The organism is Streptomyces sp. NPDC025651 (assembly GCF_055558735.1).
Genome location: NZ_JBVHLZ010000005.1, coordinates 112,630 through 170,300, shown reverse-complemented (window position 1 = coordinate 170,300; position 57,671 = coordinate 112,630). Strand labels below are relative to the sequence as shown.

Below are 57,671 nucleotides of genomic sequence, written 5' to 3'. Positions count from 1 at the left end.
GCGGGGCATGCCCTCGCCTTTCTGGACGGGGTGGCCTCGCCCAGCGCGGGGGCTCGTTGGGAGGCGTCCGTCCCGGGATTCGACTGGCACGCACGCCCGGTTTGGCCGCATCCCTCGTGCCCATGCGGTGCAGGTGCGCCCGTTAAGGGGGATCAGGCCACCACCGCCGCGGAGCCACACGCAACAATGGCCGGGTAACCGCCTGACAAGGCGTGGCTGTCTGGGACTTGGAGGGGCGCATGTCTGATCTTCCCCGGAAGGCGGTCACCCGTACCGCCAAACTTGCCGCGCTGCCGCTCGGCTTCGCGGGGCGCGCGACTTGGGGACTCGGCAAGCGGATTGGGGGCAAGTCGGCGGAGATCGTCGGACGTGAGCTGCAGCAGCGCACGGCGGAGCAACTGTTCAAGGTCCTCGGTGAACTGAAGGGCGGCGCCATGAAGTTCGGGCAGGCGCTGTCCGTCTTCGAGTCGGCGCTGCCGGAGGAGGTCGCGGGGCCCTATCGCGCGGCGCTGACGAAGCTGCAGGAAGCGGCGCCGCCGATGCCGACCAAGACCGTGCACTCGGTGCTCGAGGAGCGCCTCGGCGAGGACTGGCGCGATCATTTCCTGGAGTTCGAGGACAAGCCCGCGGCCGCCGCGTCGATCGGCCAGGTGCACCGGGCCGTCTGGGCGGACGGCCGCGAGGTCGCGGTCAAGGTCCAGTACCCCGGAGCGGGCGAGGCGCTGCTGTCCGACCTGAACCAACTCAGCCGTTTTGCCCGCCTCCTTGGGCCGCTGATTCCGGGGATGGACATCAAGCCGCTGATAGCGGAACTGCGCGACCGCGTCTCGGAAGAGCTCGACTACGCCCTGGAGGCACAGGCCCAGCAGGCACATGCCGAGGAGTTCACGGACGACCCGGACGTGGTGGTGCCCGAGGTGGTGCACCAGAGCGAGCAGGTCCTGGTCACCGAGTGGATCGAGGGAACGCCCCTGTCGGAAGTGATCGCGGACGGCACGCAGGAGCAGCGCGACCGGGCGGGCCAGCTCCTGGCCCGCTTCCTCTTCTCGGGCCCGACGCGCACCGGACTGCTGCACGCCGACCCGCACCCCGGCAACTTCCGTCTGCTGCCCGACGAGAAGGACGGCTACCGCCTCGGTGTCCTCGACTTCGGCACGGTGGACCGGCTGCCCGGCGGGCTGCCCCCGACCATCGGGACGGCCCTGCGCATGACGCTGGACGGCGAGGCCGACGCGGTCTACGACATGCTCTGCGAGGAGGGCTTCGTCAAGGAGTCCGTCGATCTCGAACCGGACGCGGTGCTCGACTATCTGCTGCCGATCATCGAGCCGATGCTGGTGGACGAGTTCACGTTCACGCGCGGCTGGATGCGCAGCCAGGCGGCCCGGGTGGCCGACCCCCGCTCTCCCGCCTACCAGTTGGGCAAGCGACTGAACCTGCCCCCGTCGTATCTGCTGATACACCGTGTGACGCTGAGCACGATCGGGGTGCTGTGCCAGATGGGCGCGACGGTGCGGATGCGGGACGAGCTGGAGGCGTGGCTGCCCGGCTTCGTCGAGGAGCCCGAGGTGGAGGAGACCGAGGAGGACGCGGCGGCGGAGGCCTGAGAGGGAAGACCCGGCAGACGGGAGGCCTGGGCCGCGGAGGGGTTCGCCCTCGGGCTCGGCTCACCACCAGGAGGAGTCGAGTCGCCCTTCGATGGCCCTGAGGTTCTCCCGCGCACAGGCCTCGCAGAAGTAGTGGCGGGTGCCGTTCTCCACGGAGCAGGTCCAGGTCGGTGGCGCGCCTTCGGCGACCGTGCCGCAGCGGGAGCACACGAGATTCTCTGGCTCCGCGGGCCGGGAATTGTGCTGGTCCACCCGGCGACCATATCGCCGTGCCGGGAGGATCGGTGGGCACAACGCACCGCGGGGGCCGGTCCGTTCGGACCAACCCCCGCGAGGATCAATGGCACTTGGCCATGTGTCCTTTACTGCATGACGGCCATTACTGCATGACGGCCATGGCGAGCGCGCGCCGGGCACGCAGCGAGGCGCGCTCCGCGCGACGCTGCATACGGCGGGCCGCCATCAGCCGCAGGGCCGGGCGCTGAGCCTCGGCCTCCAGCATTCGTTCGTGCATATGCGCACGAGCCATGGCTTCTGGGATGAGTTGCATCTCACGGGTCCTGTTCTGGCGCGAGACGTGCGCGCCGGTGGTGGTGAAGTCTGGGGTCGCGGAGCCTGCGGTGGGCTCGCTGGTGGCTGCCTTCATCGGGGCCTGCTTCTGGGGGTCGTGCGTCAGGGGACGGTCGATGGTGCCGGCGGTGCTCATGCGACGACCGGGTTCTTGCGCGGGCGACCACGCGGCCGCTTGCGGGCAACGACGACACCCTGGACGAACAGCTCGCCGCCCCAGACGCCCCACGGCTCACGCCGCTCCTTGGCGCCGGCGAGGCAGGCCTCCATGAGGGGGCAGGTCCGGCAGAGGGACTTGGCGTACTCGACGTCGGCCGGGGACTCCGCGAAGAAGACCTCCGGGTCGTAGGCACGGCAGGGAACGGGTACGCCGAGGTTCTCGATGGCGTCGTCGAGCGCGGTGAGCGCGGTGAGGGGAGTCAAGGTCGGGTCCTCCGTGGGTGCGGGCGGGGGGAGCGTCTGTGAAGGCGGTACGGACGGGGCGTGCGCTTCGAGTTGCACGGTGGTGTTTTCCTCGTCTGGTCGTGCCGGCCGGGGTCGGCCGGTTGGCGGCTGGTACCGGGTCTTGCTGTCGGCCCCTTCGCTCTGTTCTCCCTGTTCTGGGGAAAACAGAAGGGCCGCGGATCCCGGGTGGGGTTCCGCGGCCCTGAAGGCGCCGGTCTGATCGAGATCAGACTGGATCACTCCAGGGTTCGAGCCCACGGAAGGCCCACATCGTGTGGTGCTGCGTCGTCTGCTTCCGGAATCCGGCACCGGCCGCCGCAAAGGCATAGGCCTGGGCCTGCGCCTCCGCTACTGCTGCCTCCGGTGCCTTGGTCGGTCGCTCATTGCCCCCATTGGCCTCGCGGACGGGAAGACCGGCGAGAGGCAGGGAGGCGGACATCGGACGGCCGGCAGGAATGCCGCCGGACAGACCGGTGCCCTGGTTCGAGAAGCCGAGCAGGCAGGAAGCGACGACCGAGCGATCGGTCATTTTGGCGGTGCTGATGAAGCTCTCGTTGATGCTGATCACTGGAATTCGCCTCCTCTCGGCGTCTAGGGGATCGACCGGAACCGATCCTGCGGACTGTCAAGTACAGCACGGGACCAGGGCTTCTGAGAAGCCGCCGTTCCCGTGCTTAAGAACCTATGGGTCTTCCTTGCGCATGCGCAAACTATTTTTTCGACGAGTTTGAATCATTCTTCCTCGGCGCCCCTTACAGGCTCCTGACCTGCACAAATAGCGAGGACGTCGGCGCCGAAGCGATGAAACTTACGGACGCCGACCCCGGGGATCCGCGCCAGCTCGCCCTCGTCGTCGGGCACGGCCTCCGCGATGGCGATCAAGGTTTTGTCCGTGAATACGCAGTACGCGGGCTGTCCCAGCTGCCTCGCCTGGCCGGATCGCCACTCCCGCAACCGCTCGTAGAGTCCTTCGTCCATGTCGGACGGGCAGTCCTCGCACCGCATGAGCTTCATCTCGCCCGCGTCGGTCAGAGTGCGGCCGCAGACCCGGCAGCGGGCCGGGGTGCGGTTCTTCCGCTGGCGGCGGCCTGCCGCGCTCCCCGCGCCCTCGCCACCGCCACCGCTGCCGCTGCCGCGCTCGACGCCGCCGGGGCCACCACCCGCGGCGCGCGCCGCCGAGCCCGCTCCTGAGCCCGGACGCAGGCCGTCCAGGAAGCGGGTGGGCCGACGGCCCGGACGCCCTCCCGGCGAGCGCGAGAGGGCCCAGGAGAGGGAGAGGTGGGCGCGGGCTCGGGTCACGCCCACGTAGAGGAGACGGCGCTCCTCCTCGATCTGCTCGTCCGTCTTGGCGTAGGTGATCGGCATCATGCCCTCGGCGAGGCCGACGACGAACACGGCGTCCCACTCCAGGCCCTTGGCCGCGTGCAGTGAGGCCAGCGTGACGCCTTCCACGGTGGGGGCGTGCTGGGCGTTCGCCCGCTCGTCCAGCTCGGCCACGAGGTCGGCCAGGGTCGCCTCCGGTTTGGCACGCGCGAAGTCCTCGGCGAGCCGCACCAGGGCGGCCAGGGACTCCCAGCGGTCGCGGACGGCGCCGGAGCCCGCGGGGGGCTCGGTCGTCCAGCCCTTGGTGGAGAGGACGGCCCGGACCTGGGAGGGCAGGTCGACCACGTCGTCCAGCAGGGAGTCGTTGCCCCCGAAGCGCGCCGCGCCGCGCAGGGCAGCGCCCGCCTCCCGCACCTCGGTGCGCTCGAAGAACCGCTCGGCACCGCGGAGCTGGTAGGGCACGCCCGCGTCGGCGAGGGCCTGTTCGTAGATCTCGGACTGGGAGTTCGTGCGGAAGAGGACCGCGATCTCGCTGGCGGGGATCCCGTCGGCAAGGAGGGCGCGGATGCGGCGGGCGGCGCCTTCCGCCTCGGCCGGCTCGTCCGCGTACTCGGTGTAGACCGGCTCGGCTCCGGGCTCGCGCTGGGAGATCAGCTCGAGGCGGTGATCGGCGGCGCGTCCGCGGGCCTGGGAGAGCAGGCCGTTGGCGAGGTGGACGACCTGGGGGGTGGAGCGGTAGTCACGGACGAGCTTGACGACCGTCGCCCCCGGGTGGCGGGTGCGGAAGTTCAGCAGGTGATCGGGGGTCGCGCCGGTGAAGGAGTAGATCGTCTGGCTGGCGTCGCCGACGACGCAGAGGCTGTCGCGGTCGCCGAGCCACAGCTCCAGGAGGCGCTGCTGGAGGGGGCTCACGTCCTGGTACTCGTCCACCACGAAGTGCTGGTACTGGGCGCGGACCTGCTCGGCGATGTCGTGCCGGTCCTGGAGGATGCCGACGGCGAGCAGCAGGACGTCCTCGAAGTCGATGACGGCGCGGTCGCGCTTGAGGTCCTCGTACGCGGCGTAGAGCTGGGCGATCTCGGCGGGGTCGCGCGGGACGTCGCGGCCGGACTTGGCCGCGGCCGCCGCATAGTCCGCGGGGACGGTCTGGGTGACCTTGGACCACTCGATCTCGCTGGTCAGGTCCCGCAGCTCATTGCGGTCGAGGCGGATGCGGCAGGCGGCGGCCGCGTCCGCGACGAGCTTGATCTTGCGGTCGACGATGCGGGGCAGGGGCCCGCCGACCGCCTTCGGCCAGAAGAACTGGAGCTGGCGCAGGGCCGCGGAGTGGAAGGTGCGGGCCTGGACGCCGGAGGCGCCGAGCTGGCGCAGCCGGCCGCGCATCTCGCCCGCGGCGCGGTTGGTGAATGTGACGGCCAGGACGCTGGCGGGCTGGAGGATCCCGGCGCGCACCCCATAGGCGATCCGGTGCGTGATCGCGCGGGTCTTGCCCGTGCCAGCGCCCGCCAGGACGCACACCGGCCCGTGCAGGGCGGTGGCCACCTCGCGCTGCTCCGGGTCGAGCCCGGCGAGCACCGCGTCGGCAGAGTCCGGGACCTGCGGGAAGAGGGTGGAGTGCGTTGCTGATGTCACCCCGCCATGCTGCCAGGTCGCCAGGGGCGGATGAGCCGGTTGTCCACAGGGAGGCGAAGCCGGTCGTACTCATGCGGGAATGGTGGCCGGGTCGCGTACGTTCGATTCATTGCGATGACGCACCCCGAGCAACGAAGGAGCACAGAGGACATGCCGGGCACTGTGACGATGTACAGCACCACGTGGTGCGGCTACTGCCGCCGCCTCAAGGGCCAGATGGACCGCGAGGGCATCGCGTACACCGAGATCAACATCGAGCAGGACCCGGACTCGGCGGCCTTCGTCGAGAAGGCGAACGGCGGAAACCAGACGGTCCCCACCGTTCTCTTCCCGGACGGTTCCACGCTCACGAATCCCTCGCTGGCGCAGGTCAAGCAGAAGCTGGCCGCCTGAGCGACCAGCCTGCGCGCGAGCGCGGGGCTCAGCCCACGGACCCCGGCTTCGGCAGGGGCTTTCCGTACCAGAGCTCGATCAGCCGGGCCGCAATCGAGATTCCGTAGGGAGGCAGGACCTCTCCGGACTCGAATGCGGCCCGCAGGTCTTCCCGGGAGAACCAGCGGGCCTCCTCGATCTCCTCGCCGTCGACGTTGATCTCCGAAGAGGTGGCGTCGGCCATGAAGCCCAGCATGAGGCTGGAGGGGAACGGCCAGGGCTGGCTCGCGACGTACTCGACCTCGCCGACCGTGACGCCCGCCTCCTCGAAGACCTCGCGCCGCACCGACTGCTCGATGGACTCCCCCGGCTCGACGAAACCCGCGAGGGTGGAGAAGCGGCCCTCGGGCCAGTGCACCTGGCGGCCCAGGAGGAGGCGGTCCTCGCTGTCCCTGACCGCCATGATCACGGCCGGGTCGGTGCGCGGGTAGTGCTCGGCGCCGCACGCCTGGCAGCGGCGGATGTGGCCCGCCGCCGCGATGACGGTGCGCTCTCCGCAGCGCGAGCAGAAGCGGTGCAGGCGCTGCCAGTTCTCCAGGGCGACGGCGTGCACCATCAGGCCCGCGTCGCGCGGGGAGAGCAGGAGTCCGGCCTCGCGCAGTCCCGCGGGGCGCGCCGACTGGTCCATGCGGCCCGGCAGCGTGTCCTTCTGGAGCGCGAAGTAGCTGACGCCGTCGTCGTCCCTGCCGAGGAAGTAGCGGTGCTCCTCGGTGAGCGGTGCTTCGAAGGAGGGCGTCATCACCAGTTCGGTGCGGCCCTCGGGCGTCTCGTCGATGAGCACCTGGCCGCCGGAGACCACGAAGACCCGGGTGCTCGGGTGGCTCCAGGCGGCGGCGAGCCACGCCTCGTCCATGCGGTGGTGGGCCGCTCGGTCGATGCCGCTCGGCGCGGTCAGCGAGACGGGACGGTCTGCGGTGCGGTCGGTCCAGGTGGTCACAGGTGCTTCCAACTCCCCCGATGGAATGGGTGGTTCAGCAGGGCGTGCGGCAGGACGTGCCCGGCGGCCGGGCGGCTCTCAGTGGGCATCGCGCCAGTTCTCCGCGAGATCGCCCCACAGGTAGGCGGTCGTCTCGACGCCCTTGAGCAGCAGATCGATCTCGACCTTCTCGTTCGGCGCGTGCCAGCCGTCGGACGGGACGGAGATGCCCAGGAAGAGCACGGGCGCCTCGAGGACGTCCTGGAGGTCGGCTGCGGGACCCGAGCCGCCCTCGCGCGTGAAGCGGATCTTCTGCTCGAAGGCACGGCCCATGGCGCGCGCGACGGACTGCAGCGCCGGGTGGTCCAGCGGCGTCAGGCACGGGCGCGTGGCGGCGCTGAAGGTGACCGTGTGGCGGATCCCGGCCGGGACGCGGTCGGCGGCCCAGGCACGCACGACCTTCTCGATGTGGTCGGGGTCCTGGCCCGCGACGAGCCGGAAGGACAGTTTCACCATGGCGGACGACGGGATGATCGTCTTGCTGCCCGCTCCCTGGTAGCCGCCGCCGATGCCGTTGACCTCGGCGGTGGGGCGGGCCCAGATGCGCTCCAGGGTGGTGTGCCCCGCCTCGCCGTGGGTGCCGTGCGACTTCGCCGTACGCAGCCAGCGCTCCTCGTCGAAGGGCAGCTCGGCGAAGAGTTCGCGCTCGCGGTCGGTGAGTTCCGTGATGCCTTCGTAGAAGCCGGGGATCGCCACGCGTGCGTGCTCGTCGTGGAGCCCTGCGACGAGGCGGGCGACCTCGGTGGCGGGATTCGGCACGGCGCCGCCGAAGGAGCCGGAGTGGATGTCCTGGTCGGGGCCGTGCAGTTCGATCTCGCACTCGGCGAGGCCGCGCATGCCCGTGCAGACGGTCGGGGTGTCCTCCGACCACATGCCGGTGTCCGAGACGATCACCGCGTCGGCGGCGATGCGGTCCCTGTGTGCCTCGATGAGCGCGCGGAAGTGCGGGGAGCCTGACTCCTCCTCGCCCTCGACGAGCAGCTTCAGGTTCACCGCGGGAGCGGTGCGCCCCGTGGCGGCGAGGTGGGCGCGGACGCCGAGGGTGTGGAAGAAGACCTGGCCCTTGTCGTCGGCCGCCCCGCGCGCGTGGAGGCGGTTTCCCTGGACGACGGGCTCGAAGGGCTCGGTGTGCCAGCCGTCCTCGCGGGCGGCGGGCTGGACGTCGTGGTGGCCGTAGACGAGGACCGTGGGGGCCTGCGGGTCGTCGGAGGGCCACTCGGCGAAGACGGCGGGCGCCCCGGGCGTCTCCCAGACCTCGGTGGTCGGGAAGCCGGTCTCCTTGAGGGCGGCGGCGAGCCAGTCCGCGCTGCGGCGCACGTCCCCGGCGTGGTCGGGCTGGGCCGACACGGACGGGATGCGCAGCCACTCGGCGAGGTCGTCGAGGAAGGCGGCGCGGTGGTTGTCGATGTACGTGCGGACGGCGCTGTCCGGTGTCTCGCTCATGGTCACGAGCCTATCCGCCATCCGGGGTCGGCTCGTCCCGCGGTTCGGTGCCCGGCGCACCTGCCGGATCCTCGCGCAGGAGCCGTTCGAGCTCGGCGCGGCCGGGGAGGTTCCTGGGGCGGGCGGTCTCCCCGCTGCGCACGTAGAGGAAGGCGGCCTTCACCGACTCCGGAGGGACGCCCTGCTGCTCGGCCCAGGCGAGGCGGTAGACGGCGAGCTGCAGGGGGTCCGCGGTGCGGGTGCGGCTGGTCTTCCAGTCGACGATCTCGTACGTCGCGTCGGCGCCGTCGCCTTCCTTGTAGACGGCGTCGATGCGTCCCCTGATGACGCGGCCCGCGAGGACGAACTGGAAGGGGACCTCCACGCGGTAGGGCGAGCGGCGGGCGTACTCGGTGCGTTCGAAGGCCTCCTTGAGGGCTTCCAGGTCGCGCTCGTCGGCGATCTCGGCCTCGTCCGGGCCGCCGCCCGGCAGGTCCTCCGGGGCGAGCATCGGCAGCGGGAGTTCCTCGAAGCGGGACTCGATCCAGGCGTGGAAGCGGGTGCCGCGGCGCGCGGCGGGCTGCGGCGGGCGCGGCATGGGCCGGGCAAGGTCCTGCGCGAAGCCGTCGGGGTCGGCGGCCAGGCGCATCAGCTCGGACGCGGTGAGCGACGGCGGCACGGGGACGTCCCTGACGGTCTCACGGGCGCGCAGGAGCTCTCCGGTGAGGGCGTCCAGGTCGCGGTCCCAGGAGGCCAGGGTGCGGGCCTCCTCCGGGGTGAGGCGGGCGGGCCGCTCCGGTGGGCGGGGGTCCGGGGTGCGGTCGGCGGGGTGCGGGCGGGCGTCGGGGGCGGGCGCGGGCACCGGCACGCGCGCGTGGGCGCCCTCGCCGGTGGAGCCGGGGTGCGTGGATTCGGCTCCCGGGGCGTCCGCGGGGTGCGGGACCGTCGGGCGCTCCGTCGCCAGGGAGTCCCAGTCGGCCGGGTCGTTCTCGGGGAAGTCGGCGTCTTCGTAGAGGGCGTCTTCGTAGAGGCCGTCCTCGTACGCACCGTCTCCGTAGAGCCCCTCCTCGTCGTCCGGCGGGGGCGGCCACTCCGGGTCGTCGGCCGGGGGCACGTCGTCGTATGCCGAGGGGTGGGTCTCCTCGTGAGAGCGGGCGGGCTCCGGTGCGCTCTCGCCGGTCAGGCGGTCCAGGTGGGCGAGGACCGTCTGCGCGGCGGCGCGACGGCGGGCCAGGGAGGCGTCGTCCAGCGGGAGCGGCCACGCCTGGTCGGCGGTCGCCTCGTGCAGCGCGGGGTTCTCCTCGTCCTCCGCCGGCTCGTCCGCCCATGCCTCGATCTCGCCGTGGCCCGCGACGCAGTGGTCGTACAGGGCCTGGAGGAAGTCCGAGGGGCCGCGCGGCTTCTTCTGCGAGGGGCCCCACCAGTGGCCCGACCCCAGGAGCAGGGAGCGGGGGCGGGTGAACGTGACGTACCCGAGGCGGAGTTCCTCGGTGCGCTGGTGGTCCTTCATGGCCTCGTGGAAGGCCTTCATGCCCTTGGCGTCCCACGCCTCGACGTCGGGCAGCGTGGCCGCGTCACCGCGCAGCTCGTGCGGGACGACCTTGGCCTGGGCCGTCCACTTCTCGCGGCCCTGCGCGCTCGGGAAGGTGCCGTTGACCAGGCCCGGCACGGCGACGACGTCCCACTCCAGGCCCTTGGACCTGTGGGCGGTGAGCACCTTGACGGTGTTCTCGCCGCCCGGCAGGGCGTTGTCGAGGCCCTTCTCGTACTGGGCGGCGGTGCGCAGGAATCCGAGGAAGGCCAGCAGCGTCGCGCCGTTGTCGTTCGCGGCGAAGGAGGCGGCGACGTCCAGGAAGTTGGACAGGGTCTCGCGGCGGCGGGCCGCGAGGGCGCCCGGGGACGCGGAGAGCTCGACCTCCAGGCCGGTCACGGCGAGCACGCGGTGCAGCACGTCCATCAGCGGGTCGGACAGCGAGCGGCGCAGTTCACGCAGTTCGGTGGCGAGCCGGGCGAAGCGGACCCTGGCCTCCGCGGAGAAGGGCAGCCCGTCGTCCGCTCCGGAGACGTCGTCCGGGTCGAGCGGTGACTCCAGGAAGGTGTCCAGGGCGTCCGCGAGCGATATCACCTCGGCCGGGTCGACCCCCTCGACGGCCTCGGCGAGGCGCCGGTCCGGGTCGTCGGGCGCGGTGTGCCCGGGACGTACGAGAAGGCGGGCGCGGCGGCCCAGGAGGGCGAGGTCGCGGGCGCCGATGCGCCAGCGCGGGCCGGTCAGCAGCCGCACCAGGGAGGCGTTCGCGCCCGGGTCCTGGAGGACCTCGCAGACGGCGACGAGGTCGGCGACCTCCGGCAGGTGGAGGAGTCCGGAGAGGCCGACGACCTCCACGGGGATGTCGCGGGCGACGAGCGCGGCCTGGATCTCGGCGAAGTCCGTGGCCGTGCGGCACAGGACGGCGATCTCGCCGGGTGCCTTGCCGGTGCGGACGAGGTGGGCGATGGAGTCGCCGAGCCAGTCGATCTCCTCGGCGTGCGTGCGCAGCAGGGCGCAGCGCACCACGCCGTCGCGCTCGGCGCCGGGGGCGGCCCGCAGGGCCTCCACGCCCGCGTGCATGGCGCGCAGGGGCTCCGCCAGGCCGTTGGCGAGGTCCAGGAGGCGGCCGCCGCTGCGGCGGTTCTCGCTGAGCGCGTGGCGGGTGGCGGGGCGGCCGTCGGCGTACGCGAAGTGCTCGGGGAAGTCGTCGAGGTTGGCCACCGAGGCGCCGCGCCAGCCGTAGATGGCCTGGCAGGGGTCGCCGACCGCGGTCACCGGGTGACCGGTGCCGCCGCCGAACAGGCCGGACAGGAGGATGCGCTGGGCCACCGAGGTGTCCTGGTACTCGTCCAGGAGCACGACGCGGAATTCCTCGCGCAGGATCTCGCCGACCTCGGCGCGGGTGCGGGCGAGCGTGGCGGACAGGGCGATCTGGTCGCCGAAGTCGAGGAGGTCGCGGGAGCGCTTGGCCGCGCGGTAGTGCCCCACGAGATCGGCCAGTTCGAGACGGGCCGCGGCCGTCTCGGGGACCTTGCGCAGGTCGGCGTTGCCGAGCTTCGCGCCGTCCAGGGCGCGCAGCAGCTCGGTGTCGTACGCGCGGAGCCGCTCGGGCCGCACCAGGTGCTCGGCGAGCTCGCTGTCGAGGGCGAGGAGGTCGCTGACGAGGTCGGGGAAGGACCGGGTCAGCGCGGGATAGGGGCCCGGCGCCTCGCGCAGCACGCGCGCGGCGAGCTGGAAGCGGGTGGCGTCGGCGAGGAGGCGGGAGGTCGGCTCCAGGCCGATGCGCAGGCCGTGGTCGGTCAGGAGGCGGCCCGCGAAGGCGTGGTACGTGGAGATGACCGGTTCGCCCGGAGGGTTGTCGGGGTCGACCGCCTCGGGGTCGGTGACGCCCGCCTTGATGAGCGCCTGGCGCACGCGCTCGGCGAGTTCGCCCGCCGCCTTGTTCGTGAACGTCAGGCCGAGGACCTGCTCGGGGGCGACCTGGCCGGTGCCGACGAGCCACACCACGCGGGCCGCCATCACCGTCGTCTTGCCCGACCCCGCTCCGGCCACGATCACCTGCGGCGCGGGCGGCGCGGTGATGCAGGCCGTCTGCTCCGGGGTGAACGGGATACCGAGGAGCTCCTTGAGCTGCTCGGGATCGGTGAGGCGAGGTGACACGTGAGAGAGGCTAGCGGTGGCCACTGACAACCGGGGCGGACCCGGACGCCGGCGGCCACCGCCGCTTCGTGGAGCGCCCGGGGTCAGTTACCGGCGGCGATCTTCTTCGGGTCGATGACCTCGCCGGCCGGCGGCGCCTTCACGTCGACGGGCTTGCCGTAGTCGCTGAAGGTCACCGAACCCGGCTCGTCGCTGCTCTTGTTCTCGACCTTCAGGAAGTAGGGCTTGCCCTCCATCGCGACGTAGAAGGTGGTGGTCTCCTTGCCCTTCTTCTGGGTCAGGACCGCTGCCTTCTTGCCGTCGACCTCGGCGTCGTCCCCACGCTTCAGGTTCTTGAGCTTGTCGGACTTGAACATGTCGTCGCGGTTGCAGACGCCGTCCTTCTCGGTGTCCGACTTCACCCAACGGCCCTTGACGAGCTCGGCCGCGCCGCCGCCCTGGCCCTCCCAGAACTTGTCGTCGGCCTTGACGTACGAGGTCTTGCCGATGGACAGGAACTGGGCGGTGCCGGTCTTCTGCGAGCCCATCGTGCCCTTGCAGTCGCCGGACTCGGCGACGGCGAACTCGATGTTGTTCGTCTCGCCGTTCTTCTTCATCTGGCCCTTCATCGCGAAGGAACCGGCGTCCTTGGAAGCCTTCGACGCCTTGTCAGCGATCTTGTCGGCGCTCATGCCGTCGAAGGGGTCCTTGTCACCGCTGTCGCTGCTGCAGCCGGTGACGCCGATGACGGCGGCGGCGCAGGCCGCGGCCACTGCCAGGAGCTTCCGGTTGGCTGCCATATACGCGCATCTCCTCAGAAATGTGCACCACCCGCCGGTGCACTCCATGTCTTTACGGAGACTTTAGATTGCTTCAGAGGGTGCTATGCCACCCGAGTGACACGACGTGACAATCGACACGGGTGGGGGCGCGTCGGATCACTCCACGACATGGCGGCCCTCCGGACGCGCGCTGCAGGAGGCGCGGAAGGCGCAGTGCGTGCAGTGCTGGCCCACGGTCGGCGTGAAGCGTTCGTCGAGGACCTTGCCCGCGGCCGTCGCGAGGAGGTCGCCGACCCACTCCCCGGAGAGGGGCTCCTGGGCCTGCACCTTGGGGAAGGCGTCGCCGCCGTTCTTCTTGGCGGCGCCCTGACGCAGCTGCACCAGTTCCGCGCCGCCCGGTTCGGGACGTACGCCTCCGAAGAGCTCGTCCGCGGCGCCTTCGCGGACCGCCAACTGGTAGACGGCGAGCTGCGGGTGGCGGGCCACCTCGGCGGCGGTCGGCGACTGTTTGCCGGTCTTGAAGTCGACTACGTAGGCACGGTTTTCCGCATCTTGTTCGACGCGGTCCATGGAGCCTCGTACGCGTACTTCGTAGGGACCCGCTTCCAGCGTCACGTCGAAGCCGTGCTCGCTGGCGACCGGGGTGCGGGTCGCGCGGTCCATCACATGCCACTGGAGGAAGCGTTCGAGCGCCACGCGCGCGTGCTCCTTCTCCTGGGCCGACTTCCAGGGGGCGTCGAAAGCCAGGGCGTCCCACACGGAGTCGAGGCGCTCCATGAGGACGGCGAGGTCGGCCGGGGTGCGTCCAGAGGCGACCTCGTCGGCCAGGACATGCACCACATTGCCGAAGCCCTGGGCGGCCGTCGCGAGGGCGTCGGCCTTCACCTCGCGGCCCAGGAACCACTGCAGGGCACAGGTGTTGGCGAGCTGGTCGAGGGCGCTTCCGGAGAGCACGACGGGCTTGTCGCGGTCCCTCAAGGGGACCTCGCTCGCCGTCGGCTCGTACATGCCCCACCAGCGGTAGGGGTGCGCGGACGGCACGAGGGGGCGGCCGTCGGTGTCGCTGAGCGCGGCGAGGCGGGCCAGACGCTGGGCCGCGGCCTCGCGCAGGGTGTCGGAGACGCGCGGGTCGACGGTGGTGGCCCGTAGTTCGGCGACGAGCGCGGCCACGGACAGCGGGCGGCGCGGGCGGCCCGTTATGTCCTTGGGCTCGACGCCGAGTTCGGTGAGGAAGCGGGAGGGCTGGTCGCCGTCGTCCGCGGGGGCCTTCACCGCGGTCACGACGAGACGTTCACGCGCGCGCGTGGCGGCGACGTAGAACAAGCGGCGTTCTTCGGAGAGGAGCGCTCCGGGGGTGAGCGGTTCGGCGAGACCGTCGCGGCCGATGCGGTCGGCCTCCAGGAGCGAGCCGCGCCTGCGCAGGTCGGGCCAGAGGCCTTCCTGGACGCCCGCGACCACGACGAGGCGCCACTCCAGGCCCTTGGAGCGGTGCGCCGTCATCAGGCGGACGGCGTCGGGGCGTGCCGACCTGCGCGTGAGCGTGTCCGCAGCGATGTCCTGCGCCTCGGTCTCCTCAAGGAAGTTGAGGGCGCCACGGCCGCCCGTGCGCTCCTCCGCGCGGGCCGCGGTGGCGAACAGGGCGCACACCGCGTCGAGGTCGCGGTCGGCGTTGCGCCCGGCCGCGCCGCCGCGCCGCGCGGTGCGTTCCAGGCGCTTGGGCCAGGGTGTGCCGTCCCACAACTCCCACAGCGCCTCCTCGGCGGTGCCGCCACCCGCGAGGCGCTCACGGGCCTTGCGCAGCAGCGTGCCGAGCCGTTGGGCGCCTCGGGCGTACGTGGGGTCGTGGGCGACCAGGCGCTCCGGCTCGGCGAGGGCGCGGGCCAGCAACTCGTCCGAGGGCGGCGGCAGGTGGTTGCCCGCCGCGCGCTCCTCCTCGCGCAGGGCACGCCCGAGCCGCCGCAGGTCGGCGGCGTCCATCCCGGCCAGGGGCGAGGTGAGGAGGGTGAGCGCGGTCTCGGTGTCGAGCCAGGCGGGGGCGGTCGTGGGGGTGGTCGTGGAGGCGGTGGGCTCGTCGTGGGGGGTGGCTTCTTCGGGAGCGTCGCTTTCGGACGCGTCGCCTTCGGAGACGGCGGATGAGGTGGATGTGGAGGCGCCGCCCGCAGACGCACCGACCGCCGAGACGTCGGCCTCATGTCCGTCGGCTGCGGACACGTCCTCGTCGGAAGCATCGCCTTCGGAGGCAACGGTTTCCGCAGCGCCCCTTCCAGAGGCGTCGCGTCCAGAGACGTCCCTTCCAGAGACGTCCCTTCCATCGGCGTCCCCTTCAGGGCCACTTCCCTCAGAACCGTCCCCTTCAGAACCGCCGGCAGAGGCCTCGGCCCCGGAACCCCCCACCTTCGAACCCTCCGCCTTCGAACCCCCCTCAGGAGCCGCCGTCCCGGCAGTCCCCGCCTCCGAAACCACCGCCGTCGCCACCACCCGCAGCGCCGTCAACAACGGCGTCACCGCGGGCTCGTGGCGCAGGGCGATGTCGTCGCCGTCGATCTCCAGGGGGACGCCCGCCGCGCTGAGGCTGCGGCGGACCGCCGGGATCGTGCGGGCGCCCGCGCGGACCAGGACCGCCATGTCGCCCCAGGGGACGCCGTCCTCCAGGTGTGCGCGGCGCAGGATGTCCGCGATGTTGTCGAGTTCCGTGCCTGCCGTCGGGTACGTGTACACCTCGACCCGGCCGCCGTCCCTGACCGGCGTCAGCTCGCGGTGGGCCCGCACCTTCTCCGCCGGCAGCCTGGTCAGCGGCATGCGCCGGGTGAGGAGCCGGGTGGCGGCGAGGAGCTGCGCGCCCGACCTGCGGGAGGTCGTGAGGACCTCGACCGGCGCCGGGGTGCCGTCCACGCGCGGGAAGGCGTGCGGGAACTCCAGGATGCCGTTCACGTCGGCGCCCCGGAAGGTGTAGATCGACTGGTCGGGGTCGCCGAAGGCGACCAGAGTCCGCCCTCCGCCCGCGAGCGCGTGCAGCAGCCGCACCTGCGCCGGGTCGGTGTCCTGGTACTCGTCCACGAAGACGGCGTCGTACTGCGCGCCGAGCTCCCGCGCGACCTCGGGGCGGCGGGTGAGCAGCACGGCGCGGTGCACCAGTTCCGCGTAGTCGAGGACGCCTTGGAGGTCGAGTACGTCGAGGTACTCGGCGAGGAAGGCCGCGGCCGCGCCCCAGTCGGGCCGGCCGCTGCGGCGGGCGAAGGCGTCCAGGGCGTCCGGTCCGAGGCCCAGCTCGCGGCTGCGGGCGAGCACCGCGCGCACCTCGTCGGCGAAGCCGCGGGTGGTGAGGCAGGCACGCAGTTCGTCCGGCCAGCGGACGTGGCCGCGGCCCTCCTGCGCGAGGTCGATCTGGCCCGCGAGCAGCTCACGTACCGCCACGTCCTGTTCGGGTCCCGACAGGAGCCGCAGGGGCTCCACGAACAGGTCGGCGTCCTGGTGGGCGCGGACGAGGGCGTAGCAGAAGGAGTGGAAGGTCGTGGCCTGCGGGGCGCGCGCCGCCCCTATGCGCAGCGCCATGCGGTCGCGCAGCTCCACCGCGGCCTTGCGGCTGAAGGTCAGCACCAGGACCCGCGCGGGGTCACCGCCCTGGGCGACACGCGCGGCGACGGCCTCCACGAGGGTGGTGGTCTTGCCCGTGCCGGGACCCGCCAGGACCAGCATCGGCCCTCCCTTGTGGTCAACCACCGCCCGCTGACCTGCGTCCAAGCGAGGGGGATCCGACGGATCCCGCGGGGTACGCACCAGTCGGTAGGCACCCGGTGTCGCCTGTCGTACCTGGTGGTGCGACGGGTGCCGGAGGTGCCGGGCGGAAGAAGGGGAGCTCACGTGGGTCGCCGGTCCTGGTGGGTCTGCTGGTCGAAACGCGGCTGCGCGGTGGCCGCGGGGTGAGGGGGATGCGTGCTGTCGACGCTACGCCAGTGGGCGTGGAGGACGCGTGGCTTCCCCCGTACGGGCCACCGGTCCCCCGCCGGGCCGCCCGATGGCGGAAGCTGTCAGGTGTGAGCCTCCGGAGCCTGCGGGCGAGCGTCACCCGCGGCGTCGCCTCCCGCGCCGCCGTCAGCCGGTGCGCCGCCGTCGACCGGTGCGCCGCCGTCCGCCAGTGCGCCCCCGTCCCAGCGCGCCCGCCGCATGTCGAGCTTCGGCACATGCCCCTGGGCGGCGCGCGAGGCCTGGCGCAACGGAGTGCCCTCCTCGCGGTAGCGCTCCAGGGCCCGCAGTTCGTGGCCCGGCAGCAGCACGCCGTCCGAGCGCACGACACGCCACCACGGCACCCCTCCTCCGTAGAGGGCCATCACGCGTCCGACCTGCCGGGGGCCGCCCTCCTCCAGCCACTCGGCGATGTCTCCGTACGTCATCACCCGACCCGGAGGGATCAGTTCCGCGACGTCGAGGACCCGTTCCGCGTACTCCGGAAGCGCCTGTGCCGCGTCGTCGGGCGGGATCTGTCCCATGCGGCTCTCCTGTCGGCTCCCCTGTCGACTCTCCTCGCTCATCCGATCCATCCTGCCGCACCCCACCGACACCGTGACCGGCCTGGCACAGAGCGTGCCCCGGGGCGGGCGGCACGGCGCAAAGTGTCGTTTCGTGACCACTTCGCATCCTTGCGTTGCCCCCTGCTGCCCCCCTCTGCGAGCAGGACATGCCACCATCGTGCGGGCGGTGACTGGTGATACGAGATCAAGAAGAGACGACGGAGAGACAGGGCGTGCATCCCGATGAGAAGGCGGGCACCTCTGCGTCCGAGTCACACCTGGACACCGGTGAGCACGCCCTGAAGACCGAAAAGACCGGCCAGACCGGCGAGAACAGTGCGGCCGGTGAGGCCAGTGAGGCCGGTGCGACCGACAAGCACGGCAGGGCCGACCAGAGCGGCGACGCCGGCGCGAAGGGCCCCGGCCCCCACGGCTGCGCCGACGGCGACGCGGCGCACACGGACCGCGTCGAGCGCGACGAACCGCTGCTCGCCGCGCGCGTGCACCGTCCCTCCGACCTCATGCGGCTGCTCGTCGGCATCCTCGCCATCGCCGTGCTCCTCGCCATCGCCGCGTTCGCCCACGGCACGACGTCCGGGCTCGAACAGGACATCGACAAGGGCACGGAGCAGGCACCCGACCTGCTGATCAAGGTGGCCGGCCTGGTCGCCAGCATCGGCGTGCTGCTCGTCCCCGTGGCGTTCGCGATCGAGCGGCTGATCAAACGGGACGGGCTGCGCATCGCCGACGGCGTCCTGGCCGCCGTCCTCGCGCACGGCGTGACACTGGCCACCGACCTGTGGGTCGCGAAGGCCGCCCCCGACTCCATCCAGGACGCGCTCACCAAGCCGAACCCGGCCGACCTGCACGCGTTCACCGATCCGGTGCACGGCTACCTGGCGCCCGTCATCGCGTACATGACCGCCGTCGGCATGTCCCGCAGACCGCGCTGGCGCCTGGTGCTGTTCGTGGTGCTGCTGCTCGACGCGTTCACCATGCTCGTCACCGGCTACACGACGCCGTTCTCGATCATCCTGACGGTGCTCATCGGCTGGGCCGTGGCGTACGGAACGCTCTACGCGGTCGGCTCGCCGAACGTGCGGCCCACCGGGCAGACGCTCCTCGTGGGCCTGCGGCACGTCGGCTTCCACCCCGTGAGCGCCGCCCGTGAGGAGTCCCCGGACAGCGAGCACGGCGACCGCGGACGCCGGTATTTCGTCACTCTGGAGGACGGCCCGCCCCTCGACGTCACGGTCATCGACCGCGAACAGCAGGCGCAGGGTTTCTTCTACCGCGTCTGGCGCAGGCTCACCCTGCGGGGCATCACCCAGCGGCGCAGCCTGCAGTCACTGCGGCAGGCCCTGGAGCAGGAGGCCCTGCTCGCGTACGCGGCCATCGCGGCCGGGGCGAACGCGCCCAAGCTGATCGCCACCTCCGAGCTCGGCCCGGACGCCGTGATGCTCGTCTACGAACACATGGGCGGCCGCTCCCTGGACTCACTGCCGGACGAGGCCATCACCGACGAGCTGCTGTGCGAGACCTGGCGGCAGGTACAGGCGCTGCAGTCGCGCCGCATCGCGCACCGCAGGCTCGCGGGCGACGCGATTCTGGTGGATCGTTCCGGCACCGTGATCCTCACGGATCTGCGCGGCGGCGAGATCGCCGCGGGCGACCTGGTCCTGCGCATGGACATCGCCCAGCTCCTGACCGCCCTCGGCCTGCGGGTGGGCGCCGAGCGGGCGGTCGCGTCGGCCGTCGAGGTCCTCGGCCCCGACGCGGTGGCCGACTGTCTGCCGCTGCTCCAGCCCATCGCCCTGACCCGCTCCACCCGCGGCACGCTGCGCAAGCTGGCGCGCGAACGCTCCCAGCGCGAGCGTGAGGCCGTCCTGGAGGCCTCCCGCAGGGCCAAGCAGGCCCGCAACGAGGAGGCGTCCGCCGTCGCCGCCTCCGCGCCCCCCGAGGGCGGGCGTGTGGACGTACGCGTCGACACGCGCGCGGACAAGCAGGCCCAGAAGCAGGAGAAGCAGGCGGCCAAGCAGGAGCGGCAGGCCGAGAAGCAGGCCATAGACGACGCCCTGGAGCAGGCACGCGAGGAGGACCTGCTCACGCAGATCCGCCACCAGGTGCTGCTGATCCGTCCGACGGCGCCGGTCGAGCCGGCGCAGCTGGAGCGGATCAGGCCGCGCACGCTGATCAGTTTCATCGCCGGTGCCATCGGCGCGTACTTCCTGCTGTCGCAGCTCACGCACGTCGAGTTCGGCACGCTCTTCCAGGAGGCCCAGTGGGGCTGGGTGGCCGCCGCCGTGGGCTTCTCCGCGCTGAGCTACTTCGCCGCCGCAATGAGCCTGCTCGGCTTCGTGCCGGAGCGGGTGCCGTTCCTGCGGACGGTGGCCGCGCAGGTCGCCGGGTCGTTCGTGAAGATCGTGGCGCCCGCGGCGGTCGGCGGTGTCGCGCTCAACACGCGGTTCCTGCAGCGCTCCGGAGTGCGCTCCGGGCTCGCGGTGGCCAGTGTCGGCGCCTCGCAGCTCTTCGGGCTCGGCTCGCACATCATGCTGCTGCTCGTCTTCGGCTATCTGACGGGGACGGAGAAGACGCCGTCGTTCACGCCGTCCCGCACGGTCATCGCCGGTCTGCTGTCGGTGGCGGTGCTCGTCCTCGTGGTGACCGCCATCCCGTTCCTGCGGAAGTTCGTCGTCACGCGCGTGCGGTCGCTTTTCGCGGGTGTCGTGCCGCGCATGCTGGACGTGCTGCAGCGACCGCAGAAGCTGCTCACCGGCATCGGCGGCATGCTGCTGCTCACCCTGATGTTCGTGCTCTGCCTGGACGCCTCCGTACGGGCCTTCGGCAACGGCCAGCTGTCGTCGCTGAGCCTCGCGAGCGTCGCGGTGGTCTTCCTCGCGGGCAACGCCCTGGGGTCGGCGGCGCCGACGCCCGGTGGTGTGGGCGCGGTCGAGGCGACGCTGACCTTCGGTCTGATCGCGGTCGGTGTGCCCAAGGACGTGGCGGCGCCCGCGGTGCTGCTCTACCGGCTTCTGACGCTGTGGCTTCCGGTGCTTCCGGGGTGGCTGTTCTTCAACCACCTCACACGGAAGGGGCTCCTCTGACCAAGGGAGGGCTCCTGTGAAAGCGGCCTCTCCGTAGAGGCCGCTTTCCTGCGACCCCGCGCGTCAGAACAGCAGCAGAACCGCCGCCAGAAGCAGCGCCGCCCCGACGACCTCCACCGCGCCGACCACCGCCACCTTCACGCCCTTGCCCGGCAGCAGCGCCGCCCGCGCGAGGTAGGCCCCGAAGAGGGCCGCGAGCCAGGGGCTGAGTGCGTACGCGGCGGGCACGGCGAGCGCGTGGTACGTCACCGACGCCCAGTAGTGGGACCGTGAGCCGCGCTCGCGGATCATCGTCTTCACGTACGGCACGGTGCCCGCGAAGAACAGCAGGCAGGCCAGCGCGGGGCGCCACCCGTCGGCGAGGTCGCCCCCGCCCGCCTTCAGGGTGACCAGGAGCATGCCGCAGGCCGGGACCACCGCCGCCAGGCCGTTTGCCAGGGCCCGTTCCCTGTTCCGCCACGCGTAGTACGTGTTGACGGCCACGAAGGGCGTGGCGCAGGCGGCGGCGAGCGGCAGCCAGGGGTACGCGAACAGCAGCGGCACCCCGCAGGCCGCGCAGACCGCCGCCGACACCAGAGCGGGGCGCACATGGCGGCGCGGGGCCTTCGGGTTCCGGGACAGGCGGCGCAGGCGGAGCCACTGCTGGGCGTGGAAGGCGGCGACGTACCCCGCCAACCACGCGACGAACAGCGGCAGATGGGCCCAGCGGGGACCGGCGCCCGCGCCGCCGAGGAACACGCCCGCCGCGAAGGGCACCGCGAGCATCGCCCAGGCGCCGTGCTGGTTCGGCAGCCAGGAACGCAGCGCGCTCTTCTTCTTCCTGCCCATACGTTCAGCATGGCAGCACAGGGCCCTGAATATTCCGGAAAGAGGTCACCCCCTCACGGGACCTAAGTCCCCGGGGTCCCAACCACCGCCAGGCTTAGGGTCGTTGCAGGAGCACGTGCCGTGCGCCTTTTCTTCGTGACGGCCGGGAGATGTGACGTTGCAGCAGAGGAAAGACATCGCTGAGACGCTCGTGAAGGCCGGGAGTTTCTTCACCCGGGCCGCCGAGACATCCGACGACCTGCACCGGGTGCAGCGCGTCGGAGGCCGCGACGGAGAGGCGTTCTATCGTGACCGGTGGAGTCACGACAAGGTCGTCCATTCCACGCACGGCGTGAATTGCACGGGCTCGTGCCGCTGGAAGGTGTACGTCAAGGACGGCATCATCACGTGGGAGACGCAGGCCACGGACTATCCCTCGGTGGGACCCGACAGGCCCGAATACGAACCCCGCGGATGCCCGCGTGGGGCTTCTTTCTCCTGGTACACGTATTCGCCCACTCGCGTCCGGTATCCGCATGTGCGCGGCGCCCTCCTGGAGATGTACCGCGAGGCCAAGTCCCGGCTGAAGGACCCGGTCCTCGCCTGGGCCGACATCCAGGGCGACCCCGAGCGCCGCCGGCGCTACCAGCGGGCGCGGGGCAAGGGAGGCCTGGTGCGGGCCAGTTGGGACGAGGCCGTCGAGATCGTGGCGGCCGCGCACGTGCACACCATCAAGGAGCACGGTCCTGACCGGGTCGCGGGATTCTCCCCCATTCCCGCGATGTCGATGGCTTCGCACGCGGCGGGCGCGCGTTTCCATTCCCTCATCGGCGCCCCGATGCTCTCGTTCTACGACTGGTACGCGGATCTTCCGGTCGCCTCTCCGCAGGTGTTCGGCGACCAGACCGACGTACCGGAATCGGGCGACTGGTGGGATGCCGCCTACTTGATGATGTGGGGCTCCAATGTTCCGGTGACGCGGACGCCGGACGCGCACTGGATGGCGGAGGCGCGTTATCGCGGGCAGAAAGTCGTCACCGTATCCCCGGATTACGCGGACAACACCAAGTTCGCCGACGAGTGGATGCACCCGCACCCCGGAACGGACGGCGCGCTCGCCCTCGCGATGGGGCACGTCATTCTCCGGGAGTTCTTCGTCGAACGGCAGACGCCGTTCTTCCAGGATTACGTGCGCCGCTACACGGATCTGCCTTTCCTGGTCACCCTCGCAGAGACCGAAAAGGGCCTCGTGCCGCACAAGTTCCTCACCGCGGCCGACCTCGGGGACGAGCGCGCGAAGAGCGAGAACGCGCGGTGGAAGACCGTCCTCATCGACGACGCCACGGGCGAGCCGACGGTCCCCAACGGCACGCTCGGCCACCGGTGGGGCACTTCGGAGAAGCCCGACTGGAACCTCGACCTCGGCGACACCGTGCCCCGGCTCACGCTGTACGGCGAGGACACCGCGGAGATCGTCCTGCCGCGCTTCGAGGACGAGGAGCACGGCGACGGCACGAACAGCGACCGCGACAACGGTGTCGTACGCCGAGGAGTGCCCGTCCGGCGCGTCGGCGACCGGCTCGTCACCACCGTCCACGACCTGATGCTGGCCCAGTACGGCGTCCCGCGCGCGGGGCTGCCCGGCGAGTGGCCCGCCTCCTACGAAGACGCCTCCCAGCCCGGCACCCCCGCCTGGCAGGAGACCCTCACCTCGGTTCCCGCGGCGCAAGCCACGCGCGTGGCGCGGGAGTTCGCCGAGACGGCGGAGGCCTCCCAGGGGCGCTGCATGATCCTCATGGGCGCGGGCACCAACCACTGGTTCCACTCGGAGACCATTTACCGTGCGTTCCTGGCGCTGCTCACGCTCACCGGCTGCCAGGGGCGCAACGGCGGCGGATGGGGGCACTACGTAGGCCAGGAGAAGTGCCGCCCGGTGACCGGCTGGGCCACGCTCGCGAGCGCGTCCGACTGGGGCCGTCCGCCCCGGCACATGATCGGCGCGGGCTGGTTCTATCTGCACACCGACCAGTGGCGCTACGACACGCTGCCCGCCGAGTCCCTCGCGTCCCCCTTGGGCGACGGGCGGTTCGAGGGGATGACGGGGGCCGACTGCCTGGCCGCGTCCGCCCGTATGGGCTGGATGCCGTCGTACCCGACCTTCGACCGCAACCCCCTGGACCTCGCGGACGCGGACGATCCCGTCGCGAGCGCCGTCGAGGAGCTCAAGGACGGCACCCTGGGCTTCGCCGGCGAGGACCCCGACGCGCCCCGGAACTGGCCGCGCGTGCTCAACGTATGGCGGGCGAACCTGCTCGGCTCGTCCTCCAAGGGCAACGAGTACTTCCTCAAGCACCTGCTCGGCACGCACTCCAACCTGCCCGACGACAGGCCGCGTTGCGCGCCGCGCGACGTGAAGTGGCGCCCCGAGGACGTCGAGGGGAAGCTCGACCTGCTGCTCTGCCTCGACTTCCGGATGACGTCCACGACGCTGCTCTCCGACGTCGTCCTGCCGGCCGCCACCTGGTACGAGAAGCACGACCTGTCGTCCACCGACATGCACCCCTTCCTGCACGCGTTCACGCCCGCGGTGGACCCGCCCTGGCAGGCGCGCACCGATTACGACACGTTCCTCGCCGTCGCGCGGCGGTTCGGCGAGCTCGCGGGCGAACACCTGGGCGTACGGCGCGACTTGGTGGCCACCGCGCTCCAGCACGACACCCCCGGCGGCGAGATGGCCCAGCCGGGCGGCGTCGCGCTCGACTGGTCGAAGGGCGAGTGCGAGCCCGTCCCCGGGCGCACGATGTACAACCTCGCGGTCGTGGAGCGTGACTACGGAGCGGTCGGGGAGAAGTTCGCGGCGCTCGGCCCGCTGGTCGACGAGCTCGGGGTCACCACGAAGGCGGTCACGTTCGACGTCGGCGAGGAGATCGCGTACCTGAAGGAGAAGAACGGCACGGTGCGCGGCGGAGTCGCCGAGGGCAGGCCCCGCCTGGACACCGCCCAGCGGGCCTGTGAGGCGATCCTGTCGCTCTCCGGGACCTCCAACGGCCGTCTGGCGACCCAAGGCTTCGAGACGCTGGAGAAGCGGGTCGGCACGGAGCTCGCGCACCTGGCGGCCGAGGCCGAGGGCAAGCGGATCACGTTCGCGGACACCCAGGCGCGCCCGGTGCCCGTCATCACCTCTCCGGAGTGGTCGGGCAGCGAGTCCGGAGGGCGCAGGTACACCGCGTTCACCGTCAACACCGAGCACCTGAAGCCCTGGCACACGCTCACCGGGCGCCAGCACTTCTTCCTCGACCACGACTGGATCCACGAGGTCGGCGAGGCACTGCCCGTCTACAAGCCGCCGCTGAACATGCACCGCCTCTACGGAGAGCCCGAGTTGGGTTCCCGAACCGACGGATCCGGGGCGGGCGGCAAGGAAGTGGCCGTGCGGTTCCTGACCCCGCACAACAAGTGGGCCATCCACTCCCAGTACCAGGACAACCTCTACATGATGACGCTCGGCCGCGGCGGACAGACCGTGTGGATGTCCCCGCAGGACGCCGACGCCATCGGGGTCGCGGACAACGACTGGATCGAGGCCGTCAACCGCAACGGCGTGATCACGGCCCGCGCGATCGTGTCCCACAAGATGCCGTCCGGCACGGTCTACATGAACCACGCCCAGGAGCGGACGGTCGGCGTCCCGAAGACGGAGAAGACGGGGCGGCGCGGCGGCATCCACAACTCGCTGACCCGGATCATGCTCAAGCCCACGCATCTGGTGGGCGGCTACGCCCAGTTGACCTGGGCCTTCAACTACCTGGGGCCGACCGGCAACCAGCGCGACGAGGTGACGGTCATCCGCCGCCGCAACCAGGAGGTCACCTACTGATGCGCGTGATGGCCCAAGTAGCCATGGTCATGAACCTCGACAAGTGCATCGGCTGCCACACCTGTTCGGTCACCTGCAAGCAGGCGTGGACCAACCGCAAGGGCACCGAGTACGTCTGGTTCAACAACGTCGAGACGCTCCCCGGACAGGGCTATCCGCGCCGCTGGGAGGACCAGGAGCGGTGGAAGGGCGGCTGGGAGCGGACCAGGTCCGGACGGCTCCGGCTGAGGGCGGGAGGGCGCCTCAAGCGGCTCGGCCAGATCTTCGCCAACCCCGAGCTGCCGGAGCTCACGGACTACTACCAGCCCTGGACGTACGAGTACCGCAACCTCACCGACGCCCCCGCGGGCGACGACATGCCCGTCGCCAAGCCCGTCTCGCAGGTCACCGGCGAGCCCATCGGCGCCATCGAGTGGGGCCCCAACTGGGACGACAACCTCGGCGGCGCCCCGGAGCACGCCCCCAAGGACCCCCTCGTGGAGAAGGTCCGCGACGAGGTCGGCGAGAGGATCCGCTTCGAGTTCGAGCAGAGCTTCATGTTCTACCTGCCGCGGATCTGCGAGCACTGCCTCAACCCCGCCTGCGTCTCGTCGTGCCCCTCCGGAGCGATGTACAAGCGCGAGGAGGACGGCATCGTCCTCGTGGACCAGGACCAGTGCCGCGGCTGGCGGATGTGCGTGACCGGCTGCCCCTACAAGAAGGTCTACTTCAACCACGCCACGGGGAAGGCGGAGAAGTGCACCTTCTGCTTCCCGCGCGTGGAGGCCGGGCTGCCGACCATCTGCTCGGAGACCTGTGTGGGGCGCATGCGCTATCTGGGCGTGATGCTGTACGACGCCGACAAGGTCGCCGAGGCCGCCTCCGTGGAGGACGAACACGACCTCTATCCGGCGCAGTTGGAGTGCTTCCTCGACCCCCGCGACCCGGCGGTCGCCGCGGCCGCGCGCGCGTGCGGCATCACCGAGGAGTGGCTCGACGCGGCCCGCCGCTCCCCCGTCTTCGACCTGATCCGCACCTACCAGGTGGCCCTGCCGCTCCACCCGGAGTACCGCACGATGCCGATGGTCTGGTACGTGCCGCCGCTGTCCCCCGTGGTCGAGGCGGTCGCCGCCGCGGGCCGCGACGGGGAGGACGCGGGCAACCTCTTCGGGGCGATCGACGCGCTGAGGATCCCGGTGGAGTACCTCGCCGCGTTGCTCACCGCGGGCGACACCTACGCCGTGGAGGCGGTGCTGCGCCGGATGGCCGCCATGCGCGCGTACATGCGCCGCGTCAACCTCGGCCAGGAGCGCGAGGAGTCCATCGCCGCGGCGGTCGGCCTGACCGGCGAGGAGATGGAGGACATGTTCCGGCTCCTGGCCATCGCCAAGTACGAGGACAGGTACGTGATTCCGACCGCCGCCCGCGCCGACGCGGACGCCCTCGCCGACACACATCCCTTCGAGGACGCCACCGACTGCTGCCCGGTGGCCGATGCCCCGGGCAGCGCCTCCGGAGAGCGCGTCCTGCTCAACCTCAGCCCCACCCGGAGGAGCGCATGAGCCCCGACGCCCTCGTCAGGCTGGTCGCCGGACGGCTCCTGCAGTACCCCGACGAGCGTCTGTACGCGGACCTGGAGAGCCTGTACGAGGCGACCGACCACCCGCTGCTGCGCGAGTTCATCGCCCACGCGCGCGTGCGGCGCCCCCTGGACCTCGCCGCGCACTACACGGACTGCTTCGACACCCGCAACCGCCGCTGCCTGTACCTGACGTGGTGGTCGGACGGCGACACCCGCAACCGCGGGCTCTCCCTGGTGCGCGTCAAGCAGGTGTACCGCGAGCACGGCCTGGAGTTCGCCTCCGAGGAACTGCCCGACTTCCTGCCGGTGCTCCTGGAGTTCGCCGCGCGCGAAGAGGCGGCGGGCACGGCCCTGTTGGAGGAGCACCGGGCCGGGCTCGAACTGCTGCGGCTCGCCGTCACCGACGTGGGTACCCCCTACGCGCGCGTGCTCGAAGCGGTCTGCGGGACGCTCCCCGGGCCCTCTCCGAAGACGCGGGCCGAGGCCAAGGCGCTCGCCCGCAGCGGGCCGCCGCGGGAGACCGTCGGGCTCGAACCCTTCGGCCCCGGGCTCGAACCCTTCGGCCCCGGCATCGAACCCTTCGGCACTCCGGTCGAACTCCCCTGGCCAACCGTCCCGGAAAGGACCCCGGCGTAATGGACCTCCTCCTGTGGGGCGTCATGCCCTACGTCGCCGCCACCCTCCTGATCGCGGGCCTGGTCTGGCGGGCCAGGTACGACCGGTTCGGCTGGACCACGCACTCCTCGCAGCTTCAGGAGTCGCGCCTGCTGCGCATCGGGTCGCCGCTCTTCCACTTCGGGATGGCGTTCGTGGTGCTCGGCCACGTCGTGGGCCTGCTGATCCCGGACAGCTGGACCGACGCGGTCGGCGTCAGCGACCACACGTACCACCTGGTGGCCGTCTCCACAGGCGCCGTCGCGGGCCTCGCGGCGGCCGCCGGCATCGGCATCCTCGTGTACCGGCGCCTGAAGGTGCCCGCTGTCCGCAAGGCCACGCTCCGCAGCGACCACGTGATGTACACGGTGCTGCTCGGCGCGATGCTGCTCGGCCTGGTCGCGACCGTCCTCAACTCCTCCGGAGCGGTCGACTACAACTACCGCGAGGGCATCTCCGTGTGGTTCCGCGGCCTGTTCACGCTGCAGCCCGACTACCACCTGATGGGCGCGGCGCCGCTCGCCTTCAAGCTGCACGTCGTCTTCGGCTTCGCGCTGTTCGCGCTGATCCCGTTCTCGCGGCTCGCGCACGTCGTCAGCGCGCCCTTCAAGTACCTCTTCAGGCCGTACGTGGTCTACCGGCGCAGGGACCCGGAGCAGCTCGCGAACAGGCCGGAGAAGCGGGGCTGGGAGCGGGTGTCGTGAGCCGCGTCGTGCGGCGCCCCCGGCACGACGTCGGCGAGCGCCCCTTCATCGTCATCTGGGAGGCCACGCGCGCGTGCCCGCTGGCCTGTCTGCACTGCAGGGCCGAGGCACAGCCCGAGCGGGACCCCGGCGAGCTGGACGGCGCGGACGCCCGTCGTCTCATGGACCAGATCGCCGCCTTCGGACGGCCGAGCCCGCTCTTCGTGATCACGGGCGGCGATCCCTTCCAGCGCCCCGACCTCACCGACCTCGTCGCCTACGGCACGGAGCGCGGGCTCCGCGTCGCCGTCTCCCCCTCGGGGACCCCCACGCTGGACCGGGCGAACCTGACGGCGGTGCGCGACGCGGGCGCCGTCGCCCTCTCGCTGAGCGTCGACGGCTCCACGGCCGAGCGCCACGACGCGTTCCGCGGCGTGCCCGGCGTCTTCGACTGGACCATCGAGGGCTGGCGCACCGCCCGCGAGCTCGGCCTGAAGGTACAGGTCAACACCACCGTCACACGCCACAGCCTGGAGGACCTCGCTGACATCGCCGCCCTGGTGCGGCGCGAGGGCGCGATGCTGTGGAGCGGCTTCGTGCTCGTGCCGACCGGCCGCGGCGAGCAGCTCTCCGCGCTCACCCCGGACGAGGTCGAGGACGTGCTGCACTTCCTGTACGACACGGGGGCGGTGCTCGCCACGAAGACCACGGAGGGCCACCACTTCCGCCGTGTCGCCCTCCAGAGGACCCTCCTGGAACGGCACGGCGAACAGCCCGAGTTGGGGCCCCTGTACAGGCGCCTGACGGCACGCGCGCGTGTGCTCGGTCTGTGGGACGGGGAGCGGCGCGCGGTGCGCAGGCCGCCCATGGACGTCGGCTCGGGGCGCGGCTTCGTCTTCGTGTCGCACACCGGCGAGGTCCATCCCAGCGGCTTCCTGCCCCTGTCGGCGGGCAATGTGAAGTACCACCCTCTCGTCGACATCTACCGGGGCTCCGCGCTGTTCACGACGTTGCGCGAGCCGTCCCTGCTCGGCGGGGCGTGCGGGCGCTGCGAGTTCAACACCGTGTGCGGGGGCTCCCGTTCACGCGCGTACGGGGCGACGGGACGGGTGCTCGCCGCCGACCCCTGGTGCGCGTACGAGCCCGGCAGCTTCCCGTACCAGGACGAGCTGCGACAGCTGCTCACAGAGTCGACGCCCCGTACGGAAGCGCCCCGTACGGAAGCACCCCGTACGGAAGCACCCCGTACGGAAGCGCCCCGCACGGAAGCAGCTCACACAGCGGCAGCTCACACAGCAGCGGCCCCCACAGAAAGAAGCACGGCATGACGCGTTCAGTGATCGTCGTCGGCGGCGGCATCAGCGGTCTGACCGCCGCCTGGCGGCTGCGCGACGACGCGGAAGTGACCGTCCTGGAGGGCGCCCCCCGCATCGGCGGCAAGCTGCGCACCGGCACCCTCGCGGGCGTCCCCGTCGACGAGGGCGCCGAGTCGCTGATGGCGCTGCGCCCCGAAGCCGTGCGCCTCGCCCAGGACGTGGGCCTCGGGGACGACCTGTGCGACCCGGCGCCGGCGCCCACCACCCTGTGGTCGAACGGCGCGCTGCGCCCGCTGCCGCCGGGCCACGTCATGGGCATCCCCACCGACCCCGCCGCGCTCGCGGGCACCGGGCTGCTGTCCGAGGAGGGCGTGGCCCGGCTGTGCCACGAGGAGACGCTGCCCGCCGAGCCGCGGACCGAGGACCTGTCCGTGGCCGAGTACCTCGGCGGGCGGCTCGGCCAGGAGGCCGTGGACAGGCTCGTGGAGCCGCTGCTCGGCGGCGTCTACGCGGGCCGCCCCGACCGGCTCTCGCTGCGGGCCGCGCTGCCGCGCATGGCGGCGGTCGCGGAACGGGGCGAGCCGCTCCTGGCGGCGCTGCGGCAGACGCGTACGCCTCAGGGATCCCCCCGAGCGGCACCGCAGGCCAGGCCCGTCCCCGTCCAGGGCCTGCGCGGCGGCACCGGACGCCTCCCCCTCGCCGTCGCCGAGGCGAGCGGCGCCCGCGTACTCACCGGCACGCGCGCGCGTGAGCTGCAGCGCACCCCCGCCGGACGGTGGCGGGTGATCGCCGTGACCGGCGACGGTCCGCTGATCCTGGAGGGGGACGCGGTGGTCCTCGCCGTACCCGCGTACGAGGCGGCGGAGCTGCTGCGCCCGCACGCGCCGCTGGTCGACGCCGACCTCGGGTCGATCCAGCACGCCAGCACCGCGGTGGTGACCCTGGCGTTCCCCCGTACGAAGACACCTCTCCACAAGGCACTCCCCCAGGGCAACGGCTTCCTGGTGCCCGCCGTCGAAGGGCGCACCCTGAAGGCCGCCACGTTCCTCACCAACAAGTGGCACTGGCAGAGCGAGGCCGCGCCCGATCTCTTCCTGCTGCGCACCTCGATCGGCCGGGTCGCCGAGGAGCATCTGCTCGCCGTCCCCGACCGCCATCTGATCCGCGCCTCGGTCCAGGAGCTGCACCACGCCGTGGGCTCCGTCGGCGAGCCCGTGGCCGCCCGCGTCACCCGATGGGAGCGGGGCCTTCCGCAGTACGGCGTCGGCCACACCGACCGCGTGGCACGCGTGCGTGAGGCCGTGGACGAACTGCCGGGGATCGCGCTGTGCGGCGCCGCGTACGAGGGGGTGGGCGTCGCCGCGTGCGTGGCGACGGGGACGGCCGCGGCCCGCCGGATCAGCGAGGGCTGAGGCCGGCCGGCTCACCCACACGGCCCGTGCCCCGAGCGCGCCGTCAGGACCCCCCGCAGGATGGGCACATGCCCAAAAAGTCCCAGTCGCGCGCCACGGCCGCGGCCGCCACCGCCGTCCTGCTCGCCTCCGCCCTCGCCGCGTGCGGCGGCAGCGACACCAAGGACACCGAAGACGCGGACCTGACGGCCCAGAAGCTGACGTGGGAGGACTGTCCGGCACCGTCCGCCGCCGAAGGAGGCGGCGGCGCCCCCTCCCCGCTGCCCGGCGGCGCCGAGTGGCAGTGCGCCTCCATGAAGGCGCCCCTGGACTGGTCGCGGCCGAAGGGCGACACGATCGACATCGCGCTGATCAAGGCGGCCGCGAGCGGCGACAAGGACAAGCGCATCGGCTCCCTCGTCTTCAACTTCGGCGGCCCCGGCGGCTCGGGCATCACCACGCTGCCCGCCTTCGGGGAGGACTACGCCAAGCTGCGCACCCGCTACGACCTGGTGAGCTTCGACCCGCGGGGCGTCGGCCGCAGCGCGGGCATCACGTGCGAGGACGACGAACAGCTGGACGAGTACTTCCAGCAGGACTCCACGCCCGACGACGACGCCGAGAAGACGAAGCTCGTCGACAACGTGAAGGCCTTCAACGGCGCCTGCGAGAAGAACTCCGGCACGACGCTGCCGCACGTCCGCACCACCGACGCGGCCCGCGACATGGACCTGATGCGCCAGGTCCTCGGCGACGACAAGCTGCACTACTTCGGCATCTCCTACGGCACCGAACTCGGCGGCGTCTACGCACACTTGTTCCCGAAGAAGGTGGGCCGGGCCGTCTTCGACGCGGTCGTCGACCCCACCCAGACCGCCGAACAGGGCTCCCTCGGCCAGGCCAAGGGCTTCCAGCGCGCGCTCGACAACTTCGCGAAGGACTGCACGTCCAAGGCGGAGGACTGCCCGGTCGGCGACACCGCGCAGGACGTCAAGGACCGGATCGCCAAGCTCCTGAAGGACCTGGACGAGAAGCCGATCACCGGCCTCCCGCCCCGGGAGCTGACCCAGACCGCCGCCACCAACGGCATCGCGCAGTCCCTGTACTCCAAGGACTTCTGGCCGTACCTCACCCAGGGCCTCGAAGAGGCCTACGACGGCGACGGCAAGATCCTGATGCTGCTCTCCGACTCGATGAACGGGCGCAGCGAGGACGGCGAGTACAGCAACGTCCAGGCCGCCAACGTCTCCATCAACTGCGCCGACGACAAGGCGCGTTACACCACGCAGTACGTCGAGGAGAAGCTCCCCGAGTTCCGCGAGGCGTCACCGCTGTTCGGCGACTACCTGGCGTGGGGCATGGTCGGCTGCACCGACTGGGCCGTCGAGGGCCAGGCCGACCACCCCGACGTCGGCGCCGAGGGCGCGCCGCCCATCCTCGTCATCGGCAACACCGGCGACCCGGCCACGCCGTACGAGGGCGCGCGCAAGATGGCACAGGCGCTCGGCAAGGGCGTCGGCGTCGAGCTGACGTACAAGGGCGAGGGGCACGGGGCGTACGACAGCAAGGACACGTGCGTGCGGCGGAACGTGGACGACTACCTGCTGGAGGGGACGGTCCCGAAGGCGGGGACGGTCTGCGGCTGACCACACCAAACCAGCCGAAATAACCCAAACTGCCAAACCCGCCCAAGTCGCTGTCAGTGGTCCCGCCTACTATGGCCTGACTGTCTTCCAAGGGGGGAAGCGTCTCCATGCAGCGTTTCGTACGGTCCGCGGCCCTGGCCGCCGCGGGAGTTCTGGTGGCGGGTCTCGCCACCGGTTGCGGCGGCTCGTCCGACGACGGCGGGGAGGACGGCAAGGGCGGCGGCAAGGACGGCGCGGGCAAGGGCCTGGCCTCCCAGAAGCTGGACTGGGGCCGCTGCAAGGCGTCCGAGGGGTCTCCCGCGCCGGGCGCCGACTGGCAGTGCTCGACGCTGAAGGTCCCGCTGGACCACGCGAAGCCGGACGGCGAGACCATCGGCGTCGCCCTGATCCGCGCCAGGAGCACCGGCAAGGGCGACCGCATCGGCTCCCTCGTCTTCAACTTCGGCGGCCCCGGCGGCTCGGGCGTCTCCGGGCTCCCCACCTTCGCCGACTCCTACGACAAGCTGCGCGAGCGGTACGACCTGGTGAGCTTCGACCCGCGCGGGGTCGCGGGCAGCGAAGGCGTGCGCTGCCGCGACGACAAGACGACACAGGCCGCCGAGCAGAAGGTCGACCTCACCCCGGACACCCCGGCCGAGGAGAAGGCGTACTTCAAGGACGCCGCGGACTTCGGCGCGGGCTGCGCGAAGGGCTCGAAGAAGCTCATCGGGCACATCTCGACGGTCGAGGCCGCCCGCGACCTGGACCTCCTGCGCCAGGTCCTCGGCGACGACAAGCTGCACTACTTCGGCGTCTCGTACGGCACCGAACTCGGCGGCACGTACGCCCACTTGTTCCCGGGGCGCGTCGGCCGCCTCATGTTCGACGCGGTCGTCGACCCGAGCGCGGACTCCATCGGCCACGCGGAGAACCAGGCGCGGGGCTTCCAGCGCGCCCTCGACAACTACTTCACGTCCCGCGGCCAGGACCCGAAGGCCGGCTCCGCGAAGATCGCGAAGCTCCTGAAGCGCCTGGACGCCGAGCCGATGCGCGCCTCGGGCGAGAGGAAGCTGACCGAGTCCCTCGCGAGCACGGGCATCCTGGTCACGCTCTACAGCAAGCAGTCCTGGCCGGTCCTGACGCGCGCCCTGGAGGACGCCGAGAAGGGCGACGGATCGTCGCTGCTCCAGCTCGCCGACGCCTACAACGAACGCGACCCCTCCGGGCACTACAGCACGCAGAGCCACGCGCAGCGGGCCATCTCCTGCCTGGACTCCAAGGGGCGGTCGACCCCGGAGGAGGCGAAGAAGCGCCTGGACCGCTTCCGTGAGATCTCGCCGGTCTTCGGCGGCTTCCTGGGCTGGGACACGGCCGGCTGGTGCTACGACTGGCCGGTGGCAGGACAGCACGACTCCCCCGAGGTGAGCGCGCCGGGCGCCGCCCCGATCCTCGTCGTCGGCAACACGGGCGACCCGGCCACGCCGTACGAGGGCGCCCGCAAGATGGCGGACGAGCTCGGCAAGGACGTCGGCATCCACGTGACCTGGAAGGGCGAGGGCCACGGGGCGTACGGCAACGGCAGCGCGTGTGTCGACGGCACGATCAACGACTACCTGCTCGACGGCAAGGTGCCGAAGGACGGCAAGGTCTGCTCGTCGTGAGGCAATCCAGCCCGTCCGGCGTTTGAGGACGAGCCCTCAAGGCGATGGGGCCCGCACCTTCAAAAGGTGCGGGCCCCGTATCCGTTCAGGCACTACGCCTAGTAGACCGGCTTGTCGGGCTCGATCTGGTTCACCCAGCCGATCACGCCGCCGCCCACGTGCACCGCGTCGGCGAACCCGGCGGACTTCAGCACCGCGAGGACCTCCGCACTGCGGACACCCGTCTTGCAGTGCAGGACGATCTTCTTGTCCTGCGGGAGGTCCTGGAGGGCGGTGCCCATGAGGAACTCGTTCTTCGGGATCAGCTTGGCGCCGGGGATCGAGACGATCTCGTACTCGTTGACCTCGCGGACGTCGATGATCTCGATGTTCTCGCCGTCGTCGATCCACTCCTTGAGCTGCTTGGGAGTGATCGTCGAACCGGCGGCCGCCTCCTGGGCCTCCTCGGAGACGACGCCGCAGAAGGCCTCGTAATCGATGAGTTCGGTGACGGTGGGGTTCTCACCGCAGACCGCGCAGTCGGGGTCCTTGCGGACCTTGACCTGGCGGTACTGCATCTCCAGGGCGTCGTAGATCATCAGGCGGCCGACCAGGGGCTCACCCGTGCCCGTGAGGACCTTGATCGCCTCGGTCACCTGGATGGAGCCGATCGACGCGCACAGCACACCGAGCACGCCGCCCTCGGCGCAGGAGGGGACCATGCCGGGCGGCGGGGGCTCCGGGTAGAGGCAGCGGTAGCACGGGCCGTGCTCGCTCCAGAAGACGGAGGCCTGGCCGTCGAAGCGGTAGATCGAGCCCCAGACGTACGGCTTGTTGAGGAGCACGCACGCGTCGTTGACCAGGTAGCGGGTCGCGAAGTTGTCCGTGCCGTCGACGATCAGGTCGTACTGGCTGAAGATGTCCATCACGTTGTCGGCCTCGAGCCGCTCTTCGTGCAGGATCACGTTCACGTACGGGTTGATGCCGAGGACCGAGTCCTTCGCGGACTCCGCCTTGGAGCGGCCGATGTCCGCCTGGCTGTGGATGATCTGGCGCTGCAGGTTGGACTCGTCGACCTCGTCGAACTCGACGATGCCGAGGGTGCCGACACCGGCCGCGGCCAGGTACATCAGCGCCGGTGACCCGAGGCCGCCGGCGCCCACACAGAGCACCTTGGCGTTCTTCAGCCGCTTCTGCCCGTCCATCCCGACATCCGGGATGATCAGGTGGCGGGAGTACCTGCGGACCTCGTCGACGGTGAGCTCAGATGCGGGCTCGACCAGGGGTGGCAGCGACACGGGGACTCCGTTGGTCGGTTCCTACGTACGGTTGTTCTTTCCGTAACACTGCCACGCCCTTCTTCATTCCGAGACACCTGTTCCGATACGCGAGACGATTTCGTCCCAGTAACCGGGCACGGACTCCCAGGGCTCGCCGTGACCGCCCCCGTCCACGCGGTCCGTGAAGTAGATCGTCGAGGCGCCCTGCCAGCGTGCGATGCGCAGCGCCTCCTCCAGGTGGCCGCGCGGCATGCCGTGCACGAAGTGGCAGAAACGCTCGGGCGGATAGTCGGCGGTCCACTCGGCCACCTGCGACCAGCGGTAGTCGCTCCAGGGGCCCGCGAAGGTCACCAACTGGTCCGCCGTTTCGGCATATCCGGGGTACGGGTGGGTGCCGTGACCCAGCACGATGTGTGCGTCGCCGATGAGCGCGCGCAGCGTCGTGACGGTCCTGCGCACCTCCGGGAGCGAGGCGCGCCCCGTCGGGCAGCGGTCCAGGGAGAAGCCGTCGACCTGGTACCAGTCGAGGTAGCGGTGCGCGTCCGAGACCAGCTCACCGAAGGAGCGTGCGCCGTACGTCATGTCGAGGTGGCCCAGCACACGGACGCCCGCGTTGCGCAGGCGGCCCGCCGCTTCCAGGCAGTGCGGGTCGGGCCGCTCCCCCGGGCCGTTCGCGACATTCAGGACAACCCACTTCAAAGGGGTTCCCGGGCGGGTGAGTTCGGACCATTCGGCGGGGGCGACGAGCGGGTGGGCGAAGCCCGGGATGCCGAAGCCGATGCGTACGTCGGTGCTCGCGACGCCCCTGGTGGTCCTGGTCAGATGCGGCATGCGGCCTCCATCCAGATATCGGCCAGTGACTCTTCGAGGTTGATGCGGGGCCGCCAGCCGAGGCGGTCGCGCGCGGTGCGCACGTCGGCCTGCTGCCAGCTGCCGCAGCCGTCCGGGTAGGGGTACGCGGCCGGGGCCCCGTGGTCTGATTCGGAGCGGGGGTGGCCGATGGATGGCCGCACGGGCACCTGGTCCAGTTCGTGCAGCGCGCCGCCGTACCCCGCGACGCGGGCCAGGACCGCGGCCGCGTCCCGCAGGCGTACGGCACGGCCCGCGCCGATGTTCACGATGCCCTGGGCCGCCGAGAGCGAGGCGGCGTGCACGGCGCGCGCCACATCGCGTACGTCGACGAAGTCCCGTTGCACGCCGAGTCCCCCGAGCTTGAGCTCGCCGTCACCGGCCTGCATCGCGCGCCGCATGGCCTCGGCGAGCCGGCCGAGCGGCGATCCCGCGGGCGTGCCGGGGCCCGCGGGCGAGAAGACCCGCAGCACGACGGCGTCGAGCCCGGAGCCGAGGACCAGCTCGGTGGCGGCCAGCTTGCTGACGCCGTAGGGCCCGCCGGGCCGCGGCACGGCGTCCTCGGCGGTCGAGGAACCCGGCTGGCTCGGCCCGTACTCGGCGCCGCAGCCCAGCTGCACGAGCCGTGCCCCGCAGCCGCTGCGGCGCAGTGCCTCGCAGATGGTGGCGACGGCGACGGTGTTGTGCCGGGTCAGCTCGCGGGCTCCGCCCCGCGTGGCGCCCGCGCAGTTGATGACGACGCCCGGGTGCACGGCGTCGAGGAAGCGGGTGAGCGCGCCGGGGCTGCCGCTGGCGAGGTCGAACCGCACGTCCGAGTCGTCGCCGCGGCCGAGCGCGGTGAGCTGCACCGCCGGGTCGGCGAGCAGCCGGTCGGCCACGAACCGGCCGAGGTATCCGTTGGCTCCGATCAGCAGCACCCTCATCGGGCGCCTCCCGGGGTGGCCGCTCGGAGGCGGAGTCGGCTGCGGGTGGTCATCTGGTTTTCTCCTTAGGGGTGTTGCCGTGGGTCACGGGATAAGGCCCGCGGTGTCGGCCCCGCGGGGGAGTGGTCTTGCCGGTCGGCGGACCCGCGGCTCACGGCGACTCGCCGGGTCCCGCGTGGGCCGAGGCCAGGGTCAGGGTCCTGGCCGCGTGGACCAGGAGGGTGAGCGCGGCGGCACCGCACGCGACGGCCGGTACGGCGCCGGGGCCCCAGGCCTCGACGGCCGCGGTGACAGGCGCGGCCAGCGCGTCGCAGCCGGGCAGGCGACCGGCGAACAGGAGGGCGAGCGCGGCGAGTTCGGCCGCTCCGGCGGCGCCGAGGAGCAGCACCGGGGACCGGGTGAAGCCGTACACGCCGAGCAGTCGGGCGAGCAGCAGCAGCGTGCCGAGCGCACCGGCTCCGACGAGCGCGGAGGCGCCGCCGCCCGGGGCGCCGAGGGCCGTGTCCACCACCACGAGCAAGGCGGTGAGCGCCACGAGGAAGAGGGTGACCACGCCGAGCAGCAACGGCCTTACGGAGGACGCGAATTCGTCGAGGCCGCGGCTGGCGCCGAGCCGCCCCTTGGCCCGTACGGCGAAGAGTCGGGCGCACCAGGTCGCGGGCGCGACGGCGAGGGCGAGCACGAGGACGGGGGCGACGGCCGGTTCCCAGAGGTCGCCGAGCCCGTCGGGGCCGCCCTCGACGACCCCCCTCAACAGGCCGTCGCCGAGCAGGGCGTACGCGAGGAGCCAGCAGACCCACGCGCGCGTGGCCGGCGTCGGGTGGGTGTGGGCGCGCAACGGGCCGTACCGCAGGGCGATCCGCAGGGCCACGGCCACGGCGAGTGTGCCGCCGAGCGCGACCGCGACGCGTGTGCCGCCGGTGGCGAGGGCGAGTCCCGCCACGACCGCCGCGCACACGACGCCGGGGAGCAGGGCGAACAGGGCCCATCCGGGGGGCACTTCGGGCAGATCCCGTACGCGTTCACCGCTCGCCCGGCGGGAGGCGGTGGCCCCTACGGCGTCGTCGCCGCGGGGCACGCGCGCGTACATCTCCTCGGCGAGGGCGAACACGTCCCGGTGGCGGAAGCGGGCGGCCGTCCGGTCGGTCACGCCGTGCGCTTCGAGCCCCGCCGCGATCTCCAACGGGTCGACGGCGCGCTCGCACAGTTCGCGGTGACGGTGCATCAGGGCCTTGACGGGGTCGGCGGCGCCGCGCCGCGCGGCCTTGCCCCGGTCGACGCGGGCCCGGGCCAGCCGCGCGCTGACGCCGCGGCTCAACCGCCCGGGGCCGACTTGGGCTTGACCCAGGCCTTGCTGACCTTGCCCCAGGCCGTCGTGGCCTTGCCCCAGGCCTTGCCCCAGGCACTCGTGGCCTCGGCTCAGACCTTGATCGCCTTGGCCCGGGCCCTCTTGGCCTCGGCCCAGGCCCTCTTGACCTTGGCCTGCGCCCTCACTCCCCCCCTGGTCGAGCCAGTTCCACCCGCTGTCCCCGTCATCCCCCTCACCCTCGCCCTCGCCCTCGCCCTCGACGCCCCGCGGCCCCGGAAGATCAGGCACCACCGCACCAGGCACCGCCACATCGGGCACCACCGCACCAGACACCGCCACATCACGCACCGCCACACCAGGCCCCGGCGTCAGCGCCGCCTCCGCCAGCAGTTCCTCCGAACGGGAGTCCCAGCCGGTGGCTCCCTCCGGAGTCCGCGGCGCGTCCACCGTTCGTACGACGTCCGCGGCCCCGACCACATCCACAGCCCCGACCAGATCCGCAGTCCCGACAACATCCGCAGTCCCGACCAGATCCTCAGTCCCGACGACGTCCACCGCGCCCTGCTGCCGTCTCATACCGCCGCCCCCTTCAACTCGTCCTGCTCATCGGCTTCTTGGGACACCGCCCAGCTGGGCACCCCGGGGGACGTCCCGCCGCCCTCCGACGCGCCGGACGCGGGTCCCACCGCGACCGCCCACCGCCCCGGCAGATACGCCTCCGCCGGATGCGCGAACGGCACCGGCTCGCCCGCCTCGTCCACCGCGTCCCTGCGCACCGGACAGTGCGAGACGATCTCCAGGTAAATGCCCCTAAACGCCTCGACGTTCTGCTCGACGGTGAAGAGTTCCAGGGCTCGCGCCCGCGCCGCCGCCCCCAGGCGCTCGGACCGCTCCGGGTCGCGCAGCAGCGCCACGCACGCCTCCGCGAGCGCCCGCGGATTGCGCGGCGGCACCACGAGCCCCGTGCCGCCGATGACCTCCACCACCGCGCCGACGTCCGTCGAGACGGTCGCCCTGCCGCAGAACATCGCCTCGACCAGGCTGATCGGAAAGCCCTCGACGACGCTGGAGAGCACCACCACGCCGCACGACGCGTACGCGTCCGCGAGGTCGGGCACCTCGGGCCCGCCGATCTCCTCGAAGGAGACGGGGTTGTCGCCGACGGCGTGGGCTCCCTCCGCCTCGTCGGGGAAGAGCTGCGCGGCCAGCGCCCTGCAGTGCGCGAGATACGCCGCGGCCTCCGGCCCTTCGGCGGGCGCCCCGACGATCCGCAGCCGCGCCTTCGGCTCCTCCTTGCGGATCTCCGCGAAGGCGTGGAGCAGCGAGACCAGGTCCTTGGCGGGCTCGATGCGGCCGACCCAGAGCAGCGTGTCGGAGTCGGTGGCGAAGGCGTCGTAACCCCCCTCGCCGATCTCCGAGAAGCGTCCCGACTCCATGCCGGGGTAGACCGTGCGCAGCTTGGCCCGGTCGGCGCCGCACCGCTCCTGCCAGCGCCTGGCGTGGGTGTTGCCGGGGGTGATGACCGCAGCCTTGTCGTACACCTCGGCGGCGAGGAGGCCGTGGAAGGAGGCGAGCAGCGCACGCGCCGGCGCACTCAGGTCCATGTCGCCCGCGGCGAGGTAGTGCGCCCGCAGCTGCACGCCGTACTCGGTCACGAGCAGCGGCACCCCGGCGAAGTGCCTGGCGAGCAGCCCGGGCAGCGCCGCGGGGCCGCCCGCGGTGGCGTGGCAGAGGTCGACCGCGCCGAGTTCGTCGTCCTCGTACCAGTCGAGGGAGAGCGGCCGCAGGGCCCGTTCCATGTGCGCCGCGGCGGCGAGCAGGTCGGGGACGCGAGCGCCACGGGCGGCCCGCAGCGCGCCGGGCGCACGGCAGGCGCGCTCCAGGGCGCGGACGGCGGACTCGGAGCGCAGCGCGCCGACCAGTCCGCCCTCGTCGCGGGCGAGTTCGGCGAGCCCGTAGAGCGCACTGCCGAAACGGTCCGCCACCGTGCCGTGAGCCGCCTCCGGATCAACGGTCGAGCCGCCGGAACCGGCGAAGTCGCCGCCCCGGCACACCACATCCGCCAGCTCCCCGAAGCACTCCGCGAACCGCCGCCGCGCCCGCCGTCCGCGCCCGCCGCGGGGCCCGGCTCCGCAGAGCGCCTCGTCGTCGACGGTCCACAGCGGCGCCGTGCGCACCCGGCCGACCTGGGGCGGCAGTTCGACCCAGCCCCGCGCCTCCTGCCGCGCGCTGCGGCTGAGGGCGTAGACGTCGAACTCGTGCTGCCCGAGCCCGCGCACGAGCCGGTCGCACCAGAGCCGGGCCTCACCGCTCACATACGGATAGCCACCCTCCGTAAGCAGTCCGACGCGCACGAGCGCACCCCCGATCTCCCGTTTGGGGAGCCGCCGTTGGACCGGCGGCTCGCAGCGGGACGAACGTAAGCGGTCATGCCGGTGGCGCGATGGACGGTTGTCCATCGCGCCACCAAAAGGGGTGAACGGTCGTAACTTTCCCGCGCCGGTAGCGTTCCGTCGCGCTATAGCGCCCCAGGAGCCCCTTTCGCATACGGAGAGTCAGGCTGCGGCCAGCTCCTTGCGGGCCTCCCGCCGCCGCGCCGCCGCCTCCGGGTCGAGCGCGGGCACCGCCGCGAGCAGCCGTCGCGTGTACGGGTCGCGCGGTGACCCATAGACCTCGTCGACGGTTCCGTACTCGACGACCCGCCCCTGCCGCATCACCGCGACCCGGTCGCTGACCTGGCGCACCACCGCGAGGTCGTGCGCGACGAAGACCAGCGCGAGCCCCAGCTCCCGCTGCAACTCGGCGAGCAGCGCCGTCACTTGGGCCTGGGTCGTCACGTCGAGCGCCGACACCGGTTCGTCGCAGACGATGAGCCGCGGATCGGCGGCGAGGGCCCGGGCGATGCCGACACGCTGGCGCTGGCCGCCGCTGAACTCGTGCGGATAGCGGTCGTAGTGCGCCGGTTCGAGTCCGACGCGCTCCAGGAGCTCGTGGACGCGCTCGCGTACGAAGGGGCCGCTCTCGCCCCGCGCGCGCAGCGGGTCGGCGATGGACTCGCCGACGGAGCGCCGCGGGTTGAGGGAGGCGACGGGGTCCTGGAACACCATCTGCACCCCGGGGACCACGCGACCGCCGGGCATCTCCACACCCCCGTGGCGGAGTTGCCCGGCGGTCGGCTCCAGGAGGCCCACGAGCATGCGCCCGAGCGTGGTCTTGCCGCTGCCGCTCTCGCCCACGACGCCGAGGGTCTCCCCGCAGCGGACGGTGAGCGAGACGTCGTCGACGGCGGCGACGGCGCGCTTGCCGCGGCCGAACTCCCGCCGCAGGCCGACGGCTTCGAGCACGACCTCGCCACCGCCCCCGCCGAGGCTCCCGCCCCCGCCGTCGCCCTCGCCGTCGCTCTCCCGCGCGCGGGAGGCGTCCCGCGGCGCGTCCACCCGCGGCACGGCCTTCAGCAGCTCCTGGGTGTACGCCTCCCGGGGCGCCCCGAGGACGTCCCGGACCGGGCCCCGCTCCACCGCGCGACCGCCCCGCATGACCAGGACGTCCTCGACGCTCTCCGCGGCGACTCCCACGTCGTGCGTGACCAGGAGCAGCCCCATGCCGCTCTCGTCCCGCAGCGTGTGCAGCAGGTCGAGGATCTGGGCCTGGACGGTGACGTCGAGCGCGGTGGTCGGCTCGTCGGCGATCAGCAGCGCGGGCTCGCAGGCCAACGCCATGGCGATGAGCGTGCGTTGGCGCATGCCGCCGCTGAACTCGTGCGGGCGTGAGCGGGAGCGACGCGCGGCGTCGGGGATGCCGACCCGGTCGAGCACCTCCGCGGCACGCGCGCGTGCCGCGCGCCGCGACGCCCCCGTGTGCACGCGGTACACCTCGGCGATCTGGTCGCCCACCGCGTAGTAGGGGTCGAGGGAGGACAGCGGGTCCTGGAAGACCATCGCGGCCTTCCCGCCCCGCAGCCGCCGCAGTTCGGCGTCGGACGCCTGTTGTACGTCGACGCCGTCGACCAGCACCGTCCCGTCGACGCGCGCGCCCGTGCCCCGGTGGAGCCCGAGCAGCGCGGAGGCCACGGTCGACTTGCCGGAGCCCGACTCGCCGACGAGGGCGAGCGCGCCGCCCGCCTCCAGCGTGAAGGAGAGCCCGTCGACGGCGCGCGCTCCGGAGCCGAACTCCACGGAGAGATCGGTGACTTGCACGAGACTCACGTCAGGACCACCCGTCGGTCGGCCACCGCGTACAGCACGTCCGCGACGGCATTGGCGAGCACCACGAAGAAGCCGGTGACCATGACCATCCCGACGACCACCGGCAGGTCGACGACCTTGACCGCGTGCACGAGCTCGCGCCCGATGCCGGGAAGCCCGAACAGCGTCTCGCTGAGCACGGCGCCCCCGAACATCGAACCGAAGTCGTTGGCGGTCAGCGCGATGACGGGCGCGACGGCGCCCCGCAGCGCGTGCTTCCCGATGATGGACCGCTCCCCCACGCCGTATGCGCGGAAGGTCCGCACATGGTCGTCGGCGAGCGTCTCCAGCATCGAGGAGCGGGTCAGGCGCGTGTACTTGGCGGCCTCGATCAGGGCCAGCGAGAGCCAGGGCAGGAGCAGGTTCCACGCCCACTGCGTCGGGTCGTCCGCGAAGTCGACGTACTGCGGGAAGGGCAGCCACTGCAACTGTCCGCAGACCACGATCATCAGCAGCAGGCCGATCACGAAGACCGGCGTGGCGGTGCCCACGAGCGTGACGGCGGTGAGCACGCGCTCGCTGAGCCTGCCGCGCCGCCAGGCGGAGAGCACGCCGGTGCCCACGCCGAGGATCAGCCACATGACCATCGCGCCGAGCGCCAGCGACGCCGTGACCGGCAGCTTCGCCATGATCAGCGCGGTGACCTGCTGGTCGCTCTGGTAGGAGATCCCGAGGCAGGGCGCGGCGCAGTGCTCGGTGCCCGTGCCGGTCGAGTAGTCCTGGCCGACGACGACGCCCTGCAGGAAGTCCCAGTACCGGACGTAGAGCGGGTCGTCGAGCCGCAACTGCTCGGCGACCTGCTGGACCTGGGCGGGCGAGCAGCGCGGGCCGCAGGTGATCTGGGCGACGTTGCCGGGCGCCGCGTAGAACACCACGTAAATGATCACGGAGATGGCGAGGAGCGTGACGACGGCGCCGACGAAGCGCCGCAGGAGGAAGCCGGTCATGCGCGGGCCTCCCGCTTGTGCCCCGTCCCGACCCTCAGCCGCGAGGCGGCCCGCGGATCGAGCGCCGTGCGCACGCCGTCACCGAGGACGGTGAGGGCGAACACGGTCACGAACAGCGCGCCCGCGGGCAGCAGCAGGTACTGCGGCGCCGCCTGGTACCAGACGTCCGCGGCCGTGAGCATCTGTCCCCACGAGGCGGTGGGCGGCTTCACGCCCACGCCGAGGAAGGACAGCGCGGCCTCGACCGTGATGTTCACGGGGACGAGCAGCGCGGCGTACGTGATGACGGGCGCGCCGAGCGCGGGCAGCAGCTCGCGCCGGGCGATCCGCAGGGTGCTCCAGCCGCTGAGCCGCGCGGCGGCGACGTGGTCGAGCTCCTTGAGCGTGACCGTCTGCGCACGCACGATCTTGGCCATGTTGCCCCAGGCGACGAGCCCGATGACCAGGGCGACGAGCGCAGGACGCGGGAAGGCGGCGGGCACGATCGCCATCAGCGCGAGCGCGAGGACCATCAGCGGCAGGGCCACGATGACGTCGGTGGCGCGGCTGAGCGCCTGGTCCACCCAGCGGTTGCCGAGCCCGGCCGCGATGCCGACCGCGACACCGATGAACACCTGCACGACGGTCGCGGCGAGCGCGACGCCGAGCGAGACCCGCGCCCCGTACACGAGGCGCGCGAAGAGATCGCGCCCGGTCTGCGGCTCGACGCCGAGCCAGTGCTCGCCGCTGATCCCGCCGAACGGGCCGACCGGCACGCCGCCGCGCGCCGAGTCGATGAGATCCGGGTGGTACGTGGTGGGGTCCTGCCCCTCGATGGCGGTGAGCAGCGGCGCCGCGAGCGCCACGAGGACGAGCAGCGCGACGACGCCCGCCGCGACGAGGGCGGCGCGCTGCTCGCGCAGCCGCTGCCAGAAGATCCTCACGGCTACTTCACCGCGACCTGGGAGACGTCGAGCACACCGGTCCAGTCACTGATGACGACGTTCTTGACGTCCTTGCCGTACAGGCGCTTGTAGACGGGGTGGAAGAGCGGCACGGTCAGCGCCTTCTCGCCGATCTTCTTGTCGAGGGCGCCCCAGCGCTCGGCGGCGGCCTTGAGGTCGGTCAGCTCGTTGATCTCGTCGATCTCGTCGTTGACGGACTTGTCGTCCAGGAAGCCGGAGTTGAAGTTGGCGCCGCCCTTCACGATCTGCCGCCCGTCGAAGATCGGGGCGAGGAAGGGGCCGCCGGAGGGCCAGTCGGCGCCCCAGTGACCGAGGAAGAGACCGGGCTCGTCCTTGGCGCTGTGCACCTTGTCCGAGTAGTCGTTCTCCTCCAGGCCCTGGAGCTTGACGGTGATACCGGCCTTCTTGAGCGCGTCCTGGACGGCGGTGGCGATCTCGGGGCTGGTCTCGAAGTCCTTGGCGTTGGAATGCGTGAGCGTGATGGTGAGCCCGTCCTTGTGACCGGCCTCCTTCAGCAGCTCCTTGGCCTTCTCCGGGTTGCCGGACCTGCCCGCGGGGAAGTGGTCGTACTCCGTGTGGCCGAAGGACTTCTGGTTCGGCAGGAAGGTGGTGGCGGGCTCGGCGAGCGCGGAGCCGCCGGCGGCGTTGATCACCGAGGAGCGGTCCACGGCGTACGAGATGGCCTGCCGCACCTTCGGGTCGTCGAAGGGCTTCACCTTCGGGTTGAAGGCGAGGTAATTCGTGTACCCGAAGTGCCCGGTGCCGACGTGCGAGGCCAGCTCCTTGTCGCCGGTGACCTTGGCGAGTTCGGCCGGGCCGAGGTTGGTGTCGGTGGTGACGGCGGCGGCGTCCGCGCCCTGGCCCGCGGAGAGCCGCTGGTTGATGACGGACGAGTCGAGCCCGGAGCGCACGTCGATGTGGTCCGGGTAGGCCTTGCGCTCCGCGTCGTTCTCGGCGGACCAGTGCGGGTTGCGCTCCAGGCGCAGCCGCTCGCCGTCGTTCTCGTTCTCGACGACCTTGTACGGGCCCGAGGAGACCGGGTGCTCCTCGTACTTGGTGCCCTTGTCCTTGGCCTTCGGCACGGGCGCGAACGACGTCTGTGTGGCCACGTAGTCGAAGTCGCCCACGGGCTTGTTCAGATGGAAGACGATCGTCCGCTCGTCCGGCGTCTCGACCGAGTCCAGGCCGCCCTTGCTCTTGTACGGCCCTTCGTAGTCGGCGCCCCCGATCAGCCAGTCCCTCAAGAAGGGTGCGCCACCGGACAGTTCGGCCGCGAAGGACCGCTCGATGCCGTACTTGATGTCGGCGGTCGTGATCGGCGAGCCGTCCTCGTACTTGAGCCCCTTCTTCAGGGTGTACGTCCACACGGTGGCGTTCTTGCTCGGCTTGCCCAGACCCGTGGCGAGGTCGGGGACGACCTCCGTGCCCTTGGCGCCGTCCTCGCGGTTGCGGGTGGTCAGCGTGCGGAAGACCAGGCTCGGCACGTTGCCGCCGCCGGAGGTGTAGAGCCGCGCGGGATCGAAGTCGGTCTGCGGGTCGCGGTTGAGGACGGTGAGCGTGCCGCCCTTGGCCGGCTTGCCGCCGTCACCGCTCCTGGCGTCGTTGTCCTTCGGGCCCGCGCAGGCGGCGGCGCCCGAGGCCAGGACCAGGCTGACGGATGCCGCTGCCACGCGGCGGGCTATGACGGACGATCGACGCATCGGAAAGAGACCTCTCGGGGTTCGGGTGAAAAAGGGAGCGACAGAGCTCACCCCGGGAAAGGCGTGGGAGAAAACGGCAGGAGGCTGCGGTAAGCAGCCAGGAGCCTGAGAAAAGCGACGCACTCGCCGGGGCGGGCGTCAGCAACAGTGGATGTCGGCCACGCAGAGCGCGGTCACGCCGAACAGCGCCAGCTCGATGGCGGCGCTCGTAGGGGCGTGACGGTTCGACATGCGGAGAAATATGAACGAACTTCCGACGGATGTCAAAGCGGCGTCCGCGGCGTCCGTCGGCGGTCCGCGGGCCGCCGTATCAACTCTTGGGGAAGACCCAGGGGTTGGCCTTGCACGTGATGCCGTCGTGATCGAGGAACTTGGTCTGCTGCTGCATGACGGGCGCGAGGTCCCCGTCCTTCTGGCAGTCCGTGTGGTTGAAGCCGAGCCGGTGCCCGACCTCGTGGTTGATCAACATCTGGCGGTAGGGGTGGATGGCGTTGCCGAACTCCTTCTCGACGGCATCGCCGTAGGTCTTCGCGCCCTGCGCCCACCGGTAGGCGTTGATCATCACGCGTTCCGTCGCCGCGGAATCGCAACTGACGTTGTCCTGGGTCGTGTCGAGACCGGATTTCGCACACCACACCGCGGTCGTTCCCGGACTCGCGAGCGTAATGACGAAATCGGGGTGGCCGGAGGATATCCGCTCGAAAGTGCGGGCGCCCCCGTGGGCCCAACTCCGGTCGTCGTTCAGGGTCTTCTGCACGGCATGCGCGAAGAGTTCACCGTCCAGACCGAGCCCCTTCTCCACGTCGACGCGATAGCGGAACTTCCGCCCCTTGCCCGGTGCCCTGTCGAATCCGGATATCGCCTCGAAGTCGCCGGACGCCTTGAGTTTGGCGTCCAGCGGGAATCTTCTGCCCATCTGGTGCTCGTACGTCACCGCGGCCGACTCCTGCTGGTCGGCGGGCGCCGGGCGGCGGTCCGAGCGCGACGCGGGGTCGTCGGTGTCGCGCGCGCCGCCGTCGGGGGCGGCCTTGGTCCCGGTGTCCGAGCCCTTCGGCCCGTCGGCGACCTGCCCGGCCACGACGACCGCGAGCACGGTGGTCACGGCGGCGGCCGCGATGCCGGTGAAGGCGCGTCCCTTGCCGCCCTTCTTGCCCTCGCCGTCGGCGTCGACCGGGGGCCGCCCGTCGCCGCCGTCGAAGAAGTCGCCGCTCCTGGCGTCGAGTTCGAGCTCGGCGGCGTCGTCCCAGTCGGTGACGGAGGCGTACGGATCGCCGGGTCCTGGCGGCGACTGCCCCTCGTCGGGGAAGGCCGCCATGTAGTCCTTGCGGGGCCCGGGAACGCGGGGCCCTTCACCGACGCGAGGGCCGCCGCCGGTACCGGCGACGTCACCCCAGCCACCGCCGGCCTCACGCTGCTCGGGGTGCCCGCCGCGGACGTGGGGAACGCCGCGGGGCGGGGCCGGGGGACGCGGCACGCCGTGCGCGGGTGTCCCGTGTGCGGGTGTCCCGTGTGCGGGTGTCCCGTGTGCGGGCGTCCCGTGTGCGGGCGTCCCGTGTGCGGGCGTCCCGTGTGCGGGTGTCCCGTGTGCGGGTGTCCCATGCGCAGGGACCCCCTGCACGGGCGTCCCGTGCGCAGGAGTCCCGTCCGCCTCTGAGGTGCGCCTGCGGCGGCCCGTGCCGGGTCCCGGCTGGGGGCCCACACCGTGCGAAAGCGGTATGCCCGAGGTGCTGGTGTTGTCAGTCGTGTCTGCCGGACCGCGACGGCTGTGACGTCCCACGCCCCGACTCAGCTCCCCGAACCCGCGCGCGAGGCGCTCACTTCGGAGGGGGCCGCCTCGGCGGCGCCCTCCTTGGTGGCACTCGACTCGCCCGTGTCGACGAGCAGTTCACGAAAGGCGGTGGCCACGGTCTCCGGGTACTCCATCATCGCCACGTGCCCCGCGTCCGGCAGCGTGAGGAGCCGCGACTCGCGGAACGCGGCGGCCGCCTTGCGCGCCATGCGGTACGAGACGAGCAGATCGCGCCCGCCGTAGACAAGGAGGGTCGGCGCGAGCACCCGCTCGGCCTGCCGCCACAGACCGTGCTGGCCGCCCAGCGTGTACGCGTTCACGATGCCGCGCGCCGAGCGGGCCATCGCGTCCCAGAAGTAAGGGAGCTGGAGCCTGCGCTCCATCTCCCGCACCGCGGCGCTGAATCCTTCCGGCGTCACCCGGCCCGGGTCGCCGTAACAGAGCCCCATGACGCCGCGCACCCGCTGCTCGGCCGTCCACTCCCTGGTGAGGCGTGTGAAGAGACCGGCGACGCCCGGCACCGCGAGCAGCCCGGTCGGCACCGCCGTGCGCTGCACCCGCAGCTCGGGCAGCGCGGGCGAGACCAGCGTCAACGTGCGCACGAGGTCGGGGCGGGCCGCCGCGACGCGTGTGGTGACGGCGCCGCCCAGCGAGTTCCCGAAGAGATGGACGGGCCCGCGGGCGCGGGCGTCGAGGTAGCGGATGACCGCGCGGGCGTGCCCGGTGACGGAGTAGTCGCCGTCGTCCGGCGGCGGGGAGTCCCCGAAGCCGGGCAGGTCGACGGCCTCGCAGTCGACGACGTCCGCAAGGAGCGGCATCAGCGCCGACCAGTTCTGCGAGGACCCGCCGAGCCCGTGCACGAACAGGGCGGGGGCGAGGCCGGCGCGCGTCGAGGGCCGGGACCGCACGTTCAACGTGAGTCCGGGCAGGCCGACCGAGTCGAGCCGCTCCCCCTCCGCGACCGCCACGGCACCCGGCTTGGGCGCGGCGGCGGTGGCCAGCAGGTTCGGCAGCTCGGTCGAAGACATGCGGCAATGTTACGAGACGATCACGCGGTAGTTCACGTGTTCGCCGTCACAGATCGCCCCGGGACCGCGTAGCGCCCCGTCCGGGTGTCTCCTACGCTCGAAGATGTTCGCGAAAACGCTCATGGAAAGCGATGGAAAGCGGGCCGAGAGGGCACTCGTGACCACCAGGGCCACCAGGTACCGCAAGGGAAGAGAGCCGCACATGACCGTCGACCCGACCGATCCCGACACCTTCGAGACGGAAGAGCCCGCGACCCAGACCGACGTCGAGTCCCCGGAGGCGGACGCCGCGGAGCAGCACACCGACCTCACGCCCCGCCGGGACGACTCCCTGAAGGACGCCGACCGGGACGCCGCCGACGAGGGCGACCTCGCCGAGCAGGCCCGCGTCGTCAGCATCGACGAGGACGACTACCGCTGAGAGGCGGCGAGAAAGCAGGGGCCCGGACCCGGGCCTGACCGTATTTGCCCTGCTACGCACCGCGGCGGAGCCCTTCTGCGGCGGTCCAGTCCGTGAAATTCTGCGCTCGCACCGCGCACATCACTGTTACCGAAAAGTACGATGGCGGCGCGGCGCACACCGCACATCGGACGATTTGGGAGGCGGCGTGACAGCCATCGAGCAGACAGAGGCGGCACGCCCGCGGGGCACACGCCTGCCGCGCCGTGCCCGAAGGAACCAGCTCCTCGGAGCGGCCCAGGAAGTGTTCGTCGCGCAGGGGTACCACGCGGCCGCGATGGACGACATCGCCGAGCGCGCCGGCGTCAGCAAGCCCGTGCTGTACCAGCACTTCCCGGGCAAGCTCGACCTCTACCTGGCCCTGCTCGACCAGCACTGCGAGTCCCTGCTGCAGTCGATCCGCAAGGCGCTGGCGTCCACCTCCGACAACAAGCTCCGCGTCGCCGCGACGATGGACGCCTACTTCGCGTACGTCGAGGACGAGGGCGGCGCCTTCCGCCTGGTCTTCGAGTCCGACCTGACCAACGAGCCCGCGGTCCGCGAGCGCGTGGAGCGCGTCACGCTCCAGTGCGCGGAGGCGATCTGCGAGGTCATCGCCGAGGACACCGGCCTGCCCAGGGACGAGGCGATGCTCCTCGCCGTGGGCCTCGGCGGGTACTCGCAGGTCGTCGCCCGGTACTGGCTCTCCAGCGGCAGCACGGTCCCGCGGGAGAAGGCGGTGCAGCTCCTCACGTCGCTCGCCTGGCGCGGCATCGCGGGCTTCCCGCTGCACGGCACGGAAGGGCACTGAGCCCTCGCGCTTTTGTTCCCGTCCGGTGTTCGCTACCGGCGTGCACGGCCGCGGTCTTTCCCGTCCCCTCACCGGGCTAATGTGTGCTGGGTACGGCGCGGACGGCCGCGCACAGACTGACCGTCGGAGGGACAAAGCCGTGGAGGTCAAGATCGGCGTGCAGCACGCGCCCCGCGAGATCGTGCTGGAGAGCGGCCAGAGCGCCGAGGAAGTCGAGCGCGCCGTGTCCGAGGCCCTGTCCGGCAAGGCACCGCTGCTGAGCCTGGTCGACGACCACGGCCGCAAGGTCCTGGTTCCGGCAGAGCGCCTCGCGTACGTGGAGCTGGGCGAGCCGACCGCGCGCAAGGTGGGCTTCAGCGCCCTGTAGGGCACTCTTGGTGGATCTTGATGGAACGGCCCGGCGGTCTCAACCGCCGGGCCGTTCCTGTGTGTTGTACGAGGTACGGCCGCGGTCGGCCGATCATGGAGGGTTGCGTTCCGACCGCCCGGGGTAGACCGGCTACGACCGATTTGCACCTGGCCGCGAAGGAGGGCACCACCGTGATTCTGGAAGCACTCGGCGCCACACTGCTCGGCCTCGCGGTGGCATGGGCCACCGCACACCGCCTGGGCCACCGCCTGCCCGCCCGCAGCCTGGTCCTGTCGACGGGCCCCGCGGGCGCCCTGATCGGCGCCTTCATCACCCACATGACTCTGGGCCCCGGCCACACCCCGGCCACCCTCGCAGGCGCGCTGGCGGTCTCAGTGGCCCTGCTGTCGCTCCTGATCCGCCCGACCCGAGGCAGGGTCCGCCACTCGGCAACGGCGTAGGAGCCGCCCCGCACGAGGCGCCCCGTCAGGGGCGCGGGGAACTGCGCGCTCAGCCCAGAACGACCCGCACCCGACAAGGCACCGTCACGAAGACGGTCTACGCCGCCAAGCCCAGCGCGGCCATCCGCTTCGTGTGCGCCTCGGTGATCCGCGAGAACATCCGCCCGACCTCGGCGAGGTCGAACCCGTCGGCCACGCCCCCGACCAGCATGGTCGACAGGGCGTCCCGGTCCGCGACCACCCGCTGCGACTGCGAGAGCGCCTCGCCCATCAGCCGCCTGGCCCACAGCGCGAGCCGCCCGCCCACGCGCGGGTCCGCCTCGATCGCGGCCCGCACCTTCTCCACGGCGAAGCTGGCGTGCCCCGTGTCGTCGAGGACGCCGAGCACGAGTTCGCGCGTATCGGCGTCGAGCCTGGCCGCCACCTCGCGGTAGAAGTCACTGGCGATCGAGTCGCCCACGTACGCCTTGACCAGGCCCTCCAGCCAGTCGGACGGCGCGGTCTGGCGGTGGAAGCCGTCCAGCGCGGCGACGAACGGCTCCATGGCCTCGGTCGGGTCCGCCCCGATCGCCGAGAGCCGGTCCCTGAGCTGCTCGAAGTGGTGGAACTCCGCCGACGCCATCTTCGCCAGCTCCGCCTTGTCACCGAGCGTGGGCGCCAGCTTCGCGTCCTCCGCGAGCCGCTCGAACGCCGCGAGCTCCCCGTAGGCGAGCGCCCCGAGGAGGTCCACGACCGCGGCGCGGTAGTGGGGCTCGGCGGAAGCTTTCGCCCAGTCCTGGGCGGCGACTCCGGTGGGCTCGGGGGCGGATTCAGCGGCAGTGTCAGGCGTCTCCATGAAGCGCACAATAGCCCGCCTGCCGTAAGGCGTAAGTCCCTGGTCAGTCACTGTGACGACGACCATGTGACCAATTCGCCGGACACGCATGCGAGATTCCGGGGTACAGTGGTAATGCGCCCGCCGAATATTCGACGGGCCGTACGAATGAGGATGCCCGGTCGGTGGCCCGATCGGCTCCGACCCGACAGCCCTCCAGGCGGTGCGCACAGGTGCGCACGGCATGAGGAGGGAACCTCAAGCGGTATGAGCGCTCGAGCGCCGGCAGTGGTCCCGCGCCCCCGGCCCGCCCCACAAGCGGCCGGCGGTACCGGCACGGTCACGACCCCCAGCGTTCGCCTCGCACCGCGTCTCACAGAAGAGGCACTGCCCTGACTACGACTTTCCGAGAGCTCGGGATCCTTTCCGAGACGGCCGAGGCCCTTGAGGCCGTCGGCATCATCAACCCCTTCCCCATCCAGGAGATGACGCTCCCCGTCGCCCTTTCCGGCACGGACGTCATCGGCCAGGCCAAGACCGGCACCGGCAAGACCCTCGGCTTCGGACTCCCGATCCTCGAGCGCGTCACCGTCCCCGCCGACGTCGAGGCGGGCCGCGCGCAGCCCGAGCAGCTGACCGAGGCGCCGCAGGCCCTCGTCGTCGTTCCCACGCGCGAGCTCTGCCAGCAGGTGACGAACGACCTCCTGACCGCCGGCAAGGCGCGCAACGTCCGCGTCCTCGCCATATACGGCGGCCGTGCGTACGAGCCGCAGGTCGAGGCCCTCAAGAAGGGCGTCGACGTGGTCGTCGGCACCCCGGGCCGACTGCTCGACCTCGCGGGCCAGCGCAAGCTCGACCTCAAGCACGTCAAGTGCCTGGTCCTCGACGAGGCCGACGAGATGCTCGACCTGGGCTTCCTGCCGGACGTCGAGCGGATCATCAACATGCTTCCGGCGAAGCGCCAGACGATGCTGTTCTCGGCGACCATGCCGGGCGCGGTCATCGGCCTCGCGCGCCGCTACATGTCGCAGCCGACGCACATCCGCGCCACCGCGCCGGACGACGAGGGCCAGACCGTCGCGAACACGAAGCAGTTCGTGTACCGCGCGCACAGCATGGACAAGCCCGAGATGGTCTCGCGCATCCTGCAGGCCGAGGGCCGCGGACTCGCGATGATCTTCTGCCGTACGAAGCGGACCGCCGCCGACATCGCCGAGCAGCTGGAGCGCCGGGGCTTCGCCTCGGGCGCCGTGCACGGCGACCTCGGCCAGGGCGCCCGCGAGCAGGCCCTGCGCGCGTTCCGCAACGGCAAGGTCGACGTGCTCGTCTGCACGGACGTCGCCGCGCGCGGCATCGACGTCGGCGGCGTCACGCACGTCATCAACTACCAGTCCCCCGAGGACGAGAAGACGTACCTGCACCGCATCGGCCGCACGGGCCGCGCGGGCGCGTCCGGTACGGCGATCACGCTGGTCGACTGGGACGACATCCCGCGCTGGCAGCTGATCAACAAGGCGCTGGACCTGGGCTTCAACGACCCGGTCGAGACGTACTCCAGCTCGCCGCACCTCTTCGAGGACCTGGACATCCCGGCGGGCACCAAGGGTGTCCTGCCGCGCGCCGAGCGGACCCGTGCGGGTCTGGGCGCGGAGGAGATCGAGGACCTCGGCGAGACCGGTGGCCGCGGCCGCGGTGGCCGCTCCGGCGGACGCGGGCAGGACCGCGACCGCTCGGGCCGCGCGGGTTCCGCACCCGCCGAGCGCGAGCGTGAGCGCCCCGCGCGTACGCCGCGCCGTCGCCGTCGTACGCGCGCCGGCAGCCCGCTGGACGCCGCCGCGACGAACGCCGTCACCTCGACCGAGGCCGCCGCTCCGGCTGCCCCGGAAGCCGAGGCCACCGCGGCTTCGGAGCCGCGCACCCCGCGCCGCCGCCGTCGCACCCGTGGCGGATCGGCGCCGGAGGCCCTGGCCACGGCCGAGGGCACGGTCGTCGAGACCGAGGCTCCCGCGCCGGCCACTGCTCCGGCTGCCGCTCCGGCCGCCGCTCCCGAGGCCGAGGCCCCGGCGGAGAAGCCGAAGCGCCGCACCCGCACCCGCAAGGCCGCAGAGAAGGTGGCCGAGGCCGCCGCTCCCGAGGTCACCGCGGTGGCGGAGCCCGAGGCCGAGGCCCCGGCCGCCAAGCCGCGCCGCCGCACCCGCAAGGCCGCGGAGGCCGCCGTCGCCACGGCCGAGGGCACCCCGGAGCCGACCGAGGCCCCCGAGAAGCCGAAGCGTCGTACGCGGAAGGCGGCGGAGACGGTGGCCGAGGCGGCCGTGCCCGAGGCCGACGCGGAGGCCGAGAAGCCCAAGCGTCGCACCCGCAAGACCGCTGCCGCCCCGGCGGACGCGACCGAGGTGGCGGAGCCGGAGAAGCCGAAGCGCCGTACCCGCAAGGCCGCCGAGACGGTGGCCGAGGCGGCCGTGCCGGAGGCGACGGAAGCCGAGAAGCCCAAGCGCCGTACCCGCAAGGCGGCGGAGACGGTGGCCGAGGCCGCCGTCCCCGAGGCCGACGCGGAGGCCGAGAAGCCCAAGCGCCGCACCCGCAAGACCGCGGCGAAGGCCGTCGAGACCACCGCGCCGGAGGCCGAGGAGGAGAAGCCGAAGCGCCGCACCCGCAAGGCTGCCGAGAAGGTGGCCGAGGCCGCCGTCCCCGAGGCCGACGCGGAGGCCGAGAAGCCCAAGCGCCGCACCCGCAAGACCGCGGCGAAGGCCGTCGAGACCGCCGAGGGCGGCATCCCGGCGCAGGCGACGGAGGAGCCCAAGCCCCGCCGTCGTACGCGCAAGGCCGCGACAGCCCCGGCGGACGCCCCCGAGGCCGAGACCCCGGCCCCGCGCCGCCGCACGCGCAAGAAGGCGGAGCCCGCGGAGACCCCGGAGAGCTGACCCTCCGGCCCACCCGGCCCCGTCGAAGGCCCGCCCCCACTCGGGGGCGGGCCTTCGCGCGTACAGGCCACCCGGTCCCGCCGCAAACGCCGCGCCCCCAGGCCGGAACGGCCCGAAGCCCCGCTCACACCACCGACCCACGCGAGACCGGCACAGCCGAAAGCCCTCCGCCCCTCACCGCCCCGCACAGCGGAACCGGCACACCTCACGCGCCCTCCCACCCGCCGCACGACCACCGCCCCACGGCAGACACCACCCCGCCCAGCTCAAGGCGCTCAGAAGACCCCCGCCGATCACCGCGCCGGGCAGCCGACCGGTTAGCCTCGGCTCATGAGCAGGCCGCCGACCTTCGTCCCGCCCCCGTGCGCCACCGCGCGCACCCTCCGCACCGCACGCGGCGACTTCGCCGTTCTCGACGCGGTCCCGGCCGAAGGCATCCGGCGCAGAGGAGACGTCCTCATGCTGCCCGGCTTCACCGGCAGCAAGGAGGACTTCATCGCCCTCCTGGAGCCGCTGACCCGCGCGGGCTACCGCGTCGTCTCCGTGGACGGCCGCGGCCAGTACGAGACCGCGGGCCCGGACCACGAATCGGCGTACGCCCAGGAGGAGTTGGCCCGCGACGTCCTCGCGCAGGCCGAAGCCCTGGCAGAAGCGGCAGAGGCGGCAGAAGCGCAGACCCCGCCCCGCCTGCACCTCCTCGGTCACTCCCTCGGCGGGCAGATCGCCCGTGCCGCCCTCCTGATCGACCCCCGCGCCTTCGCCACCCTCACCCTGATGTCCTCGGGGCCCGCCGCGATCGTCCCCACCCAGCAGGCCCGCGCCAAGATGCTGGCGGACGCGCTCGCCGTGCTGTCGATGGACGAGGTGTGGCAGGCGATGCAGGCCATGGAGCCGCCGCCCCCGCAGGAGGCCGAGACCGGCACGGGCGGCGACGACAGCGAGGCCCTGCGCGCCCGTTGGCTGCGGCACAGCGCGGCCCAGCTCATCGCCACCGGCAGGCAGCTGTCCACGGAGCCGGACCGCGTGGCCGAGCTCGCCGCGCTGCCGCTGCCCAAGCACGTCATCTCGGGTGAGAGCGACGACACCTGGCCCGTGCCGCAGATGGACGACATGGCGCTCCGCCTGGCGGCCCACCGCACGGTGATCCCGGGCGCCGGGCACTCCCCCAACACCGACCGGCCCAAGGAGACCGCGGCCGCCCTCATCGACTTCTGGGACCGCTCCTGACCCGGCGCCCGCCCCCGGCGGACGCTCAGTACTGCGCCTGCAAGTGGTCCCAGAACCCGTCCCGCAGCGCCCTGCGCAGATCGGACTGCCCCCGCAGCGAGTACTGCAGCAGCCGCTCCGCCTCCACGAGGAGTTCCTGGTCCACGGAGCCGGGCAGATAGGGGTGCCCCGGCAGCAGCCCCACCAGCGCCTCGCGCCCCTTCGCCGCGAGCCACTTCGCGGCGATCTGCGCGCCGACGAAGCGGACGTCCTCGCGGGAGGGGCGGTGCGTGGACGCGCCGGGCTCCAACGTCGTGACGGCGCGCCGGGTGACGTACGGCTTGAAGAACTCCAGGTCGAACGTGCGCTGGCTGTCGACCTCCCACAGCAGCGGCTCCGCCTGGTTGCGGCCCTCGGGCGCCTCGATGCCCCACAGGTGGACCCGCGCGCCGTACCCCTGCGCGGCCTCGACCGCGGAGACCAGGTCCTCGTCGCCGCCGATGAGCGCCGCGTCGCTGATGGCGCGGTGCCTGGCCAGTGACTCCAGGTCGCTGCGGATCAGCGAGTCGACGCCCTTCTGCTGGTTGTTGGCGTTGAGGTTGCCGAGCCTGACCTTGACGTCGGGCAGCTCCGCGATCGACTGCTGCTCGGTGGTGTGGATGCGCCGCCGCGCCCCGTCGTACCAGTACACGCGCAGCAGACGGCTGTCCGCGAAGATCGTGCGCGCCTTGTCGATGAGCGCCTCGATCAGCCCCTCGGCGTCGAGGTCGAAGGCGCGCCGGTCCTCGGTCCCGGCGGCGAGCCGGCCCGCGGCCGCGTAGAGATACCCGGCGTCGACGAAGATCGCGTGCGTGGACGGCGTCTTCGCCACCTCGGCGAGCATCCGCTCGAGCAGCCCGTTGGCACGCTCCAGCTGAGCACTGATGTCGGCGTCATTCATATGCGTCCCAGTCTCCCGCCGGTCACACAGCGAACACAACCGGTGTCGCTACTCAGGAGTAATTAGCTTCTCGAAAAATTTCCTTAGCGTAGGGAATGTTTGCTGGGAGCAACTCGTTGTACCCGTCAGGAACACAGCAGTTCTCCTTCAGGAGGATGACCAGACGAAGGGAGAAGCCCTATGCGCTTCGAAATCATGCGACTCGACGACGTCGACGGCGCGGCCGTGGACAGCACCGTCGTGGACGCCGCCTCCGTCAACCGGATCGTGCAGCAGGCCGCCGCGATCGGCCAGCGCATCTACATCCGCCCGGCCGAATCCTCGGCTTCGTAACGCAGACGTCGAAGGGCCCCCGTACGAGACCGTACGGGGGCCCTTCGTGCGTGCGGCCCGCGTGGGCCCCGCTCAGCCGCCCTTGATCACCTGGGTCACGCCGTTGATGATCTGCTGCACGGCGATCGCGGACAGCATCATGCCCGCGAGCCGCGTCACGAGCACCACGCCGCCGTCCTTGATGACCCGGATGATCAGCAGCGAATAGCGCATCACCAGCCACAGCACCACGTGCATCGCCACGATCGCCGACCAGACGGAGATCTGCGTGCCGACGCTGTCGGCGTCCTGGACGGCCAGGATGACCGAGACGATCGCGCCGGGCCCGGCCAGCAGCGGCATGCCGAGCGGCACGAGCGCGAC

General features: G+C 72.0%; 46 protein-coding genes (2 of these 46 only partly in view). 19 read left to right on the top strand and 27 right to left on the bottom strand.

The window, feature by feature from the left end:
* Positions 1 to 198, top strand: the final stretch of a protein-coding gene (locus ACZ4D5_RS20130) for a TOMM precursor leader peptide-binding protein (RefSeq protein ID WP_467773727.1). The gene continues 936 nt to the left of window position 1, outside the view; only the last 198 of its 1,134 coding nucleotides appear in the window; the start codon falls outside the window, past its left edge; it ends in the stop codon at positions 196 to 198.
* A 41-nt stretch (positions 199 to 239) separates the two neighbouring features.
* Positions 240 to 1,607, top strand: a complete 1,368-nt coding sequence (locus tag ACZ4D5_RS20125) for an ABC1 kinase family protein (protein ID WP_467773726.1) — start codon at positions 240 to 242, stop codon at positions 1,605 to 1,607.
* Between the two features lie 60 nt (positions 1,608 to 1,667).
* On the opposite strand, the gene ACZ4D5_RS20120 is transcribed toward ACZ4D5_RS20125, so the two are convergent.
* The 5 genes from ACZ4D5_RS20120 to ACZ4D5_RS20100 all read right to left on the bottom strand — a co-directional run bounded on the left by ACZ4D5_RS20120 (position 1,668) and on the right by ACZ4D5_RS20100 (position 5,576).
* Positions 1,668 to 1,859: a hypothetical protein gene (locus ACZ4D5_RS20120; RefSeq protein WP_467773725.1), complete on the bottom strand. Its 192-nt coding sequence runs from the start codon at positions 1,857 to 1,859 to the stop codon at positions 1,668 to 1,670.
* A gap of 127 nt (positions 1,860 to 1,986) precedes the next feature.
* On the bottom strand, positions 1,987 to 2,313 hold the full coding sequence (locus ACZ4D5_RS20115; protein ID WP_467773724.1) for a hypothetical protein: 327 nt from the start codon (positions 2,311 to 2,313) through the stop codon (positions 1,987 to 1,989).
* Positions 2,310 to 2,678: a WhiB family transcriptional regulator gene (locus ACZ4D5_RS20110; RefSeq protein ID WP_055565619.1), complete on the bottom strand. Its 369-nt coding sequence runs from the start codon at positions 2,676 to 2,678 to the stop codon at positions 2,310 to 2,312. The genes ACZ4D5_RS20115 and ACZ4D5_RS20110 overlap by 4 nt, the downstream gene beginning before the upstream one ends.
* 169 nt (positions 2,679 to 2,847) lie before the next feature.
* On the bottom strand, positions 2,848 to 3,189 hold the full coding sequence (locus ACZ4D5_RS20105) for a hypothetical protein (protein ID WP_467773723.1): 342 nt from the start codon (positions 3,187 to 3,189) through the stop codon (positions 2,848 to 2,850).
* A 164-nt stretch (positions 3,190 to 3,353) separates the two neighbouring features.
* Entirely contained in the window at positions 3,354 to 5,576 is a 2,223-nt protein-coding gene (locus ACZ4D5_RS20100; protein WP_467773722.1) for an ATP-dependent DNA helicase UvrD2, read from the bottom strand.
* Positions 5,577 to 5,726: 150 nt separating this feature from the next.
* Between ACZ4D5_RS20100 and ACZ4D5_RS20095 the strand changes: the two genes are divergently transcribed.
* Complete coding sequence (locus ACZ4D5_RS20095) at positions 5,727 to 5,969, top strand: mycoredoxin (RefSeq protein WP_467773721.1); 243 nt, start codon at positions 5,727 to 5,729, stop codon at positions 5,967 to 5,969.
* Positions 5,970 to 5,997: 28 nt separating this feature from the next.
* Here the strand turns inward: ACZ4D5_RS20095 and nudC are convergent, their stop codons facing one another.
* The 6 genes from nudC to ACZ4D5_RS20065 form a co-directional block, all read right to left on the bottom strand.
* A complete protein-coding gene (nudC, locus tag ACZ4D5_RS20090) occupies positions 5,998 to 6,945 on the bottom strand; it encodes an NAD(+) diphosphatase (protein WP_467773720.1) in 948 nt (315 codons plus the stop codon).
* A gap of 78 nt (positions 6,946 to 7,023) precedes the next feature.
* On the bottom strand, positions 7,024 to 8,427 hold the full coding sequence (locus ACZ4D5_RS20085; RefSeq protein WP_467773719.1) for a dipeptidase: 1,404 nt from the start codon (positions 8,425 to 8,427) through the stop codon (positions 7,024 to 7,026).
* Between the two features lie 10 nt (positions 8,428 to 8,437).
* Positions 8,438 to 12,094 (bottom strand): UvrD-helicase domain-containing protein, encoded by a 3,657-nt coding sequence (locus ACZ4D5_RS20080; RefSeq protein WP_467773718.1) that lies wholly within the window; start codon positions 12,092 to 12,094, stop codon positions 8,438 to 8,440.
* A gap of 83 nt (positions 12,095 to 12,177) precedes the next feature.
* Complete coding sequence (locus ACZ4D5_RS20075; protein ID WP_467773717.1) at positions 12,178 to 12,873, bottom strand: hypothetical protein; 696 nt, start codon at positions 12,871 to 12,873, stop codon at positions 12,178 to 12,180.
* Positions 12,874 to 13,011: 138 nt separating this feature from the next.
* Entirely contained in the window at positions 13,012 to 16,551 is a 3,540-nt protein-coding gene (locus ACZ4D5_RS20070) for an ATP-dependent helicase (RefSeq protein ID WP_467773716.1), read from the bottom strand.
* 332 nt (positions 16,552 to 16,883) lie between these two features.
* A complete protein-coding gene (locus ACZ4D5_RS20065; RefSeq protein ID WP_467773715.1) occupies positions 16,884 to 17,342 on the bottom strand; it encodes an MGMT family protein in 459 nt (152 codons plus the stop codon).
* 254 nt (positions 17,343 to 17,596) lie between these two features.
* Between ACZ4D5_RS20065 and ACZ4D5_RS20060 the strand changes: the two genes are divergently transcribed.
* A complete protein-coding gene (locus ACZ4D5_RS20060) occupies positions 17,597 to 20,467 on the top strand; it encodes a lysylphosphatidylglycerol synthase domain-containing protein (protein WP_467773714.1) in 2,871 nt (956 codons plus the stop codon).
* Between the two features lie 63 nt (positions 20,468 to 20,530).
* On the opposite strand, the gene ACZ4D5_RS20055 is transcribed toward ACZ4D5_RS20060, so the two are convergent.
* Positions 20,531 to 21,295 (bottom strand): YwiC-like family protein, encoded by a 765-nt coding sequence (locus ACZ4D5_RS20055; protein WP_467773713.1) that lies wholly within the window; start codon positions 21,293 to 21,295, stop codon positions 20,531 to 20,533.
* A gap of 151 nt (positions 21,296 to 21,446) precedes the next feature.
* Here ACZ4D5_RS20055 and ACZ4D5_RS20050 point away from each other — a divergent pair, with 151 nt between their 5' ends.
* The 8 genes from ACZ4D5_RS20050 (at position 21,447) to ACZ4D5_RS20015 (ending at position 34,042) form a co-directional block, all read left to right on the top strand.
* The gene (locus ACZ4D5_RS20050; RefSeq protein WP_467773712.1) at positions 21,447 to 25,151 is read left to right on the top strand and encodes a nitrate reductase subunit alpha; all 3,705 of its coding nucleotides are present in this window, start codon (positions 21,447 to 21,449) and stop codon (positions 25,149 to 25,151) included.
* Complete coding sequence (gene narH / locus ACZ4D5_RS20045; protein WP_467773711.1) at positions 25,151 to 26,692, top strand: nitrate reductase subunit beta; 1,542 nt, start codon at positions 25,151 to 25,153, stop codon at positions 26,690 to 26,692. The genes ACZ4D5_RS20050 and narH overlap by 1 nt, the downstream gene beginning before the upstream one ends.
* Positions 26,689 to 27,348, top strand: a complete 660-nt coding sequence (narJ, locus tag ACZ4D5_RS20040; RefSeq protein ID WP_467773710.1) for a nitrate reductase molybdenum cofactor assembly chaperone — start codon at positions 26,689 to 26,691, stop codon at positions 27,346 to 27,348. The genes narH and narJ overlap by 4 nt, the downstream gene beginning before the upstream one ends.
* Complete coding sequence (gene narI / locus ACZ4D5_RS20035) at positions 27,348 to 28,070, top strand: respiratory nitrate reductase subunit gamma (protein ID WP_467773709.1); 723 nt, start codon at positions 27,348 to 27,350, stop codon at positions 28,068 to 28,070. The genes narJ and narI overlap by 1 nt, the downstream gene beginning before the upstream one ends.
* Positions 28,067 to 29,377 carry a TIGR04053 family radical SAM/SPASM domain-containing protein gene (locus tag ACZ4D5_RS20030; RefSeq protein WP_467773708.1) on the top strand — a complete coding sequence of 437 codons (1,311 nt, stop codon included), beginning with the start codon at positions 28,067 to 28,069 and terminating at the stop codon, positions 29,375 to 29,377. Before narI ends, ACZ4D5_RS20030 begins: the two co-directional genes overlap by 4 nt.
* Positions 29,374 to 30,777, top strand: coding sequence for a protoporphyrinogen oxidase (hemG, locus tag ACZ4D5_RS20025; protein ID WP_467773707.1), 1,404 nt, complete (start codon positions 29,374 to 29,376; stop codon positions 30,775 to 30,777). Before ACZ4D5_RS20030 ends, hemG begins: the two co-directional genes overlap by 4 nt.
* A gap of 68 nt (positions 30,778 to 30,845) precedes the next feature.
* Complete coding sequence (locus ACZ4D5_RS20020) at positions 30,846 to 32,402, top strand: alpha/beta hydrolase (RefSeq protein WP_467773706.1); 1,557 nt, start codon at positions 30,846 to 30,848, stop codon at positions 32,400 to 32,402.
* 107 nt (positions 32,403 to 32,509) lie between these two features.
* Complete coding sequence (locus tag ACZ4D5_RS20015) at positions 32,510 to 34,042, top strand: alpha/beta hydrolase (RefSeq protein ID WP_467773705.1); 1,533 nt, start codon at positions 32,510 to 32,512, stop codon at positions 34,040 to 34,042.
* 98 nt (positions 34,043 to 34,140) lie between these two features.
* Here ACZ4D5_RS20015 and moeZ read toward each other — a convergent pair whose 3' ends face one another.
* The 12 genes from moeZ to ACZ4D5_RS19955 form a co-directional block, all read right to left on the bottom strand.
* Complete coding sequence (gene moeZ, locus ACZ4D5_RS20010; RefSeq protein ID WP_467773704.1) at positions 34,141 to 35,319, bottom strand: adenylyltransferase/sulfurtransferase MoeZ; 1,179 nt, start codon at positions 35,317 to 35,319, stop codon at positions 34,141 to 34,143.
* A 63-nt stretch (positions 35,320 to 35,382) separates the two neighbouring features.
* Complete coding sequence (locus ACZ4D5_RS20005) at positions 35,383 to 36,132, bottom strand: spherulation-specific family 4 protein (protein ID WP_467773703.1); 750 nt, start codon at positions 36,130 to 36,132, stop codon at positions 35,383 to 35,385.
* Entirely contained in the window at positions 36,120 to 37,073 is a 954-nt protein-coding gene (locus tag ACZ4D5_RS20000; protein WP_362328477.1) for an NAD-dependent epimerase/dehydratase family protein, read from the bottom strand. The genes ACZ4D5_RS20005 and ACZ4D5_RS20000 overlap by 13 nt, the downstream gene beginning before the upstream one ends.
* A 151-nt stretch (positions 37,074 to 37,224) precedes the next feature.
* Positions 37,225 to 38,391: a hypothetical protein gene (locus ACZ4D5_RS19995; RefSeq protein ID WP_467773702.1), complete on the bottom strand. Its 1,167-nt coding sequence runs from the start codon at positions 38,389 to 38,391 to the stop codon at positions 37,225 to 37,227.
* A 563-nt stretch (positions 38,392 to 38,954) separates the two neighbouring features.
* A complete protein-coding gene (locus ACZ4D5_RS19990; RefSeq protein WP_467773701.1) occupies positions 38,955 to 40,736 on the bottom strand; it encodes a glycosyltransferase in 1,782 nt (593 codons plus the stop codon).
* 201 nt (positions 40,737 to 40,937) lie between these two features.
* Positions 40,938 to 42,587 carry a dipeptide ABC transporter ATP-binding protein gene (locus ACZ4D5_RS19985; protein ID WP_467773700.1) on the bottom strand — a complete coding sequence of 550 codons (1,650 nt, stop codon included), beginning with the start codon at positions 42,585 to 42,587 and terminating at the stop codon, positions 40,938 to 40,940.
* Positions 42,584 to 43,573 carry an ABC transporter permease gene (locus ACZ4D5_RS19980; RefSeq protein WP_467773699.1) on the bottom strand — a complete coding sequence of 330 codons (990 nt, stop codon included), beginning with the start codon at positions 43,571 to 43,573 and terminating at the stop codon, positions 42,584 to 42,586. Before ACZ4D5_RS19980 ends, ACZ4D5_RS19985 begins: the two co-directional genes overlap by 4 nt.
* Positions 43,570 to 44,496: an ABC transporter permease gene (locus ACZ4D5_RS19975; RefSeq protein ID WP_467773698.1), complete on the bottom strand. Its 927-nt coding sequence runs from the start codon at positions 44,494 to 44,496 to the stop codon at positions 43,570 to 43,572. The genes ACZ4D5_RS19980 and ACZ4D5_RS19975 overlap by 4 nt, the downstream gene beginning before the upstream one ends.
* A gap of 2 nt (positions 44,497 to 44,498) precedes the next feature.
* Entirely contained in the window at positions 44,499 to 46,217 is a 1,719-nt protein-coding gene (locus ACZ4D5_RS19970) for an ABC transporter substrate-binding protein (protein WP_467773697.1), read from the bottom strand.
* A gap of 138 nt (positions 46,218 to 46,355) precedes the next feature.
* Entirely contained in the window at positions 46,356 to 46,448 is a 93-nt protein-coding gene (locus tag ACZ4D5_RS19965) for an Ms4533A family Cys-rich leader peptide (protein WP_362328461.1), read from the bottom strand.
* Between the two features lie 79 nt (positions 46,449 to 46,527).
* Complete coding sequence (locus tag ACZ4D5_RS19960) at positions 46,528 to 47,994, bottom strand: DUF3152 domain-containing protein (protein WP_467773696.1); 1,467 nt, start codon at positions 47,992 to 47,994, stop codon at positions 46,528 to 46,530.
* 8 nt (positions 47,995 to 48,002) lie between these two features.
* Positions 48,003 to 49,034 carry an alpha/beta fold hydrolase gene (locus ACZ4D5_RS19955; protein WP_467773695.1) on the bottom strand — a complete coding sequence of 344 codons (1,032 nt, stop codon included), beginning with the start codon at positions 49,032 to 49,034 and terminating at the stop codon, positions 48,003 to 48,005.
* Positions 49,035 to 49,236: 202 nt separating this feature from the next.
* On the opposite strand from ACZ4D5_RS19955, the gene ACZ4D5_RS19950 reads away from it, so the two are divergent.
* From ACZ4D5_RS19950 to ACZ4D5_RS19935, 4 genes are all read left to right on the top strand, one after another.
* Positions 49,237 to 49,455: a hypothetical protein gene (locus ACZ4D5_RS19950; RefSeq protein ID WP_467773694.1), complete on the top strand. Its 219-nt coding sequence runs from the start codon at positions 49,237 to 49,239 to the stop codon at positions 49,453 to 49,455.
* Between the two features lie 187 nt (positions 49,456 to 49,642).
* Entirely contained in the window at positions 49,643 to 50,284 is a 642-nt protein-coding gene (locus ACZ4D5_RS19945; protein WP_467773693.1) for a TetR/AcrR family transcriptional regulator, read from the top strand.
* A gap of 139 nt (positions 50,285 to 50,423) precedes the next feature.
* The gene (locus ACZ4D5_RS19940) at positions 50,424 to 50,651 is read left to right on the top strand and encodes a DUF3107 domain-containing protein (protein ID WP_362328451.1); all 228 of its coding nucleotides are present in this window, start codon (positions 50,424 to 50,426) and stop codon (positions 50,649 to 50,651) included.
* 173 nt (positions 50,652 to 50,824) lie between these two features.
* Positions 50,825 to 51,094: a hypothetical protein gene (locus ACZ4D5_RS19935; RefSeq protein ID WP_467773692.1), complete on the top strand. Its 270-nt coding sequence runs from the start codon at positions 50,825 to 50,827 to the stop codon at positions 51,092 to 51,094.
* A gap of 97 nt (positions 51,095 to 51,191) precedes the next feature.
* On the opposite strand, the gene ACZ4D5_RS19930 is transcribed toward ACZ4D5_RS19935, so the two are convergent.
* Positions 51,192 to 51,929, bottom strand: coding sequence for a ferritin-like fold-containing protein (locus ACZ4D5_RS19930; RefSeq protein WP_362328447.1), 738 nt, complete (start codon positions 51,927 to 51,929; stop codon positions 51,192 to 51,194).
* Between the two features lie 464 nt (positions 51,930 to 52,393).
* Between ACZ4D5_RS19930 and ACZ4D5_RS19925 the strand changes: the two genes are divergently transcribed.
* Positions 52,394 to 54,829 carry a DEAD/DEAH box helicase gene (locus ACZ4D5_RS19925; protein WP_467773691.1) on the top strand — a complete coding sequence of 812 codons (2,436 nt, stop codon included), beginning with the start codon at positions 52,394 to 52,396 and terminating at the stop codon, positions 54,827 to 54,829.
* Between the two features lie 330 nt (positions 54,830 to 55,159).
* A complete protein-coding gene (locus ACZ4D5_RS19920; protein WP_467773690.1) occupies positions 55,160 to 56,056 on the top strand; it encodes an alpha/beta fold hydrolase in 897 nt (298 codons plus the stop codon).
* A 25-nt stretch (positions 56,057 to 56,081) separates the two neighbouring features.
* On the opposite strand, the gene ACZ4D5_RS19915 is transcribed toward ACZ4D5_RS19920, so the two are convergent.
* On the bottom strand, positions 56,082 to 56,975 hold the full coding sequence (locus ACZ4D5_RS19915) for an NYN domain-containing protein (RefSeq protein ID WP_467773689.1): 894 nt from the start codon (positions 56,973 to 56,975) through the stop codon (positions 56,082 to 56,084).
* A 180-nt stretch (positions 56,976 to 57,155) separates the two neighbouring features.
* Between ACZ4D5_RS19915 and ACZ4D5_RS19910 the strand changes: the two genes are divergently transcribed.
* Positions 57,156 to 57,308 carry a hypothetical protein gene (locus ACZ4D5_RS19910; RefSeq protein ID WP_467773688.1) on the top strand — a complete coding sequence of 51 codons (153 nt, stop codon included), beginning with the start codon at positions 57,156 to 57,158 and terminating at the stop codon, positions 57,306 to 57,308.
* 72 nt (positions 57,309 to 57,380) lie between these two features.
* On the opposite strand, the gene ACZ4D5_RS19905 is transcribed toward ACZ4D5_RS19910, so the two are convergent.
* Positions 57,381 to 57,671, bottom strand: the 3' portion of a protein-coding gene (locus ACZ4D5_RS19905; RefSeq protein WP_362328439.1) for a MarC family protein. The gene runs 315 nt beyond the window's last position; only the last 291 of its 606 coding nucleotides appear in the window; its start codon lies beyond the right edge, outside the window; the stop codon is at positions 57,381 to 57,383.

Bases quoted from the DNA above. Each gene is read 5' to 3' on its own strand.
- ACZ4D5_RS20125 (WP_467773726.1), top strand. From the start codon at position 240: ATGTCTGATCTTCCCCGGAAGGCGGTCACCCGTACCGCCAAACTTGCC.
- ACZ4D5_RS20115 (WP_467773724.1), bottom strand. From the start codon at position 2,313: ATGAGCACCGCCGGCACCATCGACCGTCCCCTGACGCACGACCCCCAG.
- ACZ4D5_RS20095 (WP_467773721.1), top strand. From the start codon at position 5,727: ATGCCGGGCACTGTGACGATGTACAGCACCACGTGGTGCGGCTACTGC.
- ACZ4D5_RS20085 (WP_467773719.1), bottom strand. From the start codon at position 8,427: ATGAGCGAGACACCGGACAGCGCCGTCCGCACGTACATCGACAACCAC.
- ACZ4D5_RS20075 (WP_467773717.1), bottom strand. From the start codon at position 12,873: ATGGCAGCCAACCGGAAGCTCCTGGCAGTGGCCGCGGCCTGCGCCGCC.
- ACZ4D5_RS20070 (WP_467773716.1), bottom strand. From the start codon at position 16,551: ATGCTGGTCCTGGCGGGTCCCGGCACGGGCAAGACCACCACCCTCGTG.
- ACZ4D5_RS20065 (WP_467773715.1), bottom strand. From the start codon at position 17,342: ATGGGACAGATCCCGCCCGACGACGCGGCACAGGCGCTTCCGGAGTAC.
- ACZ4D5_RS20055 (WP_467773713.1), bottom strand. From the start codon at position 21,295: ATGGGCAGGAAGAAGAAGAGCGCGCTGCGTTCCTGGCTGCCGAACCAG.
- narH (WP_467773711.1), top strand. From the start codon at position 25,151: ATGCGCGTGATGGCCCAAGTAGCCATGGTCATGAACCTCGACAAGTGC.
- narJ (WP_467773710.1), top strand. From the start codon at position 26,689: ATGAGCCCCGACGCCCTCGTCAGGCTGGTCGCCGGACGGCTCCTGCAG.
- narI (WP_467773709.1), top strand. From the start codon at position 27,348: ATGGACCTCCTCCTGTGGGGCGTCATGCCCTACGTCGCCGCCACCCTC.
- hemG (WP_467773707.1), top strand. From the start codon at position 29,374: ATGACGCGTTCAGTGATCGTCGTCGGCGGCGGCATCAGCGGTCTGACC.
- ACZ4D5_RS20020 (WP_467773706.1), top strand. From the start codon at position 30,846: ATGCCCAAAAAGTCCCAGTCGCGCGCCACGGCCGCGGCCGCCACCGCC.
- ACZ4D5_RS20015 (WP_467773705.1), top strand. From the start codon at position 32,510: ATGCAGCGTTTCGTACGGTCCGCGGCCCTGGCCGCCGCGGGAGTTCTG.
- ACZ4D5_RS20005 (WP_467773703.1), bottom strand. From the start codon at position 36,132: ATGCCGCATCTGACCAGGACCACCAGGGGCGTCGCGAGCACCGACGTA.
- ACZ4D5_RS20000 (WP_362328477.1), bottom strand. From the start codon at position 37,073: ATGAGGGTGCTGCTGATCGGAGCCAACGGATACCTCGGCCGGTTCGTG.
- ACZ4D5_RS19980 (WP_467773699.1), bottom strand. From the start codon at position 43,573: ATGACCGGCTTCCTCCTGCGGCGCTTCGTCGGCGCCGTCGTCACGCTC.
- ACZ4D5_RS19970 (WP_467773697.1), bottom strand. From the start codon at position 46,217: ATGCGTCGATCGTCCGTCATAGCCCGCCGCGTGGCAGCGGCATCCGTC.
- ACZ4D5_RS19965 (WP_362328461.1), bottom strand. From the start codon at position 46,448: ATGTCGAACCGTCACGCCCCTACGAGCGCCGCCATCGAGCTGGCGCTG.
- ACZ4D5_RS19955 (WP_467773695.1), bottom strand. From the start codon at position 49,034: ATGTCTTCGACCGAGCTGCCGAACCTGCTGGCCACCGCCGCCGCGCCC.
- ACZ4D5_RS19950 (WP_467773694.1), top strand. From the start codon at position 49,237: ATGACCGTCGACCCGACCGATCCCGACACCTTCGAGACGGAAGAGCCC.
- ACZ4D5_RS19930 (WP_362328447.1), bottom strand. From the start codon at position 51,929: ATGGAGACGCCTGACACTGCCGCTGAATCCGCCCCCGAGCCCACCGGA.
- ACZ4D5_RS19925 (WP_467773691.1), top strand. From the start codon at position 52,394: ATGACGCTCCCCGTCGCCCTTTCCGGCACGGACGTCATCGGCCAGGCC.
- ACZ4D5_RS19920 (WP_467773690.1), top strand. From the start codon at position 55,160: ATGAGCAGGCCGCCGACCTTCGTCCCGCCCCCGTGCGCCACCGCGCGC.
- ACZ4D5_RS19915 (WP_467773689.1), bottom strand. From the start codon at position 56,975: ATGAATGACGCCGACATCAGTGCTCAGCTGGAGCGTGCCAACGGGCTG.
- ACZ4D5_RS19910 (WP_467773688.1), top strand. From the start codon at position 57,156: ATGCGCTTCGAAATCATGCGACTCGACGACGTCGACGGCGCGGCCGTG.